We start from the raw sequence: 57,217 nt of genomic DNA, 5'->3' as shown, positions 1-57,217 counted from the left end.
AAATTTGGCAAGGTGCCTGCTGAAGCCATCTTGATAATGAAGCAAATGTCTGTGCTAAAAGGTCATGTCAAAGAATGTGTGAGCTTAGCAATTCAAGCGATTGAAACACAGTTGGCTGAGAATTATAAAAAGGACTGGTCACGTCGCCAAGGTGATTTTGAGTTGGTCAAACAATTGGCTTCTAAGCATGATCAATTGGCAGAATTTTTAGAAGCTTATGTATTAGATCCTGTGTCTATTTCAGAAATAGAACGCCAATCTGATACTGATGTCGTCACATTAATTACCATTCATTCTGCCAAAGGCACCGAGCAAAAAGTCTGTTATGTGGCCAATGTCAGTCCTGGGCAATATCCAAATTCACGTGCATCCGGGGATTTTGACGCCGTAGAGGAAGAGCGACGTGTACTGTATGTGGCTTTAACTCGCGCACAAAACGAATTGATTTTAACCAAGCAAAACTTAAGTCATTGGGCGCGTGAAACGGTGGACGAGCAAGGGCGTAAAGTACAAAGCTACTTTTTGAATGATCTCACCCGAAATTTGTGTACGCTGGAAACGCATTATAAACAACGTGAACAAACGGTAAAAACAGCTTTAATTGAGCGGAAGTCGATTAATTTAGATTTTGGCATCGATCTCGATTAAAATAGCACATTGACGTGATTGAGCACGCAAGTTCAAAAAGCAACCATAGGCAAATGCTTTTTGAGAACGCTGCCTATTTGGAAAATTGAATGAATATTTTAGTACGTAACTTAGAGCGCTCGGTAACAGAAGCTGAATTACTGGAATTGTTTAAACCTTTTGGTAAGGTTGAATCAGCAGTAGTTGTAATGGATGCTGAAACAGGCAAATCGAAAGGTTTTGGTTTTGTAGAAATGCCAAATGGCCGTGAAGCAATTAAAGCGATTAAAGGCTTAAATACGCTCAAAGTGAAAGGTATGGGTATCCGCGTTAAATCTGTAGAAGATAAACCGGCACAGAAATAATAAAAGGGGAGCGATAAAGCTCCCTTTTTATTGGATTATTTTATGGCTGAGTGATGCGAAATCTCATGTTAAAAACCTACGTGGCTTTATCCATTGTTAGTCCAGCTGGTGAGCGTATTGCACAAGGTATGAAGACGCTTGAGATTCGGACTTGGCAACCACCTGAGTGGCCACTCAAAGATTTATTGATCGTTGAAAATGTCCAATATTTAAATCACGATGGTGACGAGTCCGTCGGTCGTGCAGTTGCATTGGTCGATGTGATGGATGTACATCCTTGGCGTGAAGATGAATTTGAAGCGGCATGTGCAAGTTATTGGGCCGAAGGCTATTTTGCTTGGGTTCTAGAGAATGTTAGACCGATTCAGCAGCAGTTAATTATACCAGCAAAACGTAAAATTTACAGGCTGAATCTTGAATTGCAGTTATAAAAAATGAGCGCTTTAGCGCTCATTTTTTATATAGGGGTATTTTGCCTGATTAGAAGCTATAAGTCAGTTTAGCAAAGTAGTTACGACCATAGAGTTTAGTATTGAAGTCTGAATCTTCATCTTCTAAATTCACATCAGTTAAGTTTTTCACACCATAATCAAGTTTTAAGTTCGATGTTAAGTCTGAAGAAAAACCGAGATTGTAAGTGGTGTAAGCATCTAGTTTTTTACCTGTAGATGAGTTGATCGTTTGCTTACCAATGTAGTTGGCATCTGCTGCAATACGGAAGTTATCTACAGGCTCCCAGTTTAGAATCAAGTTACTGGTCCATTCTGGACGTTCAGTCAAATCGACATTATTTTTTGCATCTTTGGCTTCAAGGTATGCAGTATTACTTTTCACTGAAAGCTGATCACTGAAATGATAGCCTAATGTCAACTCTGCGCCTTTCAATTCGGCTTTGGCAATGTTGTTCCAAGAGCGTTTATGCAATGGGCGATTCGGGTCGATGGTTGTCTTTTGGATAACTTCAATTAAGTTGTCGACATCATTTTTAAATGCAGTTAAGCCAAAATTCCATTTATCTTGATTCATGATAAATGAAATTTCATAGTTATTGCTTTCTTCTGCTTTTAGATTCGGATTACCTTCAACATAACAACTGCCTCGGCAACTGATCATGCTGTAATCTTTGTTTAAGTGGTAAGGTGATGGCGCTTTATAGGCTTGGCCCCAGCCACCTTTCAGTACAATTCCGTCGGCAAATTCATAAGCAAGGTAAGCTTTGCCCGTCATTTTCCCTTCAAAATTATCAAAGTCATCATATCGCCCGCCCAAAGTTAAGGTTAGTTTGTCTGTCAAATCTGTGGCATTTTGCACGAATACACCATAGCTTTTTTGCTGACTGCCACCACTTTCATAGCCTGCTGTGTCTGAAATTTTTTGATCTTTATAGTCGACACCCGCAGTTGTGTTGTTCATGAGCCAGTCAAAGTTCGTAAATGCACGGCCGATGAGATTCTCTTGCTTATAGTTACGTGCTTGGGGCGCATCGTATTCAGAGTCATTGTCAAAAATGTCACTGTTTTCTTTGCCGATGTAAACTTCTGTTTTACCCCAGTTCCAATCGCCACGATGGGTCAGGCCGACATTCCAACGTTCCATTTCCATTTCTGCATAAGTGGTAGGGCTATCATATAAAAATGGACGTTCGTCATGGTTATAGGCCAAATCTAAATCTAAACTTTGATTGGCTGTGACATCCCAGTTCAGGTTAGCTGCAATATTCTGAGTTTCCTTTTCCATGAAATACGCTTCACGTGCGCCTTGGGCATTTTCTAAATACCATGCATCACGGTGGTAAGTATCACCAGATAAGTTAAAACTTAAATCGTCGGTTAAACCGCCACGTAGATTAAAGCCATAGCGGGTTTGGTTTTTACCTTCACCACTATCTACACGGTTGTATTGAGCAAAAACAGAGCCTTCAACTTCACCTGTTTTCCCGTTTTTGGTGATGATGTTGATCACGCCACCCATGGCTTCTGAGCCATACAATGACGACATTGGACCACGGATCACTTCAATGCGCTCAATGCTGTTTAAAGGAATAGCGCTCCAGTCGAAATCGTTGCCTCGCCACATAGCCGTATTTGATGACATGCGCTTGCCATTGAGCAGAATTAAAGTGTATGACCCTGATGTATCACGCATACCTCGGATAATCACTTTATCTTGACCAGTGCTGTAGTTAATCAAGCCAGCTTCTTGTTGTAGCACTTCTGCAATACTAGTCGCAGCATTACGTTCAATATCTTCTGCAGTCACTACACTGATTGAAGCAGGTGCTTTTTCAATATTTTGTTCAGCTAAAGCTGCCGTCACAACGATGGTTTCTAAGCGTTGCGAAGAGGTTTCGTTAGGCGTATTAGCAAAGGTTTGTAAGCTAATTAGCCCAAGGCAGATGGCTAAAGTTGAACGTGAAAACATGATAAACCCCGGTCATAATCAATAATAAAAATGTAAATAATTATCATTATTAGATAATTTTGCGCAAATCATACGCCTGCATGTATTGACCAGCAAGCTTAAATATGTGAAAAATCAATTACTATTCTCAATGTGATATATCAGAAAAATTAATTTTTTATATACGGAATCTCAAAATAATTGTGAAGCTTAAGCAAATCTGATTGTAAAAAGCATCTGTCGGAATTACTTTATAAGGGCCAAAATTTGTCAAAGCTCAGGAAATCATCCTTATGTCTCGTGTAGCCCGTTTCCATGCCGACCGCACCAATCAAAAACTCTATTTTGCCCGACTGGCTTGTCAGCAAGCTGAGCAAATAGATCATGTTCAGCAAGCACAAGCACATCGAGAGGCTGCGGTATTTCACTTACACGGTGCGGTATTGGCATTCTTACAGGAGCTGGTGCGTTATTATCGTTTAAATGACTTGAGTCCAACTTTAAAATCTGTAGAAGAGCACATGGCGGCTAAAGGTCAGGTGTCTCCTGAAATATCCGTCATGCAAAAATTGGCCAAGGATGGATTTATTGCTGAATTAAAGTGTGCTTATCGGATGTGTCAGTATGCGCCAGAACCTAGTGCACCTGAACCTGAGGCAGAAACCTCGTCAAATTTAATTATTAAAGTGACGCAGTCGCCTCAAGCATGGTTGCCAGATACTAAAATCTTACGGGAATGGCATCGTGAGTTGACACAGTTGATTGATGGTTTTCGTAATGAAATGGTCGAGTTCTAATTTGATTTAATGCGCACTACTTGAAATTACCCATTTCAACCCGATATTAATCATCTAAGCCGAGCAAAGTGCAACTGCCTTTGCCACCATGTTGTGCATGGAGGATATATGTCTATAGAACAGTTGAAAGAATTATTTGGAAATCAAGACGCAATTTTAGAACTTGTGCAACTTGAAGGTGGTGAGCTGGCCTTGCGTAATGCAGGTTCAGAGCAAGAGCCTTTGGTGACAATTCAATTTAATGAAGAAGTTCGAGCCTTACTTGGGGATCAAACACCTGCGATTGCGCAGCAGATGATTCAGGCTGCACTCTATGGTTTGCTAGAAAAACAAGTTAATGAATGGCAAGCAGATGTTGTGGATGAAAAACCACAATATATGAGTTAATGATTTAAAAATTAAAACGCACCTTGTGGTGCGTTTTTTATGCGTGTCTGTATTCAGTTTACTTTAAAGTGGTGTTTGCCAAGTGAAATAGACAAATAGCGCAAACAGCACAATATTTCCAAACACAGTAAGCCAAAAGGTTTCACGAAATTCTTTCTTTTGTGATTTATGGCGTAAGCTCAATTGAGCAATCAGTGCGCCAATCCAGCCTCCCAAAAAGCTCCATTGATGAAGCGTTTTTTCTGGTGTACGACGTTGATTGTTTTGCGCTGCATTTTTATCTTTCCAATACAAAAAGAAGGTCAGTAGGCTCAGCACAGTATAGTAGCCAATAACCCAAATACTGATTTTCCCCCAAAAACATAAGGCCAATAACACTAAAATAAATGGATAGGCTGCTATTTTAGACAGCAATTGCTTGCCTTCTTCAGCTTGGTGATGACGTTGATTGCGTAATTTTTTTCGTTCAAAGTCATGTAAAAATTGAATATTGACGGCTTGAGGGCGCTGATTGGCATCCATTTTAATGTCATAGACCAGTTGATCGCCTTCGCATGGGCGCCGTGTTTTATAGCTAAAGTTTTTAATATGCACAAAGACTTTATCGGCTTGATGTTCTGTTGTTGCAAACCCAAAGCCTTGCTCGTCTTTCCATGTGGTGAGTGTGCCTTTTGAATGCATATTGCCCTCGAAAAAAATTATATTTAAATATGTCTTATTAAGTATTTGAAGCTTATCGGTTTTGATTTGTTTTGACTAGCGCGTGTTGAAAAATGGAAAATAAAAAACGCACAGAAGCGTGCGTTTTTTACAGCCTAGTCAGGCTAGTGTGTTGGGGCTTCATGATGCGCAATTTGGATTTGATTTAAAATATGATTGCTCATATTTTTCGCCATTTCCTCTTTGGCAAAATACACTTCGCCAATATTGTCGTTGCGAATCACTTCCGCTTCTTGCTTACTTTCGGCACAGACCAAGACCTGAATTTGTGGATTCAAAGTTTTGGCAATATCCACAATTTTATGAATGTCTAAAATATCCATAGGGGACAGCACCAATAAGCGTGCATGTTGAATGTGAGCTTGAATGAGTACGCTTGGTTCAGTCGCCATACCAGAAACAGCAGCGATGCCTTTTTCTCGTAAGTTTTCTACAATCTCACGATTTTCTTCTGCGATCACGACCTTAATATTTTGTTCCATGAGCGTGCGTGTAATACGACGGCCAACTTCACCGTGGCCGACAATCACTACCTGATCGCGTAGGTAGTCTTGTGAGACTTCGTCTGGAAGCATAGCCAAGGGGTCACCACTGCGCTCAAGTAAGCGAGCCAAAGACGAGCGCTCACGAATCCATCTTTGTAAGGGTTCAACGGCTGAAAATACAAAGGAGTTTAGGGTAATGGAGATGAGTGCACCAGCCAAAATTAAGTTTTGACCTTCAATCGAAAGCAACTTCAGTGAAACCCCAAGTGCAGCCAAAATAAAGGAGAATTCGCCAATTTGTGCCAAACTCGCACCGACAGTCAGAGCTGTATTTAATGGATAGCGGAAGAATAACACCAAGGCCATAGCCGCAATGGTTTTACCTATCATGATAATACCAACCACGGCCAATACATGTAGTGGCTGTTCGAGCAAAATGCGTGGGTCAAACAGCATACCAACTGAAACAAAGAACAGGATGGCAAAAATTTCACGTAAAGGCAGGGTTTCTTCTTCGGCACGATGACTAAAGTCAGATTCTTTTACCACCATCCCTGCGAAGAATGCCCCCAAGGCCATGGAAACGCCAAAGATTTTATAGGCGCCAAAGGCAATAGATACCGCTGCTGCTACAACAGTTAAGGTAAAGAGTTCACGAGAGCCAAGACGTGCCACAATTTGCATAATTTTAGGCACTAAACGCTTACCTACAATAAGCATAAAGGCAATAAAGCCAGCAACTTTGAGTAGGGTAATACCTAGAGTAAACCAGATACTATCGTCTGCATTGGCGCCTTCAATCGCTTGGCCACCCAATAACACCGCAGTTGCGGGTAAAAGGACTAAGGCAAGCACCATGACTAAGTCTTCGACCAACAGCCAGCCTACTGCAATTTTACCATTGACCGATTCAAGCAAACCTCGATCACCGAGTGCTTTGAGCAACACAACCGTACTAGCACAAGAGAGGCTTAAACCAAAAATGAGTGCAGAACCAAAATTCCAGCCCCAGAGCATAGAAATACCAACACCTAAGAGTGTGGCTACAGCAATTTGTAAAACTGCGCCTGGGAGGGCAATACGTCGAACTTGCATTAAGTCATTGAGTGAAAAGTGCATGCCAACCCCAAACATGAGGAACATGACACCAAGCTCGGCCAGCTGATTGGCCAAATGAATATCACCGACAACACCTGGGGTGTTTGGGCTAATGATAATGCCCGCGACTAAATAGCCAATAAGTGGGGGAAGGCGTAAACGTGCGGCGATATAACCAAAAAACAACGCAACACCAAACCCGACTGCAAGTAGGATAATAAGTTCTACATCATGTGGCACTAAAACCTCCTGAAGTCAGTATGTATGAGAGAAATACAAAGCATAAGAAATGCCAATTATGCTTAAAGTGTAGCAAGTCGAATAAAAAAAATGCAAAAAAAACGGCCATAAGGCCGCTTTTTTTAGAATCTAAAATTATTTAATTTTAGCTTCTTTGAAGATTACGTGTTGACGGATTTTTGGATCAAATTTTTTGATTTCCATTTTTTCCGGCATAGTACGTTTGTTCTTAGTTGTGGTATAGAAATAACCAGTACCAGCAGAAGAAACTAAGCGAATTTTATCACGCATGGTTCAGACTCCTTAGATCTTTTGACCTTGAGCACGTAGGTCAGCAACAACCTTCTCGATACCCAATTTGTCGATAATACGCATACCTTTAGTGGTTAGACGAAGACGTACGAAACGTTTTTCGCTTTCTAACCAGAAACGGTGGTGGTGCAGGTTCGGCTCGAACCGGCGTTTGGTTTTGTTATTGGCGTGCGAGACGTTGTTGCCAACGACTGGACGCTTGCCGGTAACTTGGCAAACCTTAGACATGGTGAACTCCATTGCTAGACAGCACCGATTGTGCGCCTAGTCATAAAAAGTAAACGGATGAAATCATTCAAGGGGCGTTTTATATCAAAAATACGCTTAAAAGACAAGCGATTTTCAATAAAACACGGCATGACTATGTGCGATAGCTCATGCCTTGATCAGTTAGCGAAGAAGAGTCTTCGAAATTAGCTTGTGGATCGGCTTATTGAATGGTGGGAGAATGAATTTCAAGCTGTACAGCTTTGGATTCGACATCACGGACCGTTCATGCGACAAACTAAAGAAACCTTCCGGACCATGGTATTTCCCCATACCTGATGCACCAACGCCACCAAATGGTAAATCGTCTTGCGCAACATGGGTTAAAACCGTGTTTTGTCCAAAATGCCCTGAATGAGTACGCTGTGCGACATAGTCAGCACGCGCCTGATCAAAGTCGAAGTAGTATAAAGCAAGTGGACGCGGACGGCTATTAATAAACTCAATAACATCGTCAATTTGATCATATTCCATGATTGGAAGAATCGGACCAAAGATTTCATGCTGCATAATTTGCATATCTGGGCTTACCCCAGTCAGCAAAGTTGGTGCAATTTTACGCACACTAGCCACATTTTCATGTTTAGAGTTGATTTCAATGATTTGAGCACCCGATGCTTTGGCATCATCTAAGTAGCCTTGCAAGCGGTTGTACTGTTTATCATTAATAATTGAAGTGTAGTCTTGGTTATCGGCAAAATGCGGATACATGTTTTCAGCACAGGCTTTAAAGCGGTCAATAAACTCTGCTGTTTTGCCTCGTGGTAAAAATAGATAGTCCGGTGCAACACAGGTTTGACCTGCATTCCAAAGTTTACCCACAGCTAAACGTTCAGCCACGTCTTGTAAATCGATTGACGGGTGAACCAGCACAGGGGATTTACCACCCAGTTCTAAAATAACTGGCACTAAGTTTTCAGCTGCCGCTGCCATTACGGTTTTACCGACATTGGTTGAACCTGTGAAAATCATTTTGTCAAAAGCCAAATGACTAAAAGCATCTGAAATTGCGCCACCGCCATTGACTACAGCAACCAACTCTTGTGGGAAGGCTTCTGCTAAGGCTTTTTCTAACACAAAACCAAAATTTGCCGATGCACTGGAAATTTTGATCATGGCGTGGTTACCAGCAGCCAATGCACAAATGAGTGGCCCTATGGATAAAAGAAGAGGATAATTCCAAGGCGTAATAATACCGACCACACCTAGTGGCTGGTATTGTACCCAGCCTTTTGCGGGCTGATGGATGATGCCAATATGACGCTTAGACGGTTTCATCCAACCCGTTAAATTTTTGCTGTAATATTTAATATGTTCTAAGCAAGTGAGCAGTTCACCAATTTTGGTTTCACTGATCGAACGGTTGCCATAGTCTTGATTAATTGCTTCAGCAAATTGATCTTGATACTTAACTAAGATACGCTTAAGACGAGCCAAACGGTCGATGCGTTCTTTTGCTGTAGGCAACGGGTAACGCAAATATGCATTTTTTTGTTGCGCCAACATATTTTCAAGATGCTGGGTATCAAGAGAATGAGGTGTCATTGATGTTGTTTTAGTTTGACTATTCATGTCGCACGACCATTTTCAAAGAGCGATTTATTAAATTTTTAGAGTAAATGCTCTAAATAGTCAAGTTACTTTATGTGTTATGAAATTAATACATTGAATTTATGGTTGTTTTAGGATGTCCCAAACAAAAACGTTGAAAACCAAAGAACGTATTTTACAGCTGAGTTTGCAGTTGTTTAATGAACGTGGCGAACGTTCGGTTACGACCAACCATATTGCAGCTGAACTTGGGATGAGCCCAGGTAATTTGTATTATCATTTTCGCAATAAAAGCGAAATTATTAAAGAATTGATGGAGCAGTATCAAAAGGAAACGCTAGAAATGCTTGCGTTACCTGAAGAACGTGCTCTTGATGCCAACGATAAAATTCGTTATTTTCAAGTGTTAAGTAGCCAACTTTGGGCGTATCGCTTTTTACATCGTGATGTTTATCATTTGGTTGAAAACAATGAAGATTTTCGCAAGATGTATCCGCGCTTTGCTGGACAGGTCATGCAACAAGGGCAAAAAATTTATAAAGCCTTTGTAAATGCAGGCCTAATGGAAATGACGGACTCAGAAATTGAGGCCTTAATCATTAACCTGTGGATTGTACTGACGAACTGGACTAACTTTCTGTATATGTCAGGTCATATTACTGACTCAAATCATTTGGAAGAGAAATGGGTTTGGCAGGCACTGCGCCAAATGGTGTTCTTGGAAGGTGCGTACTTACGTGGTGAAAGTCGTCAGACTTATGAGCACTTACTGGAGACTATGGGGGATTCAGAGCTTTTTGAAAGTTTAGCTGCCTCAATACCTACAACTACAGAAGCGAAATAAGCTTAAATCAGTCTATTGGGTTAAAATCAACATGCTTTTGTGTGACGACAAAGGCGTGTTTTTTATTTTTTAGCTGTACTTAAACTAGCAAGTTTATCTGCATAAAAACTAGACGGTCTATTCGAACAGATGGAATGTTCGATGCTACCTATTTAGTCTGTCTTTAAAACGCGTTAGAATACTCGGCTTAATTTTATTAATTGATTTTAGCGATACACACCAAAATGAATATGTCGACTGCAAATACTGCGCGCTTGCTCATTACCTGTGAAGATAAGCCAGGTATTGTGCAAGCTGTATCGAGCTTTTTGTATCATCATGGAGCAAATATTACCGCACTTGATCAATACGCAACGGAAGCTCAAGGCGGACGTTATTTCATGCGTGTTGAATTTGAGCTTGATAATTTACAAAGCCGTAAAGATAACTTATTACAGACATTTGATAATAACGTGGCTGCGCGTTATGAAATGCACTGGCGCTTAGCCTTAGTAAGTGATGTGAAGAAAGTGGGTATTTTGGTTTCAAAAGTTGACCATGCATTACTTGAACTTTTATGGCGTCATGCACGTGGCGGTTTGCCATGTGAAATTACCAAAGTAGTGTCTAACCATGACTCTTTACGTGAAGCAGTCGAAAACTTTGGTATTCCGTTTGAAGTTGTTCCTGTGAATAAAGAAAACAAACGTGAAGCCTATGCGCAAATTGATGAGCTGATGCAAGGCAATGATTTACTTGTTTTAGCGCGTTATATGCAAATTCTGGATGAAGAATTTGTACAAAAATGGGAAATGAAAATCATCAATATTCACCATTCGTTCTTACCAGCATTTGTGGGCGCAAACCCATACAAACAAGCGTATGAAAAAGGTGTGAAATTAATTGGTGCAACAGCACATTATGTGACTGCTGATTTGGACCAAGGTCCAATCATCGAGCAAGATGTTGAGCGTGTGAATCATGACTTTACCGTAGAGCAACTACGTGAATTAGGTCAAGATGTTGAGCGAAATGTACTTGCACGCGCTGTAAAATGGCACTTGGAAGATCGTATTATTGTGCATGGCAATAAAACAGTTGTATTCCAATAATGCTTTGAATATAGCGTTTAAAAAAGGCATACTTTAAGTATGCCTTTTTTGTTTTGAGCTTATTCATTATTCAAAAAAGCCATAAAAATAACCGAATTAATAGTTGCAAATGAAAACACTTCTCATTTATCATTATGCCACTTTAATTGTTCGAACCGATGAGTTTGATTGCAATTTTCATTTTAAGCGCAGTCACTTGTTTAAGGTATATTGATTTTAATGACTCCTTCTTCTACTCCGATGATGCCAGATCCGAATGCGATGAAAAAGAAAGTCCTTACTGCGCTTGTTGCAGTGGTTATTGGGCACGCAGGAGTGTTGTGGGCTGTGGGTCAAATGAAAACCCCAGAATTAAAACCCATTGATAAAGAACCGTTAAAAGTCCGTTTTGTGAAACTTCAGGAAGCACCTAAACCGTTGCCTCCTAAGCCGAAGCCAGAGCCTAAAAAAGAGCCGCCAAAGCCGAAAGAAGTTAAAATTGTAGACAAGCCTTTACCACCACCGCCAAAAAAAGTTGAAAAAGTACAACAGGTGAAAAAGGCTGAAACACCAAAACCAGTTGTAAAACCAGTAGAAACTCCAGTGAAGCCAACGCCAGTCGTTAGCACAGTCGTGTCAGAAACAAAAACACCTGTACCTACGCCTGCTCCAGTTGCGCCTCCGGCACCGCCTGCGCCTCCAGCACCGCCATCTCCACCTGCACCAAAAAGTGTTTCTTTAGGTGGCGGTGTATCATGGTTACGTTCACCGAAAGTGAGCTTTGAGGGCGGGGAGTTAAAAGACTCATGTTCATTAGTGGTTGCTATTTCAGCCAATGAACAAGGTAAAGTCATTTCTGCAGATGCGAGGAATTCGAGCTGTAGCCCAGCTGTAAACCGTAAAGTAACGGCGGCAGTTAAACGGGCTCAACTCACCAAATATATTGAAAATGGTGTGGCATATCCAACACGTGTGGAACAACCATTCGATTTTCAACTTAAATAACCGGCTAACCCATTAGGAGTTCGAGTATGAACTTTTCAGTTTATTGGCAACATGCAGATGCAGTCAGCAAAACGCTGTACTTTGTGTTGTTGGCAATGTCGATTGCGACATGGACTATTTTCGTTTTACGTATTATGGGTACACGTCAGCTGAAACAAGTAGCTTATGCTCATCTTTCTGATGCTTTAACAGCATTAAAAGCAAAATTTGCACCGCTGAATTTTGACCAACGTAAAGCTGTGGCTGAGCAAGCATTGCTTCGTCAAATTGCAGTAGAAAAAGCCAATGCAGAAAAAGGCGTTTCTGTACTAGGTACGATCGCATCACTTGCACCATTCGTAGGTTTGTTTGGTACAGTGTGGGGTATTTTCCATGCTTTGGTTGCTGTAGGTAAGAGCGGTCAAGCAGGTTTAGCACAAGTGGCTACACCCGTAGGTGAAGCGCTGATCATGACTGGTTTAGGTTTGGCAGTCGCAATTCCTGCGGTATTGGCTTATAACATTTGTGTGCGTTTCAACCGTACGCTAACCAATGAGTTACAAGATCAAGCGCATGGCTTATTAATTGATACCATGTTACAGCAAGAATCTGTAAAAAAGACTGAAGTAGCACCTGCGCAAGAAGGTTTAGTTGGAGGTCAAGCTTAATGGCTTTTCAATTGGGTGAAGACAACGATGCAGGCATGAATGAGATGAACCTCATTCCGCTCATCGATATTATGCTGGTATTGATGATCATCTTTTTGGTGACAGCGACCGTTGCCAACCCATCAATTCCATTAACCTTGCCACAAACTACTGCTGAAGTTATTGATCTGCCACCAGAAAATGTCACAATTAGCATTAATGCGAATGGTGATATTGCATGGAATGGCAATGTTGTATCAATTGAAGAGCTGGAAACACGCTTTAATACAGCAAGTCAGGCTGAACGTAAGCCGACGATTGTACTCAAAGCAGATAAAGAATCGCGTTATGATACTGTTGCGCAAGTAATGTCACGTGCGAGTGGAGCCGGACTCAGTGATATTGCCTTTGCAACAGATAATTAATCTGCTGTTAAGCATAAAAAAGCAACCAATAGGTTGCTTTTTTTATGCTTCTGGTTTGGATCAATAGCATGAGATTCAAACCGCTATGCAATCAACTATTTCATTAAGTCTTTAAATTTGCTTTGTAATTTTACTAATTTCGGTGGAATAGCAAAATTGCAGTAACCTTGGGTTGGGTTACGGGCAAAAAAGTTTTGATGATAGTCTTCAGCTGGATAAAACTCAGGGCAAGGGCTGAGCTCAGTCACAATATTTAATCCTTCGGATTTTAATGAATTTATTGCTTCAATGGCCTGCGCCTTTTGTGCATCATCCATAAAGTAAATTACAGAACGATATTGAGTTCCAATGTCATTGCCTTGACGGTTGAGTGTCGTTGCATCATGGGTTCCAAAAAACACATCAAGCAATTGGGAAAAACTAATCAGCGATTCATCAAAATCAATCAAAATGACTTCTGCATGTTGCGTTGTTCCTGTACAAATATCTTCATAGCTAGGATTTTGGCTTATGCCACCAGCGTAGCCACTTGTTACAGCATGAACACCACGTAATTGTAGAAATACAGCCTCTGTACACCAGAAGCAACCTCCACCAAATAATGCTTTTTGCATAAGTTAAACCTAATTAATGTCTGAATTGTATTTTTATATCGGGGCAATTTTCAAAGCTACAATGCTACTGTGCCAAATCGCATTAAAAAGCCTGCAGATGCAGGCTGATGGTAATGATTTAGCGAGGTTGTACTGCCGATTCAAATTTTAAAACGGGGTTGCCATAACGGTCGAGTAGTTGCAGTGTTTTACCAATGGTTTTGTAATGAGTAACTTTAGCCAAAGCATCATTAAAGTCACGGTCAATATTATTGTTATTGAGGCAGGCCATACGCGTACCTGCCATTTGGCTTAGTTGTAGTGTATCGCGGTTCACGCTATAGCTTCCCATAATGCGGTTACAGCCATCAGCACCAGAAACACGCTTAGTTGCTTCATCAAATTGAATGCTCGGAATATTACGCGCTTGAGGTGAGGTTTGAATGGCTGTGTTGCCAATATGAGTGGCAACCCAAGTACGATTTTGGAGTAACTGTGGATTCTGTGTTGATGTTGCCGAAGATGATGGCATGCTTTCACATCCAGAAAGAATTGCTGCAGTACCCAAAGCAGTTATAAGAACGAGCTGTTTTAGCATGGGGTTATACTCTTTTGTAATAGGCTTATCTCTATATAAACAAATATTTAAAAATAACTCTATTACAATTTGTAGGTTTGTTTTATAGCTCGCTTGGTGCGTTATGGGTATGAAGAGGTAAACCTTGACGGAGCAGTTTAGAATATTGTTCACTGCTTAAATATTGCTTGTTAGATACGCGTGGATTCACGTGCGCGCGCTGATACCATGTTTGTATAGACCATTGATGGGAAATGGCATTTAAGTCATACAGATAGTTTGGGAGGTAGCCAGAAGCGAGTAGGCGGTAGTCTACAGGCAGTTGTTTTTTGCTGACGGCTTGCACCATGTCAAATACCAGCGTGGTGCAGTTACTGGTGAGGGTGTTATACCACTTGGCATGTTCAGCTAAGTCATCGGACTTAGACAGGTATTCTTCAAATAATGCTTTACGTTCAGCCATGCCCATTTTGATGGGAAAAAAATACACCTGTTCGCCACGCACATTACTACGTGTATAAATAATATCTTTTTCATCTGCTGCAATCAGGCTAACCTCAAACTGACGGAAGAAGCCACCTATTGCAGAAAAGTCTTCAGTTTTTTCTTTACGAATTTCAATGGAGAAGGTGAGTGGTGCGCTGTGGGCAAAGTCAAAGCTAACCAAGGTATGCGCAATTTGAGGCCCCATCCAATAAGAGGTAATGATATTGACGCCAGTGATCTCGTTCAGATTATAGTGGCGTGTTTCCCAGCGTTCGGTATAACTCCCATCAGCATGCCAATCAAAATTACGGACATTATGTAGGGTAATTTGGTCACCATGTTTTTCGTAGTTCAGCATTTTAGCCACTTCAGGGTTCCAGTCACGGTCTTGTCGTGCTGGTAGGCTAAAGTACCAAATTAAGGCAAACAAAAAGGCCAGACAGTAAATTAGTATATCTTTGCGCCGACTGAATACGTATGAAAAATAGATGCCTAAGATACTGAGCGCAAAGGCAATCCAAATACCGATAATCGCATAGCTAACAATGTGATTAATAGGTTGCTGTATCCAAATGGCCATACAGAGCCAAGCTGAACTCAGTACCACAAATAAGCTAAAAACTCCATGTAAGAGTTTCAGTGCAATAGATTTCATAGCGGTATTGGGTTGAGAAGGCTGCTGCATAAGTCCATGCTTTGTTGCAATAATTTACCTTTATTTTTGGTAAGTTGCGAACTCAAAAGCAATCCCAGTTTTGTCGTCAATATGTTGTTCAGAGGCAACTTTTTGGAAGCTAGATGGAATGGCTGGATAGTGGGCATCGCCTTGCACATCAAGTTCCACATGCGTGAGCTCTAAGCGATCAGCAATCTCTAAGGTTTGTTTAAAGATTTCACCGCCACCAATAATAAAAATCGTATTCGGTTTTTCTGATGCTTTTACATCGGAAACCGCCTGTTTTAGGGCATCTTCAATACTATAAGCAACTTTAGTGCCTTCAAATTGCCAGTTGTTGTCACGGGTAATTACCCAGTTCACGCGCTTGGGCAGAGTGCGTCCCATAGACTCTAAAGTTTTACGGCCCATCAGTACAACACCACCTTGGGTAATTTCTTTAAAGTGTTTAAGGTCAGCAGAGATATGCCAAGGTAGCTCATTGCCTTTGCCAATACAGTGTTGTTGGTCCATTGCGACTACATGAACAACTTCTAAATTTTGGAACGCCATAGCGAACTACTCAAACACAATAAAAATTGACCCTATTAAAATGCAAAATCCCGCTTTTCGCAAAGCAGGATTTTGATTTTTGTGCAATTCAGTCGGTTTAGACTGCAACTGGCGCTTTAATACCAGGATGAGATTCGTATCCAACGATTTCGATATCTTCAAATTTGAAGTCGAATAAGTCTTTAATCTCTGGATTAAGTTTGAGCTGACATAGTGTCATTGGCTCACGGCTAAGTTGTAATTTTGCTTGCTCAAAGTGGTTGGTATAAAGGTGCGTATCACCACCTGTCCAAACGAAATCGCCCACGCCGAGCCCACACACTTGCGCAATCATGTGAGTGAGAAGCGCATAGCTGGCAATATTAAAAGGTACGCCCAAAAATACATCAGCACTACGCTGGTAAAGCTGGCAAGATAATTTGCCATCTTGTACAAAAAACTGGAACAAGGTGTGGCACGGAGGCAATGCAACATGACCAGCTTCATTTGGGTTCCAGCCAGAAACAATAAGGCGGCGTGAGTTTGGATTGGTTTTAATCTCATTAATGAGCCATTTAATTTGGTCAAAACCATCAGCATTAAATGAACCATCGGCATTTTGAGTCGCGCCAAAGTTACGCCATTGATGACCATATACAGGCCCTAGCTCACCTTCAGGGCGACCAAAACGCGCAGTTTGCTCTGCTGTTGCCCATTCATCCCAGATACTCACTTTGTGGTCTTTTAAGTATTGAACATTGGTATCGCCTTTAAGAAACCACAGTAGTTCAATCACAATCGAGCGAAAGTGCACTTTTTTTGTGGTGAGTAAAGGAAAGCCTTTTGAAAGGTCAAAGCGCATTTGATGACCAAATACAGAACGCGTTCCCGTACCTGTACGGTCGCCTTTATCGCCACCGTTGTCGAGAATGTGCTGTAAAAGGTCGAGGTATTGGCGCATATCGCTCTCATCATCTAAATAAATTTTGCGGGGTATTTTAGCCTGTTTTCGGTGCTGAGCAAACTATTGTGAACAGGGTACTGTTTTTGCAATTTGTTACGTTTTGAGATGAACTTTATGTCGCGTACTTACAAATTTATAAAGAAGATTTAAGTTTGGGTTTTTACTATCGTCTGCATGAAAAATAGTCTGGTCTTTTGCAAAGGACTGCAAGCTTAAAATGAGTCATTGAGGACAACGGATGTTAGTTGATAGCCAATACATTGAAATACATAATACTTATACTCAGGCACAAGCACAGGAAATAGTGCAAAACACAAATCAATATTCTCAGCGGGCGAGTCTAGACCCTAAAGTGAATTCAAATTTAACGGCGGAGTATTTAAAAAACCGTGATGTATTTAACACTTTTAATATGGAAAATGCTTCTAGAATTGAAGTTGAAAAATTTATTCAAAAATTAGATAGCATTAAATCTCATGTCAGTTCACAGCGCTGTGCGCGTAGTATTCGAATTGCTCTAGAAAGTGCTGGAGCGGTTATTGGTGCTCATCCTATAGCAGCATCTGATTGGGGCGATACCTTAATGAAGCTAGGCTATAAGCATATTCAACCTGAGTTTGACCGACCACAAGAGGGGGATATTTATATCATTCATCGTACCTCTAAACATGTGTATGGCCATATTGCGGGCTTTACGGGTTCAGAGTGGGTGTCGGATTTTAAGCAAAAAAGTTATGACGTGTATAAAGATGATGGTGTTCAATATGAATATTATCGTTTGGCATTGTAGTTGCTGAAAGTTTTAAATTTTTAATTGATTAAAAACCATCCAAATAGTGAATGGTAAAGTCCTTTTCTTAAATTTTCTTACATTTTGGGCATGATATTTTAAGTTTAGGGGCGTAGTATCGGCCGCTGTTTAGGGCATTAAATTCAATCAATGCGGATTGAAAAAGAGGTTGTTGTTTCAGATGGTTTATGATCAAGGCGTTGACTTACAAAGTATAAATGGCCCAGTCAAAGCAGAAATTGTGATCCGATCCCAACAAGCTACGAAACGTTCTAGTCGTAATAACAGCCGTGTAAATGTACAAGAAGATGCCCCACGTAGAATTTTTGGTGCGAACAACGGTCAGCGTATTGATATCGATAAATTTGCGCAAAAGCTTCGTGGTGTGACAGCACAAACCAGCTCGCAAAAATGCGCCAAGAGTGTCCGTATTGCTTTAGAGTCTGCGGGTGCTAAATTTAATAACCATCCTGTGGCGGCAGCAGATTGGGGCAATACCTTACAAAAAATTGGCTATGAGCGGATTAATCAGTCTTTTGACCGTCCGAAAAAAGGCGATATTTATATTATTAATCGCACTCAAAAGCATGTGTATGGGCATATTGCAGCCTATACAGGCTCAAATTGGGTATCTGATTTTCAGCAAAGTGGTTATGCCGTGTATAAAGATCCAAATGTACGTTATGAATACTACCGTTTAAACAAATAAAATAATCTCAGTAGTTCCGCAAACTTTATCAAGTCTCTTATTTCACCGTGTCACGCTAATCGAAGCGTTTGGCGCGGTTTGCATAGATAGATGTTATAAATATACCGAGTAAGCCAAAGCCGAGCGCTTGTACTGCGCTGAGCAGTTTGTGATTGTCTGGTAGGTTAGTGATAACTGCGAGCATGCAAATGATAGGCAATACAAAAAATAGAATGTGAAAGCCTTCGGCATAAGGATGATTTGCTGTGAGTTTATTTTTTAATATTCTTATAAAATGAAGACCTGCTCCTGTGGCTAAGCAAAATAAGGTTAAGGTGGTACTTAATCTTTCAAAGGATGAGCATGCATAAATGATTAAACAGGTGACGACACATGCTCCTAGTTTCATTTCTCGGCTACAGCGGTCGGAATACCAAAAATCCAGCATGGTATTTATCCCTTTTCAGCAGATGAATGCTGATTCAGTAGCGATAGCGGTGAAAAAATGCAGATCGCCAAAGCCATAAAGCCAATCCCTTGTGCGCCTGGAATTAAAATTTCACCATCTTTCATGTGCATAAAAATGAGTGCTAATAACAGTGCAATCGGAATCCAGGTCAGTACACGGTACAACAAACCCGTTGGGTTTTTACTGGCGAAGTGAATTTTACAATAGCGACAAATCAGAAAAATAATGCCTGTGCCCAAGAACATTAAAATGGCATCAAGTTTGAGCGGTTCCATCCAATAAAGCACAGCAGTGGCTATGGCAATGAGGGCAAAGATCAGGAATTTTTTGACCACCGAAATTTGTGGATTAAACCAAAACTCAAGCATGTTGTCGTATGTCTATTGATAGAAAGACTAAGACTGTAGCATAAAATGTGCTTAAAAATGCAGTACAAAAAAGCGGAGCTGAGGCTCCGCTAAAATGCTAAATCATGATGTTATTTATTTTTGAGTGGACCCCAATCATAGATTTTTTTCTGGTAGGCATACCACAGCATCCATAGGCCAATCAGAATCATTGGTACAGTCAGGAATTGTCCTTTGCTCATCCAGCCAATAAAGAGTTGGCCATTATCAGGTTCACGGAAGAACTCGACCACAAAGCGTGCAATACCATAGCCAATCAGAAATAGTGCAGAAACAGCAAAGCGTGGGCGTGGCTTAGAGCTAAACCACCAAAGCACGATGAATAAAATTAGACCTTCACAAAGCGCTTGATACAGTTGTGAAGGATGACGCACTAACTGTAATGGATCTGTTGGAAAGATCATGCCCAAAGCAAAGTTTGGATCATGTACTGGGCGACCATAGAGTTCACCGCCAATAAAGTTGCCAATACGGCCAAACATCAGACCTGTCGGCACGCAGGGCGCAATAAAGTCGAGGGTTTGGAACCATGTCATTTTGTACTTTTTGCACCAAAGGAGCATGGCCACCATTACGCCCAAGAAGCCACCATGAAAGCTCATGCCTCCTGTCCAGACTTGGAACAGCCAAAGTGGATTCGCAAGAAACTGATCAAAACCATAAAAGAAGACATAACCTACACGGCCACCTACAACAACACCGAGTGCGCCGTAAAAGATCAGATCAGACACCATATCTGAAGTCCAACCATCACGTTGTTTAGCACGATGAGTGGCAAGGCCCCAAGCAAATAAAAAGGCCAATAAATACATCAGTCCATACCAATGGACTTGTAATGGGCCCAGCGACACGGCCACTGGGTCGATATTTGGGTAGGTCAGCATTGCTGCTCCTTAGCATTTTGTTTTGCACAGATTTTAACGGAATCTATAGAAATATGTTGTATATTCAATGTGTAAAGATAATGAACTTTGACTATGTGTATTGTGGCCTTTGCTTGGCAAGTATTGGATGATTTGCCACTCTGTTTAATTTCCAATCGCGATGAATTTTACCATCGTCCTACCGCACCATTACATGTATGGCCAAACAGCGACATTATTGCAGGACAAGACCTGCAATCGGGTGGTACATGGATGGGTGTGACCGCAACAGGACGCTGGGCCATTATTACCAACTTCAGAGATGGCACAGACAAAACTCAATATACGACCTCACGTGGTCATCTTATACAAACATTTCTGGCCTCTAATGAAACCCCAATTCGCTTTGCACAAGCTTTAGAAAAGCGTCAGTGTGACTATGCTGGCTTTAATTTGTTTTTGGGAGATACTCAGCAAGCTGTTTATATGAGTAACCGAGGCGAAGCACCACAAGTTTTAGCCAAAGGGGTATATGTAGTTTCTAATGGGTTGATGTCGGAAGATTGGGTGAAAACACGACATTTACGTAAACGCTTTACCCAAGAATTACTTCCTATGTTACAACAGCCACAGGTTCCATCTGAGGATATTGAGTATGCGGTGTGGGATATTTTAGAAGATGAACGTAAAGTTGTGCTTGAGCAACTCCCCAATACAGGCATTCAACCTGAGATGGAAGCATTGTTATCGTCTACATTTATTCAAAGTCCAGTTTATGGCACGCGTTGTTCAAATTATTTAACTTTGCATCATCAACGCTGGCGCTGGCTGGAGAAAACACAGCAGGGGGAACAGAAAGGACAGATGAATGAGATAATGCTAGCGCTGAAATAATAAAAACAGTAATGAAAAATGCCAGCTTAAGCTGGCATTTTTTTGTATCTATTCGACTTAGGAATTCATGATTCTTCGACTTATTTCTTTTGTACCGATGGCATAATTAAATCAGCAGTTAAGTAACCTACGCTTGCACTAAAACCATTGTTGTAATTGGCTAAAGTGGCTGCTTTAAGCTCTGCAGATAAACTCTTCATATCACCAGCGTGCTGGAAATTACTCATAATGTACGTCCAACCATTGACAGAATCGACCGCATGTAAACCTGTAGATTCAGCACCTGCTGGTGTTGAAAGTAAGCGCACGGGTGCTACTTTGGTATCAACATTGTAGGCCCATAAGAAGTTATTCGGATGGTTGCCACTATCTTCACCAATAAACAGCGTACGCAGTGTTTCAGAGAATTTTAAATTGTCAGGGCTGGCAATTTTATCTGGATTTGCTGTGTTACCTAAGCTGTCCACTTTAATATCTTCGCCAATTAAGAGCATTTTTGATTGATACGGTACCCATTCACTATTCATCGGCTGACCAGCCAAAGTGTATTGTGCAGCAGCAAGGTCATGAGCTAGCACACCGCCTGCTGTAATTTTACTAGTGAACGATACATTATGCGCTGCAACCCATGAAGCATCATCTTTAATCATTGAATCTTGGATATTGGCCAATGCTGAATAAGCGACTTTATCTTTGATGTTGATTGTTGTGCCTTCCATTTTGGTAAAGGCCATACTTGCGCCTTTTAATGCGGCATAACGATGTGTTTCTAAGAAGGCAGCTGCTTTTTCCATGCCTGGTTTGACTTTTACCCAAAGCTTTTTCTTGGCTAAAATAATCGGGGTAAAGCTACTGAGATCCGCAGGTTTGTTGGTGTCAGTATCAAGATAGCTTTCCATAATGTCGCTTGGTTGAATGTTCTGTACATTCACCATATCTTTAATTTCTTTACTGGTTGCGTGGCCGAGTTCAATCCACTTGATTTGTGCCGTGGTCGTTTCGGTTAAAACAGAGGTGTACTTAGCGACATATAATGTACCAGCAGACAGGTCTTTTTCTTTGTCTGCAATAAACATGAAGAAACCGCCATTGGTGTAGTCATCACCCATAATCACAGTACGGTTATCAGGCATTACGTGCACAAGTTCATGTGAAATACGGCCTAGGCAGTAATGTTTAATGATTGTACCGCTACCGTCTTTGTTCACAATGACTTCAGGCAAGTGACCATAGTTATAAGGCTTGGCTGCTGTTTCATCACCAAAGAAGTTTTTACCAATTCCTTTTGGACTTGGACCACCAATGTCTTGTTCGAAAGCATCGGGCTCATATTCTTCGCTCGATAAATGCGTATTCCACGGCGACATGCTTGCGCCACAGGTAATCCATAAACCATGTACTGATGAGGTATCGACGTTATAGTACTTTTTCAGTGCTAAATGACCCGTTTTTTGGTCTTGATCTAAAGTCAAAATTGCAATTGGGGATGGCAGGTTGCCGTATTCACTTTTGCCAGCTTGGTTTTGTGTTGCATATTCAAACTGCACTACGTGGAATACAGGATTACTCACACCATCAACTTTTGCATCTGCCAATTGAATTAAAGATGAACCATCTGGACAGTCTGAAAAATATTGGCGTGGAGATGTAGGTACTGAGACATCCATAATTGGCTGACCTTTGGCATCAAAGTAGCCACCGGCAATAATTTCACCGCCACCCCATTTAGGGACTTTAGCACCCGTTTCAAAAAAGCTTTCATAGCCCAATTTATATTCAGAAGAGGTTGCATCATCCCACTCAATTTTGAGCTTTGAACCTACTGTTGTTTTTGCACGTTCTGCTGTTGTGGTTGGCGCATCCATTTTAATAAATGTCGCTGACTTCAAATTCGCAGGTTTAACAGGTGGAGTTACCACTGTGCTGTCATCACTGCTGTTACAGCCTGATAGGGCTGCTGCTGTGCTCATTGCACCCAAAGGTAAAAAGGGAATCCCTGCAAACCATTTTAATAAATCACGGCGGCTTGGCTGTTGTGTATTGGCTGTCATAGTACGTCCGTAAACAATGTTTTTTTAAATAAAAGTCGGTCTATAAATCGCTTATGATTGTAGAAAGGGGAAATGACAGTTTTTTGACCAAATGAAGACAGTTTAAAGATGAGTGCTGAAGATAAAAAAATACGCCCTTTAAATAAAGAGCGTATTCAGCCAAGATAAATTGAATATTAAAACGTGTAAGTGCACGGATTATGAGTTTGTACTTTGCGGTTTTTCTAGGAATTTACCCAATAAAAGCCCAAGCTCAAAAAGCATCCACATCGGCACGGCCAACATGACCATCGAGAGCGCATCGGGCGGTGTCGCAAACATTGCCACAAAGAAACAGCCCACCACAATAAAGCGTCGTTTTTCCACTAAACTTTGTGTGCTGACCACACCAATTAATATCAGGACCAAAGTAATAATTGGAATTTCAAAGGTGAGACCAAACACCAAAAACAGCTTTAAACAGAAACTTAAGTAGCTATTAATGTCGGTCATGGGTGCGACCGACTCAGGTGAAACACTGATAAAAAAATGCAAAATTGCAGGTAAGGTAATGAAATAGGCAAAGGCAATGCCCAGATAAAATAAAGCAATACTGCCAATTAATAAGGGCATAGCTAAATGCCGTTCTTTTTCATAGAGTGCAGGGCGAACAAAAGACCACAATTGATAAATAATAAAGGGCATGGCCAACATGAGTGCCACAAATAAATTCAATTTAAATGGTGCCATAAATGTTGCGGTGACATCAGTTGCAATCATGGTCGATGATGCAGGCAGTTGTTGACGCAAAGGCTCAGACATCAATTGATATGTAAAATTGCGAAAGGGCAATAAACAAAAAAATAAAAAAAGTGTGACTGCCACTATTTTAAAGAGATATTTGCGCAGAATAATTAAATGCTGCATGACTGGCATTTGATCCAGTTGTTCGTGTTCAGTTTTCACTGAGGTCGCGGGCAATTCGTTCATACAGCAATCTTCAATTCAATGGCAGTGGTTTGAGCCTCAAGCATCTGAACTAAGGCTTTAAAATGCTGTTGCAGATGTAAACGTGAATAAGGACTCGGAATCTGTGTGTTGAGCAGGTGATATGGTGTAGATTGAATCGTGGGATGAGTCTGTTGAGCTAAGGCTGAGGTGTTGGTGTTTTGTCGCAGTGCATCAATTTGTTGTTGCATGCGTTTTTCTAACTCAGTCATGCGTTCGATTTCTTTTTGCACTTCGGCTCGAAACTCAGACAGTTTTAATTCTTGATCAATCTCATTTTGCACATTGCTAATAAAGCGCTTTATTTTGCCGTACCATTTGGCGGCAAAACGCGCACCTTCAGGAAGCTTTTCTGGGCCTAAAACCAAAAGCGCAATAATGGCAAAGCACAGTAGCTCAGTGAATCCAATATTGAGCATAGTGAATTTCTCTTAGCTTTTGATAGAACTTTCAGTCGTTTTAACTTGGGCATCAATCGTGCGTGGTTCTTGTAGTTTAGACTGTTCGGCTTCATCATCACGGACCGATTTTTTAAAGTCTTTCACTGCACCGCCGACGTCTTTACCTAGGTTTTTTAATTTAGATGTACCAAATAATAAAATCACGACAATAGCAAATATCAGTACATGCCAAATTGATAATCCAGCCATTTCTTCTTCCTCATATAATTTTTAAACATTGCAACAGTTCTGCATGACAAAGATGTGACAGTTGGGTTTCAGTTCAAAGAAACAGCGCGGACGCGAATGAGAGAGATAGGCTGGATAAGCGCAGCACGATGGAATGTTTGTGCTAGCATAGGGTTTTAGACCGATTTAAATAGCTGATTTATGGTGCTTATACTGCCACTGCTGTCATTTCTAGTGGGCTACTGGGGCGTAAATCGACTCTACGCCATACGAGCATTATTGGCAGCCTCACTGGCAAAATTGTTCATACCAGCACTAATCGTATACAACATGGTGTTTTATAAACCCGGAAGTATCTGGTTGATTGGTTTGAGCTTTGTGAGTTCAATTATTTTCTTTGCCGTGTTTTATGCGCTACAACGCGACAAGCTACGTGCATTGTGTTTTAGCTATTTAAATGGGGCATGGCTGGGCTTTCCTTTTGCCTTAGCCATTTTTGGGCCCAATGCCAGCAGTACCATTGTTGCACTTTATATTGGTGGCTCACTGTTTGGTAATATTTGCGCCATCATGGCCGTGAGTGATGCTCCCAAAGAAGTTAGTTTTATTCTAAAAAAAGTGCTGATTTCACCACCTGTTATTGCTTTAAGTATTGTTGCCATACTTTCTATTTGGGATTTGAGCGCATACGAATACCATCCAATGGTGCAGTGGGTTTATCAAATGAATAAAATATTGGTCACTTTTGCAGGGATGTGTGTACTGGGCATGTGGCTAAGCAAGGTTCGAATTGGTTGGCGTGATTTACAACGTAGTCTTATCATAATGATTGCCCGTATGTGCTTAGCTGTGTTGATTTGCATAGGGGCTTATTTGCTGTTACCAATTCCACATCATCTATTCATTTATGCTGTCATTTTTATGTTTTTTTGTTTGCCTCCAGCCGCCAATATTGTGGCCTTGGAAACGCATTATCAAGGAACTGGGCATTCTGCAAAATATATTGCGTCTGGCACGATTATCAGTGCTGGGATTATTTCAATTTACGGCTTAACACTGCATGTGTGTTTACCCAATTTATTTTAAGCAAATTTAGACGTGAGAAGATTGGTCTTATGGCACAACAGCTTTGATGACTAGCGCTAAGCGTAGTTTTCATCAAAAACAAAAACTCCCTGGCAGCAGGGAGTTTTTTGGCTTTACTTTTATTGTGCAAGGCTGGCTTTAAATAAGCGCATTGCTTGACCACGATGGCTAATTTTATTTTTTTCTTCTTTACTCAGTTCAGCACTAGCAACATTGAGTTCTGGTAACCAAAACAACGGATCATAGCCAAAACCATTTTCGCCTTGGGCTTGCTCTAAAATTTCACCTGTCCAAATTCCTTGGAAGATTTGTGGTAATGGATCTTCTGCATGCTGGACCAAAGCCAATACGCACACAAACATGCCTTCAATGGTTTTACCTTCTTGGCGCAGTGGTTTTAACTCTGCCAAAAGCTTTGTATTGTTAGCTGCATCATTACCATGTTCACCCGCATAACGCGCTGAATAGATACCAGGTGCACCACCTAATGCTGGCACACAAATACCTGAATCATCTGCAATCGCCGGTTTACCGGAAATACGTGAAGCATGACGTGCCTTAATAATGGCATTTTCAATAAAACTTAAACCGTCTTCGATAGCATCTTCAATATTGAGTTGACCTTGAGCAACCACGTCCACGGGTAGGTTTAATTCGGCAAACATTTTTTCAAATTCTGCAATTTTACCTTTGTTATTGCTTGCGAGAACCAGTGTGCCTTGAGATAGCCAATCAGTAGCAGACATTGTATTGTGCTCATGGATAGAAAAATAATGCATTATTTTAGCGTATTTCTCATGCGCGAAGGGATTGAATCTGCATGGTAGATTTGAGTGAAAAAGTTAAAGAAAAGAGCAATAAAATGAATAGAGCAGAAAAGTTAAAGAATATTCGTTTGGCTGTGCATGAGGATGCAGTACAAATAGCAGCGTTGATTGCGCCGTATATTCCACAGTTTGTGCTTAATGAGCAGGGAGCGCAAAAACTTCAGCAACCCGTAATAGAGGCATTACTTAATCATGCGACTGTGCATTACTATGTTTATGCACCTGATCAGCATATTCGTGCTGTGATTGCATTTAATTCAGCTGGGCATCTGATTCACTTTTTTACGGCACAATCTTTTCTTCGGCAGGGCCTAGGTCGTCTTTTATGGCAGTATGCAGAAGCCTCTATGCTGGCACAGGGTAATGAACATATAAGTGTCAACTCCAGCTGTGACGCACAGGGAGTGTATGAAGCATTTGGTTTTTATACGGTGTCATCTGTAATTGAAGCCAGCGGTTTGCGTTTTATTCAAATGCGCAAAGATCTATCTCGTGCGCGTTAATGAAATATTGAACATAAAAAAAGTGCCGAAAGGCACTTTTTTACAATTCAAGTGAAATTATTGCGCTTGAATCCATTTGTCTGCACGGTCACGTGCTTGACGAATTTGTTCAGGTGAAAGGTTAGCTGCCAAAGCAGTTTTTTTGCCTTCAGATAAAGAAATAACTTTGTTATCGAGCATGCCATCACGGGTAGAAAGTTCATACCACTGGTATGCACCAATGTAGTTTTTCTTTTGCTCTTCCATCACAGCTAAATTAAAGCTGGCACGGTTATCGCCACGGCTAGCGGCTTTTTCAAAGTATTGGCGCGCAAGAACTTCATCTTTTTTGGTGCCAATACCATCTGCAAGCATACGACCTACATTGAGCTGTGCTGAAGAAATACCTTGATCTGCAGCGGCTTTATACCAAGCGAAAGCTTGACGCTCGTCTTTTGCAACGTCTTTACCATTTTGGTATTTGGTCGCTAAGTAAAATTGTGCACCTGCTTGGCCAGCTTTAGCCGCTTTGGCTAAGCTGTGAATATCCATGACTGAATACTGTGCAGCTTGCATCGCAACAGAAGGGGCAGGAGCAACATAGTCTGCATGGGCTTGAATACTAAAAAGTCCAACCAGTAGCGTCGTGCTGAGTAATAATTTTTTCATAGAGCGCTCACTCGATATATTGCGACTTCACCAAACAGATTAGGGAGATGTTTACTGAGTAAACTGTCTTGTTGATCCCCATTTACGGCAAGTCGGTTAATAATCCGAATATTATTTTCTGCACAGAGTGCTTCAAAATCTCGGAAAGTACATAAATGAATATTAGGCGTGTTATACCACATATATGGTAAAGCCTCTGAAACAGGCATCTTTCCTTTTAAGGCAAGGAATGAACGAGTCTTCCAATGCGCAAAGTTAGGAAATGTAATAATGGCTTGTTTCCCCACACGCACCATGTCACGTAATAAAACATCTGGTGCATCTACAGCTTGCAAAGCCTGTGCCATAACCACATAGTCAAATGATTGGTCGGCAAAGCGACTTAAACCTAAATTTAAGTCCTGCTGGATGATATTTAACCCGCGACTGACGGCAATTGCAATCTTTTCTTGATCAATTTCGAGGCCGTATGCCCGAATATTGTGTTTTTTGCTCATGTGCGCGAGCAGTTCACCATCGCCACAACCCAAATCAAGTACACGAGAACCTGGATTAATCCACTTTTCTGCCAATTGTTGATCGATACGCATTATACGGCCTCCAGAGTGGTTTCTTTGAGGTGTTGTTCGCCACCTAAGAAGGCACGTAAAGATTTTACGTACAACGGAATTGGGAATAAGAAGGAATCGTGACCCTGTTCTGCATCAATATCTAAGTAGCTGACATGCTTATTATTTGTAATTAAAGCATCTACAATTTCTTGTGAGCGCGAAGGTGAGAAACGCCAGTCTGTGGTAAATGAAACCACCAAGAATTTGCATTTTGGATTGGCCATTGCCTTCACTAAAGACTGTTCGTATTCACGTGAAGGATCAAAGTAATCCAATGCCTTAGTCATAATTAAATACGTATTGGCATCAAAGTTACGGCTAAATTGCTCACCTTGATAACGCAAATAGCTTTCGACTTGGAATTCGACATCAAAACCATACATAAATTTGCCAGACTTTAAGTCACGGCCAAATTTTTGCTTCATGGCTTCTTCTGAAAGATAAGTAATATGACCGACCATACGGGCTAAAATAAGCCCACGTTTTGGATAGCTGTCATTTTCTAAATAGCGACCATTATGGAAATCTGGGTCAGATAAAATAGACTGACGTGCGACTTCGTTAAAAGCAATGTTTTGTGCAGACAGTTTGGGTGCGCTGGCAATAATCACACATTTGCGTAAACGATCTGGGAAGTCGACAGACCACTGTAGCGCTTGCATACCGCCTAGAGAGCCACCCACAACAGCATCCCACGTATCGATGCCTAAACGATCGGATAACATGGCTTGAGTTTTAACCCAGTCACGCACTGTCACCAGTGGAAAGTCTGGACCGTATGGACGGTTTTCATTTTCAGGGTTTGGTGATGTTGGGCCTGTAGAGCCATTACAACCACCAATATTATTTAAAGAAACAACAAAAAACTTTGATGTATCAATGGCTTTACCTGGTCCGATACATGAATCCCACCATCCTGCTTTTTTATCATCTGCATGATGATAACCTGCTGCATGATGATGTCCTGACAATGCATGACAAATCAAAATCGCATTGGATTTATCTGCATTCAGTTCGCCATAGGTTTCAACCATGATTTCAAAACGGGGCAGAATTCGACCGCATTCGAGCTCTAGAGGCTCTTCAAATGAGAACTTTTGTGGGGTAACTAAACCCACTGAGTCAGCTGGAAAGGACACTGTAAATGTTCGCCTTAAACCTTGAGGATCAATAACTAAAAGGATACCACTTGGGGGTATCCTTTTAAAATTGTTTTATGTGATAAAAATATACAGGCTAGGTCTCGACACATCGTCTAAGCCTAGCCTATATATGATGAGCGCTTAAGCAGTAGCAGCTATCACTTGATCTAAGCTCAATACACCTTGATCAATTAAGCGGTTGGTGCTGGCAATAATCGCTTCGATTGACGCAGTCACGATGTTGTCATGTACCCCTGCACCAAAAGCAGCCTTACCAGAACCTTTCACTTGAAGCTCAATTAATGCCAATGCTTTTGCATGTGCGCCAGAGCTGATACTCCGTTCTTCATAGTTCAACACATCAATTGGTAATTGCAATGCATTCAAGATTGCAGAAATAGGGCCGTTGCCTTCACCGCGTAATTGCTGCGTTTCACCATTCACTTCAATATCTAGCTCAATCACTTGCTTACCGTTATTGTCATGTAAGCGGTAATTTTGAGCCACATAATGTGCATCTGCAGGTGCGACATAGGTATCTTTAAACAATGACCAAATGGCTTGTGCTGAAATCTCAGTACCATCTTCATCAGTTTTTTGTTGTACCACTTGCGAGAATTCAATTTGTAAACGGCGTGGCAAGACCACGTTGTAATTAGATTCTAACAAGTAAGCAATACCACCTTTACCTGATTGTGAGTTCACGCGAATCACTGCATCATAGTCACGACCTAAATCTTTTGGATCGATTGGTAAGTACGGCATGTCCCAAATTTCTTCGTTCTTTTGGAACTCGAAACCTTTTTTGATTGCATCTTGGTGCGATCCAGAGAATGCAGTGAACACCAAGTCACCTGCATAAGGATGACGTGGGTGTACTGGCAAGCCTGTACATTCTTCTACAGTTGCAATCACTTCGTTAATATTTGAAAAATCTAGGTTTGGTGCAACACCTTGGGTATACATATTCAATGCAATCGCTGCTACATCGACGTTACCTGTACGTTCACCATTCCCAAATACACAGCCTTCTACGCGGTCAGCACCAGCCATAATGGCAAGTTCAGAGGCTGCAATACCACAGCCACGGTCGTTATGGCAGTGAACAGAAATAATCACACCATCACGGCGCTGAATGTTACGGTGCATCCATTCGACTTGGTCTGCGTAGACGTTTGGACCAGAGACTTCAACTGTTGCAGGTAAGTTCAAAATCACTTTATTTGTTGGAGATGCTTCCCAAATTTCAGTGACAGCATCGCAAACATCTTTAGCGACTTCTAATTCAGTTGCCGTAAAACACTCTGGGCTGTATTGGAACACGAATTCAGTTTCAGGTTGTTTTGCTGCGTATTCTTTCACTTTGGTTGCGGCATTGATGGCCAATTGTTTCGCGCCCTCAACGTCCACATTTAACACTTTATTGCGGAATGTTGGAGAGTTTGAGTTATAGATATGCACAATTGCGCGTTTTGCACCTTGTAAAGATTCGAAGGTACGTTGAATCAAATGATCACGTGCTTGAACCAAAACTTCGATGTAAACGTCGTCTGGAATATGGTTTTCTTCAATCAATTTACGGGTGAAATCGAAATCGATTTGAGATGCAGAAGGGAAGCCGATTTCAATATGTTTGAAACCAATTTTCACCAACATTTGGAACATTTTAAATTTTTGTTCCATATTCATCGGTTCAAAAATTGCTTGGTTACCGTCACGCAGGTCGGTACTCATCCAAATTGGCGCTTTTGTAATTTCGTTATTCGGCCATTGACGGTCTGGTAAGTCAACACGTTGATACATGCGACGATATTTTTTACTTGGATCAGCCAACATCATGAGGTAACTCCTTGTCGTAGCCACTATATGTTAGGGCGTAGATAACATTAGGTACTACTAATATAGATTGTGTCTATGGTATCAATTTACAAGTGTGAAGTCGGAAGATTTAGCCAAAAGTATCAAAATTTCATGTGAAATTACGTTGACTTAGATTTACCGTAGATCATGTAAATTTATAAATAAATATTAATCCACTTATTCCGAAAATATTTTCCTATTTTTGCAATGAGAACATATTTATAGAGAAAAATTATCTATAAATTGGTTATTTTTGAAAAATAAAATCTTGATTAATCTCGTCTATGCGGGCAGTTCCCATTAAGGCCATGGTAATTTCAAATTCTTCTTTCAATATTTTGAGCACATGCGCCACACCTAAAGCCCCAGCAGTCGCTAAACCATAAATTACAGGCCGTCCGACTAATACTGCGGATGCACCAAGTGCAATCGCTTTAAATACGTCAGAACCGCGACGGATTCCACCATCATAGAGTAGTGGGAAATCCGCAGGCACGACTTGCTTGATTAGTTTGAGCGCTGTTAGTGGTGTAATACTGGTGTCTAAAACACGGCCACCATGATTCGATACAATCAATCCTTGTACCCCGTGCTGAATTGCCAGTTTGGCATCCATTGGATTGAGTACGCCTTTTAAAACAATAGGGAGGTGGGTTTGTTGAACCAACCAAGCAATGTCTTCCCAAGTCGGAGCAATTTTCATTAACCCTTGAAATACAGGGTGATCACCGTCTTGTAATTCTGGAAGTGGAATATGTGCAGGGGTATGTGGATGTTGCATACCCTCAGGCAAATGGAAAAATACGCGACGCTCACGGTCACGAATCCCCGTGTGTGGTGAGTCTACCGTAACCACAATGGCGCTATAGTTGTGTGCTTCGGCCATTTTTACTAAGTTAAGTGACTTGGTACGTTCACCTTGCCAATAAAGCTGAAACCATTTGCGCGGATTATCGGCATTGAGCGCACGCATGTCTGTATTGCTAAAGGTGCTAAGGACCATATTGCTACCTAGAACTTCTGCAGCGAGTGCTGTAGCGGCCTCAGCTTCGGGGTGAAATTGTTGTTGGTGTCCAATCGGTGCAACAAAAATTGGGTGCGCATAGCGTTGCCCGAATATTTCACATTCGGTATGCCCGTGGGTCAGGTCTTGTAGTAGGCGAGGGAGGAGTTGAATGTTTTCAAATTCTGAAAGATTTGAGCGTACATTCACCTCATCCATTGCACCGCCTTGCAGATATTGCCAAACCATATCAGATAAATGCTGCGGTGTTTCACGCTCATAGTCTGCAACAGTCTGTAGATATGGTGGAATTTGGGTCAGTGGGGGCAAAATAGCTTGGCTCATAGTACCGCCCATTGACGAATTAGGTTGTGATAATGACTGGTTAATTGCACCGTTTCTTCACAGTCGCCGAGCTTTTGGCGCAATTGAATAATGGTCATATCCAAATTGAATAACATCGCACGTTGCCAGTCGTCTTTCACCATACTTTGTACCCATGTAAAGGCGGCAATCCGTGCGCCTTGTGTCACTGGTTCCACACGGTGCAGGCTGGTAGCTGGATACACAATCGCATCGCCCGCATCGAGTTTGACCTCATGTGCGCCGTAAGTATCTTCAATGATGAGTTCGCCACCTTCATATTCATCTGGTTCAGATAGAAAGACGGTCATAGAGACATCTGTGCGTACCGATTTATTTTTTTCAGCATAAAAATGTACAGCATTATCAACATGGTTGCCGTAATGCCCCGTATTTTCATAGCGGTTGAACATCGGGGGGAGAATGTCTTGAGGAAGCGCAAAGGATTGTACTAATAAACTACTTTGAATTTGCTGTTGAACAAATGTACTCAGTTCTTGATACAGCTCGCTACTGGTATTGATTTGTAAGTTGTCTTTGATGAGTTGTGCTTGTCCACCTGCTGTTTTTTTGCCTGATACCCATTGATTGTCTTGTTCCATGGCTTGGCGAATGGATTGGACTTGTACTTTAGAAAGAACATTGGGAACATGAAGCAGCATGGCAAGTACCTAGCATATAATTTGTTGGTTAAGGATAAGCATAAATAAAAAAAGCCCCTTTGCGGAGGCTTTTTTAAATCCCATAAATTTTTATAGGATTTTATTTTTCAGATTAGTATTTGAAGTTCACAGAAAGAACAGCACTACGGCCTTCAGCTTCTGTTGCATAGTGAGATGCGTATGCTTTAGTGAAGTAACGTTTGTCAGAAAGGTTATTTACGTTCAATTGTAAATCAACATTTTTGTTTACATTATAACGAGCCATTGCATCGTAGCGTACATAACCATTTACATATTTAGTGTTCGCTAGGTCACCATAGACTTTATCCATAGCGATTGCACCAGCACCTAAAGTCAGCTGAGGCATCACTTGGTAAGTTGTCCAAAGTGTTGCTGAGTTTTTCGCTACGTTTGGCATTTGGTTGCCATTGTAGATGGTTTGGTCTGTACAGTTGGTACCACGGCAGCTCACACCATTTTTGGTCGATTCGCTATCAAGATAGGTATAACCCGCAGAAACAGCCCATTTATCAGTAATGTTGCCGTTTAGGCCAAGTTCGATACCATCAACTTTACTTGCACCACCATTTGTTGATGTATTTGAATCAAGTGCGATACGTGTATTTTGTTTTTCGGTACGGAAAATTGCAGCTGTTAGATTTAATTTGTCATCTAACAGATCCCATTTGGTACCAATTTCAAAAGTACGGCTTTCTTCTGGATCTAGATCTTTAATGTTGGTGCTAATTGTTGATTCAGAACCATCACCAGCATCAATACCTACAGGGTTTGCAGAAGTTGCAAAGCTCGCATAAATACTACCATTTGGTGCAGGCTTAAAGGTTAAACCAGCTTGGTATGAGAAGAAGTCTGTATCACTTTTTAACGGTGTAGCTACAGTAGTATTGTCTTTCAGCTCAGATTCAAATTTATCCCAGCGTAGACCTAAATCTAATAACCATTGAGGGCTAAACTCGATGCTGTCTAAAAGGTAAACTGAAGTGGTTTGTGCTGTTGTGGTTGTATTTGCTTTTTTTGCACTAATGCTACCTAACCATGGATCTCGTGAATTTGGGTTATAAGCATCAGTACACCATGTATTGATATCTTTACAGTTGCTATTGAAGCCTGTGGTTGTATTTTGGCCAGGGTATTGAGGGTCGGTAATGTTGTAGTTACCTTTATCAGATTCTTGATCTGAGTACTCAGCACCAATATTAAAGCTATGTTTAAGAGCACCAGTGTTTAATTTACCAGTTAACGCTAATTGGTCTGTAAAAGTAGATGTATCAGTAATACGCGAGTTTACACGGCGCCATACTTTATCTTGAGCAATGTTACCCTTAGAGTCATCAGGCTGTGTCCATAGATAATCATTTTTAGACTTGCTATACACTGCTGTATTGCTCAGCGTTAGATTATCCGTTAGGTCATGTTCAATTTTAACTGTACCAATGTGATTTTCTTGTTTTTGGAAATCACGGTTTAGCATGCCATAGTAAACACCTTGTTTTACATTAAGCGGTTTACCTGCCGATTTACCATCTGTCCAATACGGTACACCTGAATCTGGCGTATCATCAGATTTTAAGTAGTAGTAGCTTAAAGTTGTACGAGTAGGGGTGTCTAAGCCAAACGTAATACTTGGTGCAATACCAACACGTGCGTATTCAGCACCATCAGCTTGACCTGCTTTTTCGTTGTGGTGGCCCATTAATGCAACACGTGCAGCAATACCATTACCAAAGTCTTTGTTGCCATCTAAGGTAATACGTTGGTAGTTATCTGTACCTGCACCAACAGAACCTTCTAAAAAGTCACCTTTTTTAGCAACTTTAGAAATCATATTGACACTACCACCAGCGGCACCAGCACCACCAAGAGCAGATGCAGAACCTTTAGTGACTTCAACTTGCTCAACGGCAAACATTTCACGGTTTTGAGAAGTTGCGCTACGTACGCCATCGACATACATTGAACTTTCAGAACTATAACCACGAATAAATGGACGGTCACCGTTTGGGTTGCCACCTTCACCTGCACCTAGTGTAATACCAGGAACATTACGTAAAGCATCACTTAAAGTCGTAACTTGAGTGTCTTCAATTAATTGCTTAGAAATCACTGATACTGATTTTGGTGTATCAAGTAATGGCGCAACATATTTTGTGTTGGCTGATTTATCTACTTTTAAGCTTTGTTTTTGTTCTGTTTGCACGTCTTGATGAATTGTATCAAGTGTAGTGATTTGTTCTTGTGCAACAGCATTCATTGCAATAACAGAGAGAGACGAAGCAATTGCAGAAGAAACAATTTTCTTACGTGTTTTGATGAAGGCCATTTCGAACCCGAACGGTTGTTGTGAATTAGTTTGCGAATAATAATAATTCTTATTTATTTTTACTATTGATTTTGACAATAGATTAATAATATATAATCTATATATAAGATGAAATAGTGTAACAATATGTAAACAATTTACTGATTTTAATAGATATTGATTATTTAGATTAAAAAACAAGCTATTTATTGAAATTAATTATGAATGATTTGCAGTGTGATCTTCAGCGCAAAGCGTAAGTTTGGAACGTATTGAACAATATAAAATTTGAGATGTGGTATGAAGAAAGGATGCTCAACCTAAAATGAGCATCCTTTTGTGAGTTTAGTACAGGTTTTTAAAAACGATATGTACCTTTTACAGAGAATGCACGGCCTGGTGCGACTGTTGAGAAAACGCCCACGTGAGACGCATCATAAATACGTTCATTGGTAATATTGTTGACATTAAATTGCAGACCAAATTCAGGCATAACTTGATAACTAGCAAAAGCATCTAAGCGTAGGTGATCGGGTAGGTAGTAGTCATTACTATCATCAACGAAGCGTTTACCCATGTAAGTTGCACCACCGCCTAAAGTAAATTTGTCCGTCCATTGGTAGGTCGTCCACAAATTTGCATTGTGTTTAGCAATAAATTTTAACTGGTTGCCATTAGAGGGATTAGCCACATAGTTAGGTGCAGCACTTGTTCCTGCATTCACATAACCCCCATCCAATAGCTCACTATCTAAATAGCTATAACCTGCGGAAATATTCCAACGTGGTGTAAGTTTACCTATTGCACTCAATTCAATACCACGAACACTGTTTTCGCCATCAATGGTGACGATGCCGTGTGGATCCGTTGATCTGGCATTGGTTTTACGCGTTTCAAATAGAGCTGCATTTAAGCCTAAGCGTTGATCCAGCAATTCCCACTTCGTACCGATTTCAATACTACGACTTTTCTCAGGATCAATATTGTCTGCTAAGCGGTTACCACTTGCGACACCATCTGCACCGCCAGCTTGACCTAAGTTATCACCACTAGGATTCAATGATGTTGCATAGTTAGCATATAAACGACCATTTGGTGTAATTTTGAAAATTGAACCAACTTGATAGCTCACTAGGTTGTCGGAAACAGTATCTTTAAAGTTAGTTGATTCATAATCATCAAAACGAATACCAAGATTTAAGTCCAATTTATCATTGAGACCAATAGTATCTGTGACGTAAACACCTAAGTTTTTAATTTCACCAGCTTTTTCATGGTTACCATAGTCAATGTTAAAATTGGGGTGTGCTGGATTGGTTGGGTTATAGAAATCAGTAACCTCACGACCTGCTCCAGTGACCGTCATTGCCTTATTACCAATACGCTCTTTGCTGTAATCAACTCCTGTGACCAAATTATGCTTAATCGGCCCAGTATTGAACTCACCTTGTAAATTAATTTGTGCACTATTGACATGACTGGTACGGTAAGACGTACGGTCATTACGTTCATAAGTTAAACCATTGGTTTCAGTTTGACATGCTGTACCACTGCTGGCTGCACAACCAAAACTTAAACGTGTAAAGAAATAATCTTGGATAGTTTCTAAATCACGAGCAACGAAATTTAGTTTAAATTTTTCATTGAAATCATGTTGCAGACTTAAGTCGAAACTTTCAGATGTATAGTTTCTAAAATCGATGTCTGGACGGCCAAAGTTAGTCTCAAATGGCATAGTTTCAATTGGGGTCTTACGATCAGGGTTTTTAGCATTGCTAAATGGTAAACCCATATCTGGGGTATCATTGAACTCTAAACGACTGTAGCCAACGGTGAGGCGTGTAGGGGTATTCATGCCAAATGTAATGGTTGGTGCAATCCCCCAACGGTCTACATCAACATCATCACGGCGGGCAATTTCGCCTTGATCCAGCATCGCATTTAAACGCAATGCAATATGATCAGTTAAAACCACATTGTTATCGGTCGTAAAGCGGTATTTAGTTTGTCCCTTACCTGAATTTTGATATTCAGACGTCACTTCAGATTCAGTACGATCTTTAGGTTTTTTAGTAATAAGGTTAATTGTACCGCCTGTAGAGCCACGACCTGAATATACAGAACCTGGTCCTTTAGTCACTTCGACAGCTTCGAGATTAAATGCTTCGTGCGAACCACGGGCAAAATCACGCATACCATCAATTAAAATGTCAGTACTCGCCTCATAGCCACGAATAAATGGACGGTCACCCATAGGTGTACCACCTTCGCCGGCACCTAAAGTGACACCTGGGGTCGTGCGTAGAATATCTTGTAAAGACGTTGCACCACGTTCATCAATTTCTTTTTTAGAAATAATATTGATGGTACGTGCAGTATCTAATAAAGGCGTGGTTATTTTGGCATTACTAGATTCTTTAATGTAATAGCCATCTTGTTGTTCACTAACAACAGTGATTTTATCCAGCTGATGCACATTTTTATCATCGCTAGCAAAAGCTAATGGGGATGAAATGCTAATAAGAGAAGCGGCTGCTAAATGTGCACGCCTTTTATGATTTTTAATATATCCCATGGTAAAAATCCGCTAAATAAAATAAAAAAAAACAATCAGTTAAGAAGTTTCATGCTAATAATAATGAGAAAGTTTATCATTTGCAACAATTAATTAAAAAATAACCAAATTAAAATGTAATTTTTAGATTCTACTTAAACTGAAACTTCATCCTTCATGTTGATATGTATGGTGTTATAATCCGCTTTTGTATATCTTTAAATGTTGTCATATAATGTGGCACTTTTTTAAAAACTGTTTTTACTAACAAAATATCGAGGAAGCCATGCAAGTAACTTCTGAAGCGGTTTCGGGCGTTGCCCGTCGTTTAAATGTATCTGTACCGACGAGCCGTATTAACGAGCAATTTGAAGCTCGCTTGAAACGCACTGCCAAAACTGTGAAGATCAACGGCTTCCGTCAAGGTAAAGTGCCTGTAAACGTTGTTCGTCGTGAATACGGCGCGGGCATTTACCAAGAAGTAGTGAACGACATCATTCGTGACACTGTGTTTGAAGCAATTCAACAAGAAAAAATCAACGCTGTTGGCATGCCGAATATCGAAAAATCTGAACTTAAAGATGATGCTTTAGTTTATGAAGCAACTGTAGAAGTTTACCCAGAAGTTAGCGTTAAATTTGACGGTTTAGCTGTTGAACGTAAAGCAACTGAAGTAAATGACAAAGACGTTGAGAAGATGATTGAAAATCTTCAAAAACAACGTGCTGCTTGGACTGAAACAAAAGGCATGGCTAAAAAAGACATGCAAGTTACTTTTGATTTCGAAGGTTCAGTAGATGGCGAAAAATTTGAAGGCGGTTCTGCGGAAGACTTTAAACTTGTTTTAGGTTCTGGTCGCATGATTCCTGGCTTCGAAGACGGCATCGTTGGTATGAAGAAAGGCGAAGAGAAAGTTATCGATGTAACGTTCCCTGCTGACTACCAAGCTGAAAACTTAGCGGGCAAAGCTGCTCAATTCAAAATCACTGTTAAGCTTGTTGAAAAACAAAAACTTCCAGAAATTGATGCTGAATTCCTTAAAATCTTTGGTCTAACTGAAGAAGAAGGCGTTGAAAAACTTAAAGCTGACGTTCGTAAAAACATGGAACGTGAAGTGAAAAACGGTCTTCGCAACCAAGTGAAAGGTGCAACTTTTGATGCGCTTGTAGCTGCAAACGAAGTTGAACTTCCAGAAGCGATGTTGGTTCAAGAAATTGACCGTCAACGTCAACAAATGATTCAACAATTCACTCAACAGTTTGGTGCTCAAGGCGCGAAAGCGTTTGATTCAAGCATGCTTCCAGACGAATTGTTCAAAGAACAAGCTGAAAAAGCAGTTAAACTTGGCGTATTGGTAAGCAAAGTTTTAGCTGATGCTAAAATCGAAGTTGATGCTGCACGTGTAGATGCGTACATCGAAGACATGGCTTCTTCTTACGAAGATCCAAAAGAAGTGATCGAATACTTCAACAACGATAAGCAACAACGCGCTCAAATCGAAGCTGTTATTCTTGAAGACCAAGTTGTAGATCACATCTTAGCTTCTGCTAAAGTAACAGATACAAAAGTTAGCTATGAAGACTTATTGAAAGAGCAACAAGCTCGTCAACAAGGCTAATTCTTAGCTCAATAAAAAAAGGCGCTTAGAGCGCCTTTTTTTATCGCCGAAGCGCAATGGAATATGGCCTAAATTCACAATGCTTATGCAAAAAATATCTGTTATTTAATTGGGAAACTTTTGCATTTTCGAAAAATATCCCTCATATTGTGAATATGGGTCAACTCAGAAAAATTCAGGAATAAATAAACGTATGTATGTTCCAACAATTGAAAACGCACTTGTGCCAATGGTGGTTGAACAGTCATCACGCGGCGAACGTTCTTTCGATATTTACTCGCGCCTTTTACGCGAACGCGTCATCTTTTTAACAGGTGAAGTGGAAGATAACATGGCGAACTTAATCGTTGCGCAAATGTTATTTTTAGAAGCTGAAAACCCAGATAAAGATATCCACTTATATATCAACTCACCGGGCGGTTCAGTCACTGCAGGTATGGCGATTTATGACACCATGCAGTTTATTAAGCCAGACGTTGTGACTTACTGTATGGGTCAAGCGGCATCTATGGGTGCATTCTTACTGAATGCTGGTGCAAAAGGTAAGCGCTATTGCCTTGAAAATGCACGCGTAATGATTCACCAGCCACTTGGTGGTTTCCGTGGTCAAGCATCTGATATCGAGATTCATGCACGTGAAATCCTATTTATTAAAGAACGTTTGAACCGTTTAATGGCCGAACACAGCGGTCAAGACTACGAGCGTTTAGCGAAAGATACTGACCGTGATAACTTTATGACTGCACAGCAGGCAAAAGAATATGGTCTTGTGGACGAAGTTTTATCTAAACGTCCATAAAATTTAAAGATTTTTATATTGGAGTGAATATGTCCGAACATCCTCAAGGACAAAAGCATTGTTCATTTTGCGGTAAAACGCAGTCTGAAGTCGGGAAACTGATTGCAGGCGAGGACGCATATATCTGTAATGAATGTGTGGACGTATGCTTAGACTTAGTACAAACCAGTCAACAAGTTGATTCGAGTGATTGGGCTTCTAAGCCATTACCAAAACCGCATGAGATCCGTGCTGCCTTAGACCAATATGTGATTGGTCAAGACGTTGCGAAAAAGACCTTGTCTGTAGCGGTATATAACCATTACAAGCGTTTAAAAGTTTCGACGAGCGGTAAAAAGCCTGAAGATGGTGTTGAACTTTCAAAAAGTAATATCATGCTGGTTGGCCCAACAGGTTCTGGTAAAACTTTACTTGCACAAACACTTGCACGTTTGTTAGATGTTCCATTTGCCATGGCAGATGCAACAACACTAACGGAAGCAGGTTATGTCGGCGAAGACGTAGAGAACATTGTTCAAAAGCTTTTGCAAAAAGCCGATTACGATGTAGAAAAAGCCCAAAAAGGCATTATCTATATTGATGAAATTGACAAAATTACTCGTAAATCTGAAAACCCTTCAATTACCCGTGATGTATCGGGTGAAGGTGTACAGCAAGCTTTGCTGAAAATGATTGAAGGTACTGTAGCATCAATTCCACCACAAGGTGGTCGTAAGCACCCACAGCAAGAGTTTATTCAAATTGATACGTCGAATATCTTGTTTATTTGTGGTGGTGCGTTCTCTGGCTTAGAGAAAATTGTGCAACAACGTCAAGAAAAAGGCGGTATTGGCTTTACGGCTGAAGTTCGTAAAAAAGACGAATCTAAAAAGCTGTCTGACTTGTTCCGTCAAGTTGAAGCCACTGACTTGGTTAAATTTGGGTTAATTCCTGAATTTATTGGCCGTTTGCCAGTGATCGCAACTTTGGACGAGTTGGATGAAGAAGCGCTGATGCAAATTCTGACAGAACCTAAAAATGCGTTAACACGTCAGTATCAATATTTATTTGATATGGAAAATGTGGACTTAGTGTTTGAAGATTCTGCATTACGCGCTGTGGCAAAAAAAGCATTAGACCGTAATACGGGTGCGCGTGGTTTGCGTTCTATTTTGGAAAATTCACTGCTTGAAACCATGTATGACTTGCCAAGTCGCACAGACGTTGGCACGGTTGTGGTAAATGAAGCTGTCATTAATGGTGAAGAGAAGCCTGAGTTTAAAGCTGAACGTCAGCCAAAAACTCAAGAAGAATTGGCACCAAAAGCAGACCTGAAAGTGATTGATTCAAAATCTGCTTAATGGATAGCTGGCCGAGCAGGCTTGAAATTTCAAGCCTGCTATTCGTCAGAAACGTGTGGAAAACGCTGTTTTTCACACGTTTTTTATTTAAAAAATAAAAACTGAATGTTACTCTCAGATAATTGGCGCGGATGCCTAAACACCATAATTTTAAAAGTCGAAGTTTTAAAACAAAATTTGCCGAAAATAAGAAAAAACGCAGTGAGGGATGATCATGCGTGTTGTATATATTACGATATTAAGTAGCTTAGTGTTGTTAGGCTGTCATGGAAAAACCAGTGTTGAACAACAACCAGCATTAAGTTCAACTTTAAAATCTGTGGACCCAGAACAAGCCCCAGGCATTATGGAGCAATACCGTCTAGGGATGTTTACCATTGGTGGTTGGGTCAATCAAAAGCAAGGACGTCATTTTCAGACCGTAGAACCTCAGCATTCTCAAGCTGCCATTGTGTATTTATACCGCCCAGATAGTAAATGGAATCGCCAAGAAATTGTTGCCAGTAGCTTATTTCTCAATAGTGAACGTATCCCTAGTTTATTAAATAATCACTATTATTGGGTGGAATTGCCTGCTGGAAGCTATCGTTTATCTACGAGTCGACCATTAGGTGTCAATCATTTTCAAAAACCTAAATACCTCGACTTTACTGTAGAGGCAGGGCAGTCCTATTTTATTAAATATGATGAAGAAAATATGGCGACGCGTCGCTCGGTCAGCGGTGCTTTAATGTTAATGCCAGATCAGACAGGGCGCAGTGAAATTGCATTTACTGAAAGAAAATCGGCCAGTTATAACTTTGTGGCGCAAGATGAACAACGAGGCAAAGTACGACATAGTGCTCAAAAATTAAAAGCTGAAAAGTATGATCCTAAAACGGATGTTCAGCTGGTGAAGCCATTCAAATTATGGAATCCACTGACCTGGTGAGGCGCAGTGGATTACTTCGGGCTGTGAGGAGAGGTTAGCTTTTGGTTTTTAAAAGCAGGGGCTGAATGAGGCTAGTTAATTGCTCATTAAATCTCTGCATTTGTAGGGGTTGGTTCAGAATTTCGTTACTAATGGCTAAGGTTTCTTGCAGAATATTGTTGGTCATGACACTGCTTTTACGATTAATCGATTGTCCCATCGGTGTGCTGAGAAATTGAATATAAGCTTGTGCTTCTTCTTCTGTATAGGTTTGTTGAAAGTTCTTGCGAATCATGTGTAAAAATTTAGGATTACTAATGATGGCTTCATTGGTCTTTTGTAGCAGTAAACTGATTTTTTGAGCCACCAGTTTTTGCTCAGTCGAAAGCTCAAGTACACCTAAATTATTTTTCAAAATGTCTTCGGCTTGTGCATCAAACATTGGGCGCATATTCTGATTGGACTGAGCAATCATTCCCGTAAAATTAGAAAGTTCGATTAAATGATCTAAGGTTTTTTCTTGAACAGGTTGAGCCATTAAGGCAGAACTCATCAATACACTCGTGCTGAGAAGCAGAGCGCGATAGATCGAGGGTTTTATCTTAAATTTCCATCGCATCTTATTCATCTTCCGGCTTATCTTTTTATCTGCATTATCTTTTATTAAGCTAAAAAGCATAACAGGTCTTAAATACAGCACAAAGGGTTTAGCGATATAAGGCAATAAAAACAGCAGACCTAAAAAAAGCACCCAGTAGGGTGCTTTCTTGATGGGCAAAATTATTTTGCAGCAGCGTCAACTACTGGAATTTTACCAATTTTAGCTTGCCAGATTTTTGGTGCAGTTGCATGTACAGAAGTACCGTTTACGTCAACCGCTACAGATACAGGCATATCTTTCACTACAAATTTGTAGATCGCTTCCATGCCAAGGTCAGCAAATGCAACCACTTCAGCTTCACGGATTGCTTTAGATACTAAGTATGCAGCACCGCCAACAGCCATTAAGTAAGTTGCTTTGTTATCTTTAATCGCTTCAACAGCAGCAGGACCACGATCCGCTTTACCAATCATACCGAACATGCCAGTTGCTTCAAGCACTTGACGTGTGAATTTGTCCATACGTGTTGCAGTTGTAGGGCCAGCAGGACCAACGACTTCATCACCCACAGGATCTACAGGGCCAACGTAGTAAATGAACTTACCTTTAAGGTCTACAGGAAGTTCTTCTCCATTGTTGAGCATATCAACCATACGTTTGTGCGCAGCGTCACGACCTGTATAGATTGTACCGTTCAACAGAAGTGTGTCACCCGGTTGCCATGAGTTCATTTCTTCTTGTGTGATGTTGTCTAAGTCAACACGTTTAGACGTTGATGAATCCCAAGTAACTTCTGGGTAATCTTCAAGTTTTGGCGCCATGATATGCGCAATACCAGAACCATCAAGCGTGAAGTGTGCATGACGAGTTGCAGCACAGTTCGGAATCATACCCACTGGTTTGCCTGCAGCGTGACATGGGTAGTCTTTAATTTTGATGTCGAGAACAGTTGTTAAACCACCAAGACCTTGTGCACCAATACCCAAAGCATTTACTTTTTCGAAGATTTCGATACGAAGTTCTTCAAGTTTGCTTTGTGGGCCACGACGAAGTAATTCGTCCATGTCGAGTTCTTCCATAAGTGCTTCTTTTGCAAGCATCATGGCTTTCTCTGCAGTACCACCAATACCAATACCCAACATACCAGGAGGACACCAGCCTGCACCCATAGTTGGAACAGTTTTAAGTACCCAATCTACGATTGAATCAGATGGGTTCAACATTGCAAGTTTAGATTTGTTTTCTGAACCGCCACCCTTGGCTGCTACAGTAATATCGACTTTGTTACCAGGAACAAGCTTGTGGTAGATCACAGCAGGGGTGTTGTCTTTAGTATTCTTACGACCAAATGCTGGGTCAGCAAGTACAGAAGCACGAAGTACGTTAGAATTTTCTAGGTAACCTTGGCGTACACCTTCGTTAATTGCATCGTCTAAGCTCATCGTTAAATCAAATTTAACGTCCATGCCCACTTCAACGAATACGTTAACAATACCCGTATCTTGACAGATTGGGCGGTGGCCTTCTGCACACATACGAGAGTTAATTAAGATTTGAGCGATCGCATCTTTTGCGGCTTTGTTTTCTTCACGGTCATACGCACGGCTCATCGCTTGGATGAAGTCTTGTGGGTGATAGTAAGAAATGAACTGAAGCGCATCTTTAACCGATGTGATCAAGTCATCTTGCTTGATAATAGTTGTCATACAAAAATCTCTTGAGCGGGCTGATAGCTAGCGGGCTAAATTATAAGGCAAAAAACTCAAGCTGTGGGTGTTTTGTCTATGCTTTGGGCGAAAGTTTAATATCTGCACAAGTTTTATGTTTTACGCATGTTTTCACACTGGATTCTGAAATGTTGACAGGTCATATTAGGGCGCTCCAATCAAGGATTAGAATTTTTATCTAAAATCATAAAATTGGTGTAAGGATATGATTCCTTTCAATGTTATTTGGTTCATACCTAGATTTTATGGTGCTGATCATGAAGCGTAGGTTGTTAAGATTGCTACTCTATTTTGAGCAGATTTGTGGCGCATTTGTTTTTTTAATAGCGGTGTGTCGCTCTATGTCATAGCTTCAGAGAGACTGGATTTAGCTTGAATTGGCTAAATTTAAGGCGTCACTTGGCGCTGGCATGAGACCTCTTTATTCCATAAATCTGTTTTAAGGCAATAACACAGCAGGACAGTAATGCCTTAAATACTAAATGCATGATCTAATTAAGAAAAAATACTATTAAAATCTGTTTTACAGCTTGCATATATTTTGGCTTAAATATTTGTACCAGAAAATAATGAGAAACAAATTCGACGTAACCATTGATTACTTGGATTGTTATTCACAAGTGAATGCCAATGTTGTTTTACTTCATATTTAGGCAAGTTAAATGGTAAATCCATAATTTTTAAGCTTCCCCTAGAGAGTAAAACATGGCTTAAATAGTTGGGAATTGTGGCAATCGCATTGGTTTCTTGAATCACTAAGCCAATACCCAGATAGCTTGGTAACGTTACTAAGGTATTACGCTTAATATTGAGCTTTTGTAGTTCATGTTCAACGACATAATGTCCACCTGTAGCTAAAATATCGACGTGCAATTCTTGGCGATATTCATCCACAGTGATCTGTTCCCTTTGTAAACGAGGGTGTTCTGTATTTGCAATCACCACATAATGCTGTTTAAAGAGTGTTTGTTGGTAAAAACCTGCTTCTAACTGGGGTAAAAAGCCAATCGCTAAATCAATATCACCAGACTCCATTAAACGCTGGGTATTATTGTCAATCGGGATAATATTTATACGAATATTGGGTGAATGGATTTGTAAATAGTTAATCAGCTTTGGCAATAAGACTAAATGACTAATGTCCGTCATACTGATATTAAATTGTTGATTTGAAGTTTTGGGGTCAAATTCCATATTAAAATCATTAATGCTTTGAATTTGTGCTAATACACTTTGAACTCCTTTTGATAAATTAACTGATAAATCAGTTGGTTGCATCTCATTTCCTACACGAATAAATAAAGGGTCATGATAATGTTCCCTTAATTTATTTAAACCAATACTAACTGTTGGTTGTCCAATTCCAAGTTCTTCCGAAGCTCTTGAAACACTACGATGCTTAAAAATAGCATCAAAAATATTTAATAAACGGGTATCAATGCTCATAAAGTATACAAAAATAGTCTGTATTGATTATATCAATACAGACTATTGAATCTAGCGAATAGATTCAAGTAATTTCGGTTGATAGATTAAAAAACAACAAATATTAAATGCGAACTTCGGTTGCATTATTCATCAATGGAAGAGGGTAAGTTATGGAGCAGCTTGCAACATTAGCAGATCTGCCGGAAAGCTATTTAGCACATCTAGAACAAAGCAATTTAGTCCCACTCTGGCCAAGTCTTCGCAATGTTTTACCACCTGTAAAACCGCTTCCACACACACAAAGTTTGGTGTGGAAATATAGTGAAATTAAACCATTACTATTAGAAGCAGGTGAGTTAACTCCTATTGAAAAAGCTGAAAGACGTGTTTTAGTGCTCGCAAACCCAGGGCATAGTTTAGAGAATATGCGTGCAACTTCAGTGATTTACCTTGGTATGCAATTGCTTCTTCCAAATGAATGGGCTCCGGCGCATCGCCATACACCTAATGCAGTCCGTCTTATTGTAGAAGGTGAAAAAGCTTATACCACCGTTGAAGGTGTGAAATGCCCAATGGAACATGGTGATTTAATTTTAACACCATCTGGGTTATGGCATGAACATGGTCATGATGGTGATAAACCTGTGATTTGGTTAGATGTGCTCGACCTACCATTGGTGTACTACATGGAAGCATCATTTGTAGAAGGCGGTGAGTCGCAAGCGATAAAAACTGTAGAAAATAAAACAAGTTATGCAGCAGGTTTGGTCCCTGTACAGCACCATATTCGTGCCGAAAAAAATTATCCGATGCTTCGCTACCCATGGAAAGATGCAAAACAGCTATTGATTGATTTATCAGAAAAACAGTCTGAAGGTCCAATTCAAGTCGCTTACGTGAACCCTGAAACTGGTGAAGATTGTCAAAAAATTATTGGTTATTCAGCACTTATGGTAAGACCAGGTGAAAAAATTCAATTACAACCTCGCTCAGCTGCGATGGTATTTCATGTAATTGAGGGCGAGGCTGAAATTACAATTGATGAAAAAACTTTTGTAATTGACCAATCAGATACAGCTTGCGCACCTTGTTTTGCAAATATTGATTTAATCAATAAGTCTAATAGACCTTGCTTTATTTTTATAGCTGATGAAGCACCAATTCAGAAAAAACTAGGTTTGTATTCAGTTCGTGCTCGCAGTGAATAATCGTTTTTAAAGGATGAAGAACATGTCAAATCAAACAATGCCTATTTTGGTTGCCGGTGGTGGTATTGGTGGTTTTGCTGCAGCATTAGCTTTAGCAAAACGTGGTTTCAAAGTACAAGTTTTTGAGCAAGCGCCAGAAATTGGTGAAATTGGTGCAGGTATTCAATTGGGGCCAAATGCATTTAACGCATTTGATGCGCTAGGCATTGGTGATCGAGCTCGCGCTCGAGCAGTTTATACTGATTACATGGTGATGCATGATGCCTTGAATGAATATCAGGTCGGGCGTATTGAAACGGGTGAAGCATTTTTAAAACGTTTTGGTAACCCCTATGCCGTGATTCATCGTGCAGATATTCATACGTCTTTGGTTGAAGGCGCGCAAGAAAGTGGTGATATTGAAATCATTACAGATTGCAAAATTGTAAACGTAGAACAAGATGCCAATAGTGTGACCATTACCGACCATAAAGGTCATTCATATACTGGCCAAGCTTTAATTGGTGCAGATGGTGTGAAATCTGTTGTGCGCGAAAAATATGTAGGTGATCCTGCACTCGTAACAGGTCATGTGGTTTATCGTGCTGTTGTACCAAAAGCAGAATTTCCTGAAAATTTACAATGGAATGCTGCAAGTATTTGGGTCGGTCCAAACTGTCATTTAGTGCATTATCCATTACGCGGTGGTGAAGAGTACAACGTCGTTGTAACTTTCCATAGCCGTGAGCAAGAAGAATGGGGCGTAAAAGATGGTTCTAAAGAGGAAGTGTTGTCTTACTTCCAAAGCATCTGCCCAAAAGCACGCCAACTCATTGAATTACCAAAGTCTTGGAAACGTTGGGCTACTGCAGATCGTGAACCAATTGACCAATGGACTTATGGTCGTATTACGTTACTAGGTGACGCCGCACATCCAACAACACAGTACATGGCACAAGGTGCATGTATGGCTATGGAAGATGCTGTGACTTTGGGTGAGGCACTGCGTGTAACTGATAATAATATTGACCAAGCGTTTGATATTTATCAACGTGCGCGAGTAGCGCGTACTGCTCGTATCGTTTTATCGTCACGTGAAATGGGCAAGCTTTATCATGCAAAAGGCGTACAGCGCATGGTACGTAACGATTTATGGCGTGGTCGCCCGAATGAGGGTTTTTATGATGCCATGTCTTGGTTGTATAACTGGAATGTTGAAAACTGTTTAGATGCAGTGAAAAACTACACAGGAAATGCAGCATGAAAATGTATGGTTTTTTCCGCAGTGGTACATCGCACAGAACACGTATTATTTTAAATTTAAAGCAAATTAGCTACGACTTTCAGCCAATTTCATTAATGAAAAATGAGCATAAACTGGCGAGCTTTAAAGAAATTAATCCACAAGGTTTTGTGCCTGTACTTGAAGTAAATGATCAAAAGCTGATTCAAAGCCCTTCAATTATTGAATGGTTAGAAGAGCAGTATCCAACTCCCGCATTATTGCCAAAAGAAGAGCCTGCACGTGCTAAAGTGCGTGCTATTGCCGCTTTGGTTGGCTGTGATATTCACCCCATTAATAACAAACGCATTTTAGAGTATCTCCGCAATACTTTAAAACTTGATGATCAACAAGTTGAAGCATGGTGTCAGCATTGGATTCATGAAGGATTTAGTGCTTTAGAACAACTGCTTGAACAAGATCAACAACGTGGTGATTTCTGTGTAGGGAATAGCCCTACGATTGCAGATGCCTACGTGATTCCACAAGTGGATTCATCCAAACGTTTTCATGTTGATATGACGCAATATCCAAATATTCAACGTGTTTATGATGCGTGTATGCAATTAGATGCATTTCAAAACGCTAGCCCAAAAAATCAACCTGATGCTGTGTAATCCAGCCAAATATTGAAATAAACAAGGAATGAACATGAGTTTCGTATTTAATCCAATGCCAATTGTTGGTTTACCAGTAAAAGATACAGATGCATTATTTCCAGTACGTCGTGTTTACTGTGTAGGTCGTAACTATGCTGCGCATGCACGTGAAATGGGTTTCGATCCAGATCGTGAACCGCCATTTTTCTTTTGTAAGCCAAACGACCCAGAGTCAATTGTACCTGTTCCGGAAAATGAAGCAGTAACGATCCCTTATCCAAGCTTAACCTCTAACTATCACTATGAAATTGAGTTGGTTGTTGCAATTGGTAAGGATGGTAAAAATATTTCAGTCGAAGATGCTGTGAACTATATTTATGGTTATGCAGTTGGTTTAGACATGACACGTCGTGATTTACAAATGGCACAACGTGAAAAAGGTCGTCCTTGGGAAGTGGGTAAAGCATTTGATTACTCAGCGCCAATTGGTTTGATTCACCCAATTTCACAAACGGGCGAATTAAATTCAGGTGATATTCACTTAACTGTAAATGGTCAAACAGAACAACGTAGTGATGTAACGCATTTGATTTGGAATATTGCTGAAACAATTGCAAACCTTTCTACATTATTTGAACTTAAACAAGGTGATTTAATTTTCACAGGTACACCAGAAGGAGTGGGTGCTGTTGTACGTGGAGATGAAATGCGTGCTGAAGTTGCAGGTTTAACTGGCATTACAGTAAAAGTTGCTTAATGAAAAAGAAAAAATACCCTCATTTGAGGGTATTTTTTTGATGAAGGGATGTAGGGCGCTGACTAGGCGACAAAAGGAGAGATGAATGTCTCACAATCAACACGTAGATGTACAAAATTTTATAGACGATAATCCTTTATCTAGTGCACAAAAACGCATTATTTGGCTGTGTTTTTTAATCGTTGCAATTGATGGTTTTGATACTGCAGCCGTTGGTTTTATTGCACCCGCACTAAAAGCTGAATGGGCATTACAAGCAGCAGATTTAGCACCATTATTTGGTGCAGGTTTATTTGGTCTGATGGCTGGTGCACTGATTTTTGGTCCACTGTCAGATAAGTTTGGCCGTAAACCTATTTTAGTTGGTTCTGTAATTTTATTTGGTTTGGCAAGCTTAGTGAGTGCATTTACTACAGATTTACACTCCTTAATTATTTGGCGTTTTATTACAGGCTTAGGTTTAGGTGGCGCTATGCCAAATGCGATTACCTTAACGTCTGAATATAGCCCATCCAAACGTCGTTCAAGTCTTGTTACCCTTATGTTCTGTGGTTTTACTATTGGTTCAGCGCTTGGTGGTATTGCATCCGCTCAGTTACTCCCGTACGTAAGTTGGCATGGTATTTTATTGATTGGTGGCATTATGCCATTAGTAATCGTGCCTTTTCTCATGTGGTTTTTGCCTGAGTCATTAAGATTTATGGTGTTGAAAAATCATGCACAGCATAAAATTGATAAAGTTCTAAAAAGCATTGCACCGCATTTAACTCAGTTACCAAAACTTTTACCCAGTACCAGTGAAGCAAAAAATAAAGTCAGTATTAAGGCATTGTTTAGTCGTCAATTTGCTTTGGGTACGATCTTAATTTGGTGTACATTTTTTATGAGCTTGTTAATCATTTATATGATTTCAAGCTGGATGCCAACACTTTTAACCAATGAAGGTTTTAACTTGGTGAATGCATCTTGGTTAACCTCAATTTTCCAAATTGGTGGCACCATTGGCGCTATTGTGATTGGTCTATGCATGGATAAAATTGAGCCTGTTAAAGTCTTGAGTTTTGTGTATGTATTAGGTGGCCTATTCCTTATTTGTTTAGGTTTTGGTATTGAGCAAGCCAATATGCTGTTACTCATGCTTGCTATGTTTGGTGTAGGTGTGGGTATTAGTGGCTCGCAAGTTGGTGTGAATGCGTTTACCTCAGGTTTTTATCCGACGTATTGCCGTGCAACAGGCGTAAGTTGGGCCAATGCAGTAGGCCGCTCTGGTTCTGTCGTTGGATCTGTGATTGGTGGTTGGTTAATGTCACTCAATCTTTCAAGTTTTGAAATCATGTCGATTTTGGCAATTCCAGCAGTTTTTGCCGCGTTCTCATTATTTATGATTAAACGCTTAAAAAGTTCAGGCCAACAAGTCATTAAACCAAGTATGGGAAAAGCTTAAGATAGGTTTTAACTCTACGAATTAAGTTTAGACAATGATTGGAATGGTCTAAAACTTAACAGTTTAGACTTTATACGAATTCAAAAATGGGAGCTTAAGCTCCCATTTTTATTCATTAAGATAAATAATTTTGAGGATGCTACAGATCACACAAGAAGATATAAGCCTATTTGAGCGACCGAATAGGGCAGAGCAATAAATTCTACACAGATGTCCTGATGTAAACCCTACATCATGATATGATTATTCATGATGACAAATTTCAACATTTTTTTGATTTAAGATTAAAATAAAGTAATTAAGTGATTGTTTTTATTTATTAAAAATAATAATTATAATTATGACAAATTTGTCATATAACTGTCATAAAACTTTCGCATAATAAACTCAACATAAATCACAGGTCATCATAATGACAGTTACAAGTGTTTTGATGGTTGTTGGCTTTTCAATTTATATCGCCGCAACGTGGATGTACGGACAGAAAGAAGATCAAGTTTAAAACTTCATCTTCTTTTTTTATGTCTATCATTTTATCTCCAATGCCTAATAATAATATTTTATCTTTTTGCCTTCGCTATACTCATTCAAAATCATTGAGGCATTCCTGATGAGCGAACAACAGCATCTTGCCAATAATATTATTGATATTTATAAGAAATATGGTCGTGCATGGACAGCATTACGTGGCGAGTATTTATATGAAAAAAGCTGGCTAGATGCTTTTCTGGCCTTATTAGCACAGCAGGCGACAATTCTAGATTTGGGCTGTGGTTCAGGTAAACCGATTGCCAAATATTTAATACAACATGGTCATACATTAACCGGTGTTGATAGTTCAGAAGTCATGATCGAATTGGCGGAACAAAATTTTCCTAATCAAACTTGGCTGATTGCAGATATGCGCTCTGTGCAATTGAACCAGACTTATCGAGGTATTTTGGCATGGGACAGTTTTTTTCATTTAACGCCAGATGATCAGCGTCAAATGTTTCACCAATTTTCTAAATTTTCGACTCAGGGTACGGTGCTCATGTTTAGCAGTGGCCCAGCTGAAGGTGTGGCTATTGGCAATATGTTTGGTGAAGCCTTATATCATGCGAGTTTATCGCAACAGGAGTATCGTGACTTACTGGCAGAACATGGTTTCGAAGTACTAAAGATGATTGTAGAAGATGCTGAATGTGCAGGGCATACGGTGTGGCTGGCGCGAAAGTTATGATTAAATCAGGTTATATAATCATGTGGCGTAAGGATTAAATGTTGCCTGTGAAATATGATTATTTTTATTAAAAAGTCAATCAGCATGATTTATATTTTTAATTTAAATTATTGATTTTTATAAACTAAAATTCAATTCTGGCGTATTAGATTAATTTTAGAAAATCTAAAATTAATCTTCTAGTTCATTCCAATTGGGTAACTCTAAGTATTCCTGATCTACTGCTATTACAGGTGACCAACTAATCTTCGAATTGAGGCAGAAGCTTAAATTTTTCTGAAATACTGGTGTATCATTTAATAATTTAAGTGGAATCCAAATGAATGAGGTATTTCCAACTGGGTTAGGAACTGGATATCCATAATTTTTACAAAAACAAGAAGTAAAACCTAATTCTTTTTTAAATGTTGCAATACAGTCTATACCAGAAACCCATTCAAATAACGTATCTTTCACCAATGTCGCTGAATTTGCTCCTGTACCACTTTGTTTGCGACATAAACTACAGTGGCAATAGTAAATCATCGGAAGATCTTTGTTGATGATAAATTTAACTTTCCCACACAGGCAACTACCGTTATTTTTCATAATGTTGAGACTTTATTGATGAATATAGGCCGTTGTAAGCATCAATCATTTTTACATTTATTCGCCTTAAATAATCGCTCCTTTATATAAAATCCATATAAAAAACCACCCAATCTTCTGATTGGGTGGCATTCGATACACACTGCGGAAAGTTGAATAACGTTTAAATTACTCAGCTGTTTGTTGTTCTGCTTGAATGGCAGTTAATGCAATCGTAAATACGATGTCATCTACAAGTGCACCACGTGATAAATCATTCACTGGTTTGTTTAAGCCTTGCAACATTGGGCCAACACTGACTACATCAGCAGAGCGCTGTACCGCTTTATAAGTTGTATTACCTGTATTTAAGTCTGGGAAAATAAACACATTGGCACGGCCTGCAACTTGGGAGTCTGGAGCTTTAGAGCGTCCAACACTTTCTACAGATGCAGCATCGTATTGTAATGGGCCATCGATAAGTAAATCTGGACGGCGTTCTTGTGCAATACGGGTCGCTTCAGCAACTTTTTCCACATCTGCACCAGCGCCTGATGTGCCTGTTGAGTAAGAAATCATGGCAATGCGTGGATCAATGCCAAATGCTTTAGCAGAATCAGCTGACTGAATAGCAATCTCTGCTAATTCCGTTGCACTTGGGTCTGGATTAATTGCACAGTCGCCATATACATAGACTTCATCTGGTAGTAGCATGAAGAAAACAGATGATACTAATGAATAGTCTGGTGCAGTTTTAATCAGCTGGAAAGCAGGGCGTACAGTATTGGCAGTGGTATGTACCGCACCTGAAACTAAACCATCAACTTGATCGAGTGCTAGCATCATAGTGCCTAGCACAACAGTATCTTGTAGTTGTTCGCGGGCTTGCAGTTCGTTCACTTTGCCTTTACGTAGCTCAACCATTTTCTCAATATAGTTATCGCGAATTAAGTCTGGATCAATAATTTCAAGATCGTGTGGGAGTTCAATACCACGTGCTTTTGCCACTTCAACTACATCTTCAGGTTTTGCAAGGAGCACACACTGAGCAATGCCACGTGCTTGGCAAATTGCAGCTGCCTGTACGGTGCGTGGCTCATCTCCTTCAGGCAATACAATGCGTTTTTTGGCTGCAATCGACTTTTGTACCAACTCATGGCGGAATGCAGAAGGCGACAGGCGAGGTTTGTAAGAGCCATTTACCAATTGAGTTATCCATTCAGGGTCGATATGACTTGATACAAAACGTGTCACTTGCTCGGCACGTTCAGTATCGTCGACTGGAATTTCATTACTGAGCTTCGCCAGTTTTTCTGCAGTTTCAAAAGTGCTGAGCGGCGTATGTAAAATAGGTAAACCCTGTTTGATTGCTGTCTGACAGAAATTTAAAACATTTTCATTCGGTTTATGGTGTTCGGTCAGTACTAAACCAGCCAGTGGAATGCCATTGCTACTTGCAAGGCTACTCGCGAGTAATACATCGATACGGTCAGATGCACTAATAATTAGTTCGCCCGCAACAAATTTATGTAGCTCATGTTCGATGTTGGATGCAATTAAACTGCTGTGTAACACACGACGTTGTTTGGCTTCGCCTTCATTAATCCAGTGTGCCGCAATATGCGATGCAAGATCAGACATGCGTGGCACACTTAGGGTGTTACTAAAAGGTACTAAGCCAATCATTGGAAAATGTTCAGAACCAATATGTGCATTTAAAGCTTGTAGTTGTGTTGCAAATTGAGTGCTATCACTAATTAAACGTAGGCTTGGATCCAATGTTACAGGCACTTGGGCTGCACTTTCTGGCAAACCTTTGGTTCGCATAAACAATACGCCTGCTGAGCGTGAATTGTTTGCTCCACCAAAAGCACGCAATGGTGCTTCAATTTTTTCCAGCGTCGCTGTTGGATTTCGAATATCTGCTGTACTGACAATCACCACTTTCGCATCAAGAGCTTTGGCAAGGTCTGCATTAAGTTCTGATGCAAAAGAATCTTGGTTATTTGGTACTAAACCTTCAACAATAATCAGATCATGTTTTTTTGCAATTTCACGATGTAGGCGAACAGCATCTTCTAATAGTTCGTCATTTTCATCGTGGCTTAAACGACGTGTAACTTCAGCATAACTGATGGGTTCAACTGTTTCATTGCTAAAAAGATGACGATAAAGCGCCGTTGTACGATCTGTTGTGTTTTGCGCTTCTTGTGCAAAAGGTTTTAAAAAACCAGCTTTAATGCCCTGGCATTCCAACGCATAAATTAGGCCCAAGCATGCAGAGGTTAAACCTACGCTTTCCCCAGTGGGTACAAGTAAAATCGTTTTCATAATGTCAAAATCAAAAAGCTAAGTTTGTAAATATATTAAAATAGTGGCTGAAATGAACCCTGAAGTTGCTTATGCAACTTCAGTTTCTGCTTCAGACTTTTTTGTTGTAGCATGCTCCAAAGTAGCTACGACATGCTCTGTTTCTTTGGCAATACGGCCTTCTTCATCGGTTGGAACTACCCAAATTTGTGGGCCTGTACCTGCATCAATACGTCCTTCAGTACCGCGTTTTAATGCATTGTTATTTTCTTTACTCAAGTTAAAACCGAAGTGTGGCAGGTAAGCCAAAGTTTTTTCACGAATGAGCGCTGAGTTTTCACCAATTCCGCCTGTGAAGAACAAGCCATCAATACGCGGTAAGCCACAGCTAAGTGCAGCTAAAGATTTTGCTAAACGGTAGCAGAAGACTTCAATTGCAAGGGCTGCATCTTCATTGCCCTCATCTGCTGCTTCAATCAGCGTACGCATATCATTAGAGAGGTCTGATAAACCGAGTAAACCTGATTGGCTATTCAACATTTTGTCAATTTTATAAATATCCCAGCCCAGATTCGATGCCAAGAAGCTGTGAATACTCGGGTCGACATCACCACTTCGTGTGCCCATCACCACGCCTTCAAGTGGGGTAAGGCCCATAGAAGTATCTACTGATTGACCATTCCAAATCGCACAGGTTGAACTACCATTGCCTAAGTGTGCTGTTAACCAACCACCTTGTTTGAAACTTCCTGCAAGTTGAGAGCCGCGTTCTGATACATAAGCATGACTGGTACCATGGAAGCCATAACGACGTACATTGTGCATGGTGTAGAGGAATTTAGGTAATGCATAACGGTACGCATGCGAAGGCATAGTTTGGTGAAATGCTGTATCAAATACCGCAATTTGTGGCAAGTGCGGGAACAAACGCATAGTGGCATCAATACCCACTAAATGGGCAGGGTTATGCAGTGGTGCAAGTGGTGTCGCTTCACGAATACGTTCAATAATTTCTGGAGTAAG

The 57,217-nt window shown here is 40.4% G+C and carries 58 protein-coding genes (2 of these 58 cut by a window edge); 25 read left to right on the top strand and 33 right to left on the bottom strand.

What is annotated here, in order from left to right; translation table 11 throughout:
* The 3 genes from D9K81_RS00790 to D9K81_RS00780 form a co-directional block, all read left to right on the top strand.
* A protein-coding gene (locus D9K81_RS00790) for an ATP-dependent helicase (RefSeq protein WP_120374316.1) crosses the window boundary here: on the top strand, nt 1-648 show its end. The gene continues 1,341 nt to the left of window position 1, outside the view; 648 of the gene's 1,989 nt are visible here — the last part of the coding sequence; its start codon lies beyond the left edge, outside the window; the stop codon is at nt 646-648.
* Nucleotides 649-737: 89 nt separating this feature from the next.
* Nucleotides 738-992: an RNA recognition motif domain-containing protein gene (locus D9K81_RS00785; RefSeq protein WP_120374315.1), complete on the top strand. Its 255-nt coding sequence runs from the start codon at nt 738-740 to the stop codon at nt 990-992.
* 65 nt (nt 993-1,057) lie between these two features.
* Nucleotides 1,058-1,423 (top strand): ASCH domain-containing protein, encoded by a 366-nt coding sequence (locus D9K81_RS00780; RefSeq protein WP_120374314.1) that lies wholly within the window; start codon nt 1,058-1,060, stop codon nt 1,421-1,423.
* Between the two features lie 49 nt (nt 1,424-1,472).
* Here D9K81_RS00780 and D9K81_RS00775 read toward each other — a convergent pair whose 3' ends face one another.
* The gene (locus D9K81_RS00775) at nt 1,473-3,413 is read right to left on the bottom strand and encodes a TonB-dependent receptor plug domain-containing protein (RefSeq protein ID WP_120374313.1); all 1,941 of its coding nucleotides are present in this window, start codon (nt 3,411-3,413) and stop codon (nt 1,473-1,475) included.
* Between the two features lie 272 nt (nt 3,414-3,685).
* On the opposite strand from D9K81_RS00775, the gene D9K81_RS00770 reads away from it, so the two are divergent.
* Together D9K81_RS00770 and D9K81_RS00765 are read left to right on the top strand one after the other, a co-directional pair.
* Nucleotides 3,686-4,189 (top strand): DUF6586 family protein, encoded by a 504-nt coding sequence (locus D9K81_RS00770; RefSeq protein WP_120374312.1) that lies wholly within the window; start codon nt 3,686-3,688, stop codon nt 4,187-4,189.
* 108 nt (nt 4,190-4,297) lie between these two features.
* On the top strand, nt 4,298-4,576 hold the full coding sequence (locus tag D9K81_RS00765) for a hypothetical protein (protein WP_120374311.1): 279 nt from the start codon (nt 4,298-4,300) through the stop codon (nt 4,574-4,576).
* 63 nt (nt 4,577-4,639) lie between these two features.
* Here D9K81_RS00765 and D9K81_RS00760 read toward each other — a convergent pair whose 3' ends face one another.
* The 5 genes from D9K81_RS00760 to D9K81_RS00740 form a co-directional block, all read right to left on the bottom strand.
* Nucleotides 4,640-5,257 (bottom strand): DUF1294 domain-containing protein, encoded by a 618-nt coding sequence (locus D9K81_RS00760; RefSeq protein WP_120374310.1) that lies wholly within the window; start codon nt 5,255-5,257, stop codon nt 4,640-4,642.
* A 143-nt stretch (nt 5,258-5,400) separates the two neighbouring features.
* Nucleotides 5,401-7,119: a cation:proton antiporter gene (locus tag D9K81_RS00755; protein ID WP_120374309.1), complete on the bottom strand. Its 1,719-nt coding sequence runs from the start codon at nt 7,117-7,119 to the stop codon at nt 5,401-5,403.
* Nucleotides 7,120-7,254: 135 nt separating this feature from the next.
* Nucleotides 7,255-7,410, bottom strand: a complete 156-nt coding sequence (rpmG, locus tag D9K81_RS00750) for a 50S ribosomal protein L33 (protein WP_001205031.1) — start codon at nt 7,408-7,410, stop codon at nt 7,255-7,257.
* Between the two features lie 12 nt (nt 7,411-7,422).
* The gene (gene rpmB, locus D9K81_RS00745; protein WP_000048256.1) at nt 7,423-7,659 is read right to left on the bottom strand and encodes a 50S ribosomal protein L28; all 237 of its coding nucleotides are present in this window, start codon (nt 7,657-7,659) and stop codon (nt 7,423-7,425) included.
* Nucleotides 7,660-7,821: 162 nt separating this feature from the next.
* Nucleotides 7,822-9,270: a coniferyl aldehyde dehydrogenase gene (locus tag D9K81_RS00740; protein WP_120374308.1), complete on the bottom strand. Its 1,449-nt coding sequence runs from the start codon at nt 9,268-9,270 to the stop codon at nt 7,822-7,824.
* 115 nt (nt 9,271-9,385) lie between these two features.
* Here D9K81_RS00740 and D9K81_RS00735 point away from each other — a divergent pair, with 115 nt between their 5' ends.
* The 5 genes from D9K81_RS00735 (at nt 9,386) to D9K81_RS00715 (ending at nt 13,219) form a co-directional block, all read left to right on the top strand.
* The gene (locus tag D9K81_RS00735) at nt 9,386-10,093 is read left to right on the top strand and encodes a TetR/AcrR family transcriptional regulator (RefSeq protein WP_120374307.1); all 708 of its coding nucleotides are present in this window, start codon (nt 9,386-9,388) and stop codon (nt 10,091-10,093) included.
* A 224-nt stretch (nt 10,094-10,317) separates the two neighbouring features.
* Nucleotides 10,318-11,184, top strand: a complete 867-nt coding sequence (gene purU, locus D9K81_RS00730) for a formyltetrahydrofolate deformylase (RefSeq protein ID WP_120374306.1) — start codon at nt 10,318-10,320, stop codon at nt 11,182-11,184.
* A 219-nt stretch (nt 11,185-11,403) separates the two neighbouring features.
* Nucleotides 11,404-12,168 carry an energy transducer TonB family protein gene (locus D9K81_RS00725; protein WP_120374305.1) on the top strand — a complete coding sequence of 255 codons (765 nt, stop codon included), beginning with the start codon at nt 11,404-11,406 and terminating at the stop codon, nt 12,166-12,168.
* Between the two features lie 26 nt (nt 12,169-12,194).
* On the top strand, nt 12,195-12,815 hold the full coding sequence (locus D9K81_RS00720) for a MotA/TolQ/ExbB proton channel family protein (protein ID WP_120374304.1): 621 nt from the start codon (nt 12,195-12,197) through the stop codon (nt 12,813-12,815).
* Nucleotides 12,815-13,219: an ExbD/TolR family protein gene (locus D9K81_RS00715; protein ID WP_120374303.1), complete on the top strand. Its 405-nt coding sequence runs from the start codon at nt 12,815-12,817 to the stop codon at nt 13,217-13,219. The genes D9K81_RS00720 and D9K81_RS00715 overlap by 1 nt, the downstream gene beginning before the upstream one ends.
* A gap of 95 nt (nt 13,220-13,314) precedes the next feature.
* Here D9K81_RS00715 and msrA read toward each other — a convergent pair whose 3' ends face one another.
* The 5 genes from msrA to thyA all read right to left on the bottom strand — a co-directional run bounded on the left by msrA (nt 13,315) and on the right by thyA (nt 17,043).
* Nucleotides 13,315-13,833 carry a peptide-methionine (S)-S-oxide reductase MsrA gene (gene msrA / locus D9K81_RS00710; RefSeq protein WP_120374302.1) on the bottom strand — a complete coding sequence of 173 codons (519 nt, stop codon included), beginning with the start codon at nt 13,831-13,833 and terminating at the stop codon, nt 13,315-13,317.
* A gap of 118 nt (nt 13,834-13,951) precedes the next feature.
* Nucleotides 13,952-14,410 carry an META domain-containing protein gene (locus D9K81_RS00705; RefSeq protein ID WP_120374301.1) on the bottom strand — a complete coding sequence of 153 codons (459 nt, stop codon included), beginning with the start codon at nt 14,408-14,410 and terminating at the stop codon, nt 13,952-13,954.
* A gap of 82 nt (nt 14,411-14,492) precedes the next feature.
* Nucleotides 14,493-15,560: an Lnb N-terminal periplasmic domain-containing protein gene (locus D9K81_RS00700; protein ID WP_120374300.1), complete on the bottom strand. Its 1,068-nt coding sequence runs from the start codon at nt 15,558-15,560 to the stop codon at nt 14,493-14,495.
* A gap of 30 nt (nt 15,561-15,590) precedes the next feature.
* A complete protein-coding gene (locus D9K81_RS00695) occupies nt 15,591-16,103 on the bottom strand; it encodes a dihydrofolate reductase (RefSeq protein ID WP_120374299.1) in 513 nt (170 codons plus the stop codon).
* A gap of 97 nt (nt 16,104-16,200) precedes the next feature.
* A complete protein-coding gene (thyA, locus tag D9K81_RS00690; protein WP_120374298.1) occupies nt 16,201-17,043 on the bottom strand; it encodes a thymidylate synthase in 843 nt (280 codons plus the stop codon).
* Between the two features lie 241 nt (nt 17,044-17,284).
* Here thyA and D9K81_RS00685 point away from each other — a divergent pair, with 241 nt between their 5' ends.
* Together D9K81_RS00685 and D9K81_RS00680 are read left to right on the top strand one after the other, a co-directional pair.
* Nucleotides 17,285-17,836, top strand: a complete 552-nt coding sequence (locus D9K81_RS00685; RefSeq protein ID WP_120374297.1) for a hypothetical protein — start codon at nt 17,285-17,287, stop codon at nt 17,834-17,836.
* A gap of 181 nt (nt 17,837-18,017) precedes the next feature.
* Complete coding sequence (locus tag D9K81_RS00680; RefSeq protein WP_120374296.1) at nt 18,018-18,545, top strand: peptidoglycan amidohydrolase family protein; 528 nt, start codon at nt 18,018-18,020, stop codon at nt 18,543-18,545.
* Nucleotides 18,546-18,600: 55 nt separating this feature from the next.
* On the opposite strand, the gene D9K81_RS00675 is transcribed toward D9K81_RS00680, so the two are convergent.
* The 3 genes from D9K81_RS00675 to lgt all read right to left on the bottom strand — a co-directional run bounded on the left by D9K81_RS00675 (nt 18,601) and on the right by lgt (nt 20,284).
* Complete coding sequence (locus tag D9K81_RS00675) at nt 18,601-18,972, bottom strand: hypothetical protein (protein ID WP_120374295.1); 372 nt, start codon at nt 18,970-18,972, stop codon at nt 18,601-18,603.
* 5 nt (nt 18,973-18,977) lie between these two features.
* Nucleotides 18,978-19,361 carry a hypothetical protein gene (locus D9K81_RS00670; protein WP_120374294.1) on the bottom strand — a complete coding sequence of 128 codons (384 nt, stop codon included), beginning with the start codon at nt 19,359-19,361 and terminating at the stop codon, nt 18,978-18,980.
* A 110-nt stretch (nt 19,362-19,471) separates the two neighbouring features.
* Nucleotides 19,472-20,284: a prolipoprotein diacylglyceryl transferase gene (gene lgt, locus D9K81_RS00665; RefSeq protein ID WP_120374293.1), complete on the bottom strand. Its 813-nt coding sequence runs from the start codon at nt 20,282-20,284 to the stop codon at nt 19,472-19,474.
* 93 nt (nt 20,285-20,377) lie between these two features.
* Between lgt and D9K81_RS00660 the strand changes: the two genes are divergently transcribed.
* On the top strand, nt 20,378-21,157 hold the full coding sequence (locus D9K81_RS00660; RefSeq protein ID WP_120374292.1) for an NRDE family protein: 780 nt from the start codon (nt 20,378-20,380) through the stop codon (nt 21,155-21,157).
* An 80-nt stretch (nt 21,158-21,237) separates the two neighbouring features.
* Here D9K81_RS00660 and D9K81_RS00655 read toward each other — a convergent pair whose 3' ends face one another.
* The 4 genes from D9K81_RS00655 to tatA all read right to left on the bottom strand — a co-directional run bounded on the left by D9K81_RS00655 (nt 21,238) and on the right by tatA (nt 24,845).
* Complete coding sequence (locus D9K81_RS00655) at nt 21,238-23,208, bottom strand: PhoX family protein (RefSeq protein WP_120374291.1); 1,971 nt, start codon at nt 23,206-23,208, stop codon at nt 21,238-21,240.
* 198 nt (nt 23,209-23,406) lie between these two features.
* Entirely contained in the window at nt 23,407-24,177 is a 771-nt protein-coding gene (gene tatC, locus D9K81_RS00650) for a twin-arginine translocase subunit TatC (RefSeq protein WP_120374290.1), read from the bottom strand.
* Nucleotides 24,174-24,614, bottom strand: a complete 441-nt coding sequence (gene tatB / locus D9K81_RS00645) for a Sec-independent protein translocase protein TatB (protein ID WP_120374289.1) — start codon at nt 24,612-24,614, stop codon at nt 24,174-24,176. The genes tatC and tatB overlap by 4 nt, the downstream gene beginning before the upstream one ends.
* A gap of 12 nt (nt 24,615-24,626) precedes the next feature.
* A complete protein-coding gene (tatA, locus tag D9K81_RS00640; protein WP_120374288.1) occupies nt 24,627-24,845 on the bottom strand; it encodes a Sec-independent protein translocase subunit TatA in 219 nt (72 codons plus the stop codon).
* A gap of 180 nt (nt 24,846-25,025) precedes the next feature.
* Here tatA and D9K81_RS00635 point away from each other — a divergent pair, with 180 nt between their 5' ends.
* Nucleotides 25,026-25,910, top strand: coding sequence for an AEC family transporter (locus tag D9K81_RS00635; protein ID WP_120374287.1), 885 nt, complete (start codon nt 25,026-25,028; stop codon nt 25,908-25,910).
* Nucleotides 25,911-26,029: 119 nt separating this feature from the next.
* Here D9K81_RS00635 and rdgB read toward each other — a convergent pair whose 3' ends face one another.
* Nucleotides 26,030-26,656, bottom strand: a complete 627-nt coding sequence (rdgB, locus tag D9K81_RS00630) for an RdgB/HAM1 family non-canonical purine NTP pyrophosphatase (RefSeq protein WP_120374286.1) — start codon at nt 26,654-26,656, stop codon at nt 26,030-26,032.
* A 116-nt stretch (nt 26,657-26,772) separates the two neighbouring features.
* On the opposite strand from rdgB, the gene D9K81_RS00625 reads away from it, so the two are divergent.
* Complete coding sequence (locus D9K81_RS00625) at nt 26,773-27,240, top strand: GNAT family N-acetyltransferase (RefSeq protein ID WP_120374321.1); 468 nt, start codon at nt 26,773-26,775, stop codon at nt 27,238-27,240.
* Between the two features lie 57 nt (nt 27,241-27,297).
* On the opposite strand, the gene D9K81_RS00620 is transcribed toward D9K81_RS00625, so the two are convergent.
* The 8 genes from D9K81_RS00620 to D9K81_RS00585 all read right to left on the bottom strand — a co-directional run bounded on the left by D9K81_RS00620 (nt 27,298) and on the right by D9K81_RS00585 (nt 38,325).
* Complete coding sequence (locus tag D9K81_RS00620; protein ID WP_120374285.1) at nt 27,298-27,888, bottom strand: tetratricopeptide repeat protein; 591 nt, start codon at nt 27,886-27,888, stop codon at nt 27,298-27,300.
* Entirely contained in the window at nt 27,885-28,478 is a 594-nt protein-coding gene (metW, locus tag D9K81_RS00615; protein WP_120364958.1) for a methionine biosynthesis protein MetW, read from the bottom strand. The genes D9K81_RS00620 and metW overlap by 4 nt, the downstream gene beginning before the upstream one ends.
* Nucleotides 28,478-29,638 carry a homoserine O-succinyltransferase MetX gene (gene metX, locus D9K81_RS00610; RefSeq protein WP_120374284.1) on the bottom strand — a complete coding sequence of 387 codons (1,161 nt, stop codon included), beginning with the start codon at nt 29,636-29,638 and terminating at the stop codon, nt 28,478-28,480. Before metX ends, metW begins: the two co-directional genes overlap by 1 nt.
* 144 nt (nt 29,639-29,782) lie before the next feature.
* Complete coding sequence (gene leuA / locus D9K81_RS00605; protein ID WP_120374283.1) at nt 29,783-31,480, bottom strand: 2-isopropylmalate synthase; 1,698 nt, start codon at nt 31,478-31,480, stop codon at nt 29,783-29,785.
* Nucleotides 31,481-31,748: 268 nt separating this feature from the next.
* On the bottom strand, nt 31,749-32,849 hold the full coding sequence (locus D9K81_RS00600) for an alpha-hydroxy acid oxidase (protein ID WP_120374282.1): 1,101 nt from the start codon (nt 32,847-32,849) through the stop codon (nt 31,749-31,751).
* Nucleotides 32,846-33,529: a Fe2+-dependent dioxygenase gene (locus tag D9K81_RS00595; protein WP_120374281.1), complete on the bottom strand. Its 684-nt coding sequence runs from the start codon at nt 33,527-33,529 to the stop codon at nt 32,846-32,848. Before D9K81_RS00595 ends, D9K81_RS00600 begins: the two co-directional genes overlap by 4 nt.
* Nucleotides 33,530-33,641: 112 nt before the next feature.
* Nucleotides 33,642-35,870 (bottom strand): TonB-dependent receptor, encoded by a 2,229-nt coding sequence (locus D9K81_RS00590; protein WP_120374280.1) that lies wholly within the window; start codon nt 35,868-35,870, stop codon nt 33,642-33,644.
* Nucleotides 35,871-36,207: 337 nt separating this feature from the next.
* Nucleotides 36,208-38,325: a TonB-dependent receptor gene (locus D9K81_RS00585; protein WP_228199822.1), complete on the bottom strand. Its 2,118-nt coding sequence runs from the start codon at nt 38,323-38,325 to the stop codon at nt 36,208-36,210.
* 364 nt (nt 38,326-38,689) lie between these two features.
* On the opposite strand from D9K81_RS00585, the gene tig reads away from it, so the two are divergent.
* From tig to D9K81_RS00565, 4 genes are all read left to right on the top strand, one after another.
* Nucleotides 38,690-40,021 carry a trigger factor gene (gene tig / locus D9K81_RS00580; protein ID WP_120374278.1) on the top strand — a complete coding sequence of 444 codons (1,332 nt, stop codon included), beginning with the start codon at nt 38,690-38,692 and terminating at the stop codon, nt 40,019-40,021.
* Nucleotides 40,022-40,214: 193 nt separating this feature from the next.
* Nucleotides 40,215-40,820 (top strand): ATP-dependent Clp endopeptidase proteolytic subunit ClpP, encoded by a 606-nt coding sequence (gene clpP / locus D9K81_RS00575; RefSeq protein ID WP_067666729.1) that lies wholly within the window; start codon nt 40,215-40,217, stop codon nt 40,818-40,820.
* Between the two features lie 29 nt (nt 40,821-40,849).
* Nucleotides 40,850-42,160 (top strand): ATP-dependent protease ATP-binding subunit ClpX, encoded by a 1,311-nt coding sequence (gene clpX, locus D9K81_RS00570; RefSeq protein ID WP_120374277.1) that lies wholly within the window; start codon nt 40,850-40,852, stop codon nt 42,158-42,160.
* Nucleotides 42,161-42,374: 214 nt separating this feature from the next.
* Complete coding sequence (locus D9K81_RS00565) at nt 42,375-43,091, top strand: DUF2846 domain-containing protein (protein WP_120374276.1); 717 nt, start codon at nt 42,375-42,377, stop codon at nt 43,089-43,091.
* A 34-nt stretch (nt 43,092-43,125) separates the two neighbouring features.
* Here D9K81_RS00565 and D9K81_RS00560 read toward each other — a convergent pair whose 3' ends face one another.
* The 3 genes from D9K81_RS00560 to D9K81_RS00550 form a co-directional block, all read right to left on the bottom strand.
* The gene (locus tag D9K81_RS00560; protein ID WP_235831025.1) at nt 43,126-43,608 is read right to left on the bottom strand and encodes a DUF2059 domain-containing protein; all 483 of its coding nucleotides are present in this window, start codon (nt 43,606-43,608) and stop codon (nt 43,126-43,128) included.
* A gap of 242 nt (nt 43,609-43,850) precedes the next feature.
* Nucleotides 43,851-45,377, bottom strand: a complete 1,527-nt coding sequence (locus D9K81_RS00555) for a fumarate hydratase (protein ID WP_120367184.1) — start codon at nt 45,375-45,377, stop codon at nt 43,851-43,853.
* 567 nt (nt 45,378-45,944) lie between these two features.
* Nucleotides 45,945-46,844: a LysR family transcriptional regulator gene (locus tag D9K81_RS00550; RefSeq protein WP_120374275.1), complete on the bottom strand. Its 900-nt coding sequence runs from the start codon at nt 46,842-46,844 to the stop codon at nt 45,945-45,947.
* A 152-nt stretch (nt 46,845-46,996) separates the two neighbouring features.
* Here D9K81_RS00550 and D9K81_RS00545 point away from each other — a divergent pair, with 152 nt between their 5' ends.
* From D9K81_RS00545 to D9K81_RS00520, 6 genes are all read left to right on the top strand, one after another.
* On the top strand, nt 46,997-48,034 hold the full coding sequence (locus D9K81_RS00545) for a cupin domain-containing protein (RefSeq protein WP_120374274.1): 1,038 nt from the start codon (nt 46,997-46,999) through the stop codon (nt 48,032-48,034).
* Between the two features lie 22 nt (nt 48,035-48,056).
* A complete protein-coding gene (locus tag D9K81_RS00540; RefSeq protein WP_121523078.1) occupies nt 48,057-49,277 on the top strand; it encodes a 3-hydroxybenzoate 6-monooxygenase in 1,221 nt (406 codons plus the stop codon).
* Nucleotides 49,274-49,912 (top strand): maleylacetoacetate isomerase, encoded by a 639-nt coding sequence (gene maiA / locus D9K81_RS00535; protein WP_120374272.1) that lies wholly within the window; start codon nt 49,274-49,276, stop codon nt 49,910-49,912. Before D9K81_RS00540 ends, maiA begins: the two co-directional genes overlap by 4 nt.
* 34 nt (nt 49,913-49,946) lie before the next feature.
* Nucleotides 49,947-50,651, top strand: a complete 705-nt coding sequence (locus D9K81_RS00530) for a fumarylacetoacetate hydrolase family protein (RefSeq protein ID WP_120374271.1) — start codon at nt 49,947-49,949, stop codon at nt 50,649-50,651.
* Between the two features lie 85 nt (nt 50,652-50,736).
* The gene (locus D9K81_RS00525) at nt 50,737-52,095 is read left to right on the top strand and encodes an MFS transporter (RefSeq protein ID WP_120374270.1); all 1,359 of its coding nucleotides are present in this window, start codon (nt 50,737-50,739) and stop codon (nt 52,093-52,095) included.
* A gap of 610 nt (nt 52,096-52,705) precedes the next feature.
* Complete coding sequence (locus D9K81_RS00520; protein ID WP_120374269.1) at nt 52,706-53,317, top strand: class I SAM-dependent DNA methyltransferase; 612 nt, start codon at nt 52,706-52,708, stop codon at nt 53,315-53,317.
* 171 nt (nt 53,318-53,488) lie between these two features.
* On the opposite strand, the gene D9K81_RS00515 is transcribed toward D9K81_RS00520, so the two are convergent.
* From D9K81_RS00515 to D9K81_RS00505, 3 genes are all read right to left on the bottom strand, one after another.
* A complete protein-coding gene (locus tag D9K81_RS00515; protein ID WP_121523076.1) occupies nt 53,489-53,905 on the bottom strand; it encodes a GFA family protein in 417 nt (138 codons plus the stop codon).
* Nucleotides 53,906-54,073: 168 nt separating this feature from the next.
* Complete coding sequence (gene pta / locus D9K81_RS00510; protein ID WP_120374267.1) at nt 54,074-56,215, bottom strand: phosphate acetyltransferase; 2,142 nt, start codon at nt 56,213-56,215, stop codon at nt 54,074-54,076.
* 69 nt (nt 56,216-56,284) lie between these two features.
* On the bottom strand, nt 56,285-57,217 hold the 3' portion of the coding sequence (locus D9K81_RS00505) for an acetate/propionate family kinase (RefSeq protein ID WP_120374266.1). 285 nt of this gene lie beyond the right edge of the window; 933 of the gene's 1,218 nt are visible here — the last part of the coding sequence; its start codon lies beyond the right edge, outside the window — the gene reads right to left on this strand; the stop codon is at nt 56,285-56,287.

The sequence above is a fragment of the Acinetobacter chengduensis genome (genome assembly GCF_003664645.1).
Lineage (GTDB): Bacteria > Pseudomonadota > Gammaproteobacteria > Pseudomonadales > Moraxellaceae > Acinetobacter > Acinetobacter chengduensis.
The sequence above is the reverse complement of the archived record's forward strand: the minus strand, read 5'-3'. Positions and strand labels throughout refer to the sequence as shown.

Excerpts from the sequence above, each read along its gene's own strand:
- D9K81_RS00770 (WP_120374312.1), top strand. The coding sequence starts at position 3,686 with ATGTCTCGTGTAGCCCGTTTCCATGCCGACCGCACCAATCAAAAACTC.
- D9K81_RS00705 (WP_120374301.1), bottom strand. The coding sequence starts at position 14,410 with ATGCTAAAACAGCTCGTTCTTATAACTGCTTTGGGTACTGCAGCAATT.
- D9K81_RS00525 (WP_120374270.1), top strand. The coding sequence starts at position 50,737 with ATGTCTCACAATCAACACGTAGATGTACAAAATTTTATAGACGATAAT.
- rpmB (WP_000048256.1), bottom strand. The coding sequence starts at position 7,659 with ATGTCTAAGGTTTGCCAAGTTACCGGCAAGCGTCCAGTCGTTGGCAAC.
- D9K81_RS00720 (WP_120374304.1), top strand. The coding sequence starts at position 12,195 with ATGAACTTTTCAGTTTATTGGCAACATGCAGATGCAGTCAGCAAAACG.
- D9K81_RS00620 (WP_120374285.1), bottom strand. The coding sequence starts at position 27,888 with ATGAAAAAATTATTACTCAGCACGACGCTACTGGTTGGACTTTTTAGT.
- D9K81_RS00515 (WP_121523076.1), bottom strand. The coding sequence starts at position 53,905 with ATGAAAAATAACGGTAGTTGCCTGTGTGGGAAAGTTAAATTTATCATC.
- D9K81_RS00595 (WP_120374281.1), bottom strand. The coding sequence starts at position 33,529 with ATGCTGCTTCATGTTCCCAATGTTCTTTCTAAAGTACAAGTCCAATCC.
- D9K81_RS00785 (WP_120374315.1), top strand. The coding sequence starts at position 738 with ATGAATATTTTAGTACGTAACTTAGAGCGCTCGGTAACAGAAGCTGAA.
- D9K81_RS00695 (WP_120374299.1), bottom strand. The coding sequence starts at position 16,103 with ATGGCGTTCCAAAATTTAGAAGTTGTTCATGTAGTCGCAATGGACCAA.
- D9K81_RS00685 (WP_120374297.1), top strand. The coding sequence starts at position 17,285 with ATGTTAGTTGATAGCCAATACATTGAAATACATAATACTTATACTCAG.
- purU (WP_120374306.1), top strand. The coding sequence starts at position 10,318 with ATGAATATGTCGACTGCAAATACTGCGCGCTTGCTCATTACCTGTGAA.
- D9K81_RS00760 (WP_120374310.1), bottom strand. The coding sequence starts at position 5,257 with ATGCATTCAAAAGGCACACTCACCACATGGAAAGACGAGCAAGGCTTT.
- D9K81_RS00655 (WP_120374291.1), bottom strand. The coding sequence starts at position 23,208 with ATGACAGCCAATACACAACAGCCAAGCCGCCGTGATTTATTAAAATGG.
- D9K81_RS00775 (WP_120374313.1), bottom strand. The coding sequence starts at position 3,413 with ATGTTTTCACGTTCAACTTTAGCCATCTGCCTTGGGCTAATTAGCTTA.
- rdgB (WP_120374286.1), bottom strand. The coding sequence starts at position 26,656 with ATGTCTGCTACTGATTGGCTATCTCAAGGCACACTGGTTCTCGCAAGC.
- tatC (WP_120374290.1), bottom strand. The coding sequence starts at position 24,177 with ATGAACGAATTGCCCGCGACCTCAGTGAAAACTGAACACGAACAACTG.
- D9K81_RS00735 (WP_120374307.1), top strand. The coding sequence starts at position 9,386 with ATGTCCCAAACAAAAACGTTGAAAACCAAAGAACGTATTTTACAGCTG.
- metW (WP_120364958.1), bottom strand. The coding sequence starts at position 28,478 with ATGCGTATCGATCAACAATTGGCAGAAAAGTGGATTAATCCAGGTTCT.
- D9K81_RS00765 (WP_120374311.1), top strand. The coding sequence starts at position 4,298 with ATGTCTATAGAACAGTTGAAAGAATTATTTGGAAATCAAGACGCAATT.
- D9K81_RS00660 (WP_120374292.1), top strand. The coding sequence starts at position 20,378 with ATGTGTATTGTGGCCTTTGCTTGGCAAGTATTGGATGATTTGCCACTC.
- tatA (WP_120374288.1), bottom strand. The coding sequence starts at position 24,845 with ATGGCTGGATTATCAATTTGGCATGTACTGATATTTGCTATTGTCGTG.
- D9K81_RS00700 (WP_120374300.1), bottom strand. The coding sequence starts at position 15,560 with ATGCAGCAGCCTTCTCAACCCAATACCGCTATGAAATCTATTGCACTG.
- D9K81_RS00545 (WP_120374274.1), top strand. The coding sequence starts at position 46,997 with ATGGAGCAGCTTGCAACATTAGCAGATCTGCCGGAAAGCTATTTAGCA.
- D9K81_RS00670 (WP_120374294.1), bottom strand. The coding sequence starts at position 19,361 with ATGCTTGAGTTTTGGTTTAATCCACAAATTTCGGTGGTCAAAAAATTC.
- D9K81_RS00675 (WP_120374295.1), bottom strand. The coding sequence starts at position 18,972 with ATGCTGGATTTTTGGTATTCCGACCGCTGTAGCCGAGAAATGAAACTA.
- D9K81_RS00590 (WP_120374280.1), bottom strand. The coding sequence starts at position 35,870 with ATGGCCTTCATCAAAACACGTAAGAAAATTGTTTCTTCTGCAATTGCT.
- D9K81_RS00600 (WP_120374282.1), bottom strand. The coding sequence starts at position 32,849 with ATGAGCCAAGCTATTTTGCCCCCACTGACCCAAATTCCACCATATCTA.
- clpP (WP_067666729.1), top strand. The coding sequence starts at position 40,215 with ATGTATGTTCCAACAATTGAAAACGCACTTGTGCCAATGGTGGTTGAA.
- D9K81_RS00530 (WP_120374271.1), top strand. The coding sequence starts at position 49,947 with ATGAGTTTCGTATTTAATCCAATGCCAATTGTTGGTTTACCAGTAAAA.
- pta (WP_120374267.1), bottom strand. The coding sequence starts at position 56,215 with ATGAAAACGATTTTACTTGTACCCACTGGGGAAAGCGTAGGTTTAACC.
- D9K81_RS00520 (WP_120374269.1), top strand. The coding sequence starts at position 52,706 with ATGAGCGAACAACAGCATCTTGCCAATAATATTATTGATATTTATAAG.
- leuA (WP_120374283.1), bottom strand. The coding sequence starts at position 31,480 with ATGATGTTGGCTGATCCAAGTAAAAAATATCGTCGCATGTATCAACGT.
- D9K81_RS00715 (WP_120374303.1), top strand. The coding sequence starts at position 12,815 with ATGGCTTTTCAATTGGGTGAAGACAACGATGCAGGCATGAATGAGATG.
- maiA (WP_120374272.1), top strand. The coding sequence starts at position 49,274 with ATGAAAATGTATGGTTTTTTCCGCAGTGGTACATCGCACAGAACACGT.
- D9K81_RS00565 (WP_120374276.1), top strand. The coding sequence starts at position 42,375 with ATGCGTGTTGTATATATTACGATATTAAGTAGCTTAGTGTTGTTAGGC.
- lgt (WP_120374293.1), bottom strand. The coding sequence starts at position 20,284 with ATGCTGACCTACCCAAATATCGACCCAGTGGCCGTGTCGCTGGGCCCA.
- D9K81_RS00540 (WP_121523078.1), top strand. The coding sequence starts at position 48,057 with ATGTCAAATCAAACAATGCCTATTTTGGTTGCCGGTGGTGGTATTGGT.
- tatB (WP_120374289.1), bottom strand. The coding sequence starts at position 24,614 with ATGCTCAATATTGGATTCACTGAGCTACTGTGCTTTGCCATTATTGCG.
- D9K81_RS00680 (WP_120374296.1), top strand. The coding sequence starts at position 18,018 with ATGGTTTATGATCAAGGCGTTGACTTACAAAGTATAAATGGCCCAGTC.
- thyA (WP_120374298.1), bottom strand. The coding sequence starts at position 17,043 with ATGCGCCAATACCTCGACCTTTTACAGCACATTCTCGACAACGGTGGC.
- D9K81_RS00780 (WP_120374314.1), top strand. The coding sequence starts at position 1,058 with ATGTTAAAAACCTACGTGGCTTTATCCATTGTTAGTCCAGCTGGTGAG.
- msrA (WP_120374302.1), bottom strand. The coding sequence starts at position 13,833 with ATGCAAAAAGCATTATTTGGTGGAGGTTGCTTCTGGTGTACAGAGGCT.
- D9K81_RS00740 (WP_120374308.1), bottom strand. The coding sequence starts at position 9,270 with ATGAATAGTCAAACTAAAACAACATCAATGACACCTCATTCTCTTGAT.
- D9K81_RS00635 (WP_120374287.1), top strand. The coding sequence starts at position 25,026 with ATGGTGCTTATACTGCCACTGCTGTCATTTCTAGTGGGCTACTGGGGC.
- D9K81_RS00560 (WP_235831025.1), bottom strand. The coding sequence starts at position 43,608 with ATGGCTCAACCTGTTCAAGAAAAAACCTTAGATCATTTAATCGAACTT.
- rpmG (WP_001205031.1), bottom strand. The coding sequence starts at position 7,410 with ATGCGTGATAAAATTCGCTTAGTTTCTTCTGCTGGTACTGGTTATTTC.
- D9K81_RS00555 (WP_120367184.1), bottom strand. The coding sequence starts at position 45,377 with ATGACAACTATTATCAAGCAAGATGACTTGATCACATCGGTTAAAGAT.
- clpX (WP_120374277.1), top strand. The coding sequence starts at position 40,850 with ATGTCCGAACATCCTCAAGGACAAAAGCATTGTTCATTTTGCGGTAAA.
- tig (WP_120374278.1), top strand. The coding sequence starts at position 38,690 with ATGCAAGTAACTTCTGAAGCGGTTTCGGGCGTTGCCCGTCGTTTAAAT.
- D9K81_RS00725 (WP_120374305.1), top strand. The coding sequence starts at position 11,404 with ATGACTCCTTCTTCTACTCCGATGATGCCAGATCCGAATGCGATGAAA.
- D9K81_RS00550 (WP_120374275.1), bottom strand. The coding sequence starts at position 46,844 with ATGAGCATTGATACCCGTTTATTAAATATTTTTGATGCTATTTTTAAG.
- D9K81_RS00625 (WP_120374321.1), top strand. The coding sequence starts at position 26,773 with ATGAATAGAGCAGAAAAGTTAAAGAATATTCGTTTGGCTGTGCATGAG.